The organism is Nonomuraea sp. NPDC050786 (genome assembly GCF_040654115.1).
GTDB lineage: Bacteria > Actinomycetota > Actinomycetes > Streptosporangiales > Streptosporangiaceae > Nonomuraea.
The window spans coordinates 1-55,313 of record NZ_JBFAHJ010000049.1 but is presented as its reverse complement, the minus strand read 5'-3'; the positions used below and the strand labels follow the sequence as shown (position 1 = coordinate 55,313).

Genomic DNA, 55,313 nt, shown 5'->3' with positions numbered 1-55,313 from the left:
GTCGCCCGGTTCGTGGCCGCCGTACGGCCACCGACGGCCCGGCCCCCCATCGAGATGCAGCACGAGATCGCCGCCGGGAACATCGCCTTCGCGATGAAAGCCGCTCGCCCTCTTGGCGGAACCATTCTGATGGAGCCGCTGAGCGGTATGCCGCAATACCCGCTCAAGACAGCCGGCGACGCCGCTGAAGTGATCGAACGCGTCCGGGAAGAAAGCGGGCTGGACAACCTCCTGCTCCTCCTCGACCAGTACCACCTGGCGATGAACGGCGGGGACCTGGCGGGCGTGATCGCGGAGCACGACGAGCTGGTCGGGCAGGTGCAGATCGCCGACGTGCCCGGCCGAGGCGAGCCCGGCAGCGGCTCGGCCGACATCCAGGACGTACTCGCGCACTCATCGACCGCCACTACCGCGGATTGTTTGCCCTGGAATACATACCGGTCGACTCGACCGAACAATCGCTGCGCAGGCTGCGGGCCGAGGTGCCCGGCTGGACGATCGCGGCGCGCGGATGATGTCACGACCGCGCCGCGCGGCACGGAGCAGGAACCGCCGGCCATCCGAGAGGAGCGCTTGAATGCGCACCGATCCCCATCGCTCGGCCGCCGGCACCGACCCCGCCACGAGCCTGGCCATTGCCCGCCGGGTCTCTGCAAGCCTGGTCGGGGTCGTGCGCGGGGTGACGCAGGCCCGTGCTCCGCGCTTCATCGTCTAGGACGGCGCCGCGGATCCATGCCCGCCGGATGCCGAGCGCGTCGGTCGCCACGTCGCTGGAAGTGATGCCGCCCCTTCGGTCGGGGAACGGCCGGCGCCCACGACACGGGTAGCACCAGCTCGGCCGGAGCAACCCGACGGACCGCCGTGCGTCTGGACTGATCATCTCAGCCGGACGGCCACCGACTGGCGAAGGCAAATATCATGCGGAGCGGGAAAAGATTCGTGGTCCCATTGGCGATGTGACCTCCGTGACCTTTGTGGACAAGAGGGACGTGTGGCTGTGCAGGACGAATGGCTCTGGTACGGCGGCCGGGTGTGCCTCGACTATGTCAACACCCTGCGCGACCGCTGGAAGGAGCCCCGTGACACGCTCCGCGAACCCGACGACGTGCTGCGCTGGTTGCATACCGCTGGATTGACCGGCGAGTCGATCCCGACGCCTGCCCGGCCGGAAGCCGTGCTGACCTCCGCGCGGCGACTGCGGGAGGCGATCGACCGCGCCGTCATGGCGGCGGCGGACAGTGACCTGCCTGACACAGCGGACTTGTCCTTGATCAACAGCGCCGCGATGGCGGCCCCGCGCCCGGCACCCCAGGTCGCCATCGTGGGTGGGCGTCTGGCGCCGGGAAACAGGAAGGCAGGAGCAGAGGACGCGGCAGCCGGACTGGGCCTGGTCGCCCATGACGCGGTGGAGCTGCTGCTCTCGAACGAGATCCGGTGGGTCCGCGTCTGCGGCGCTGACCGCTGCGCCCTGCGTTTCATCGACCGTTCCCCCGCGCACAACCGGCGCTGGTGTTCCATGGCGCGCTGCGGCAACCGGACCAAGGTGCGATCCCATCAACTCCGGCATGGCGGGCAGTGAGCGCGGACCTGCCCACGAAGCGTCACGCAGGGACCACGTGAACGGCGTGCGTTCGCACGGCCTGCCGTGGGGTCGCGTCGGCGACCCCAGGAGTCGGCCTGTCCCTAGTGGTTAGGCTCGCAGCCCTGGCCGGATAATCGGCGTGCCGTCTCATGGCCGGCAGACTGTCTGCAGGACCTGATCTTGGAGGTGGTCGCGGGACGTCGACCGAGTGTGTCCGTCCGGCCAGCCAGCATGGAGGAGGGATGCGGGCTGCAGCGGGTCGGCCGGACAGCGAAGGATCCGGTCCGGCTGCGGCGGGCGATCGTGGTGCTGATGTCCGCCCAAGGCCGGACGGGACCGCCGACGCCAAGGAGCCCTTCTCGCAAGGCGGCGTACAGCAGTGTGTGAAGCCCGCGCGGTCGAGGGAGAGTTGCCGGCTGGAGGTGGCGGGGTCTTCGTAGAGGGGCGCCTGCGGCCAGCAGGGCGGTGAGGGCGTGCCGCTGGCGGGCGTCCGCGCCAGTCGACCATCCGCCGGGGCGGCACCTCCGGCGGCAGCGGCATGGCCCCAGCCCCACACCGAGGATTTCCGCAGCGAGCTCCAGCGCCTTCTCCAGATTCCTGCCCGAGGGCGCAGCCGGGCCCTCGCGCCAGCGCTCCAGGTCCGAGGAACGCCGGGCACGTTGGCACCGGTGGTCAGGAGCTACTCAGGTGCCGGGCGAAGAATCGGATCGAGCTGTCGATTTCGAAAGACGGGACTCGAAAGTGGTCGCCGGGGTTGGCGTGCAAGGTTTTCTCGGCGGAGCCGAGTGCGTCGAACAGCTTCATGACCGAGTCCCGCGGAGCGCCTTCATCGTCCCACTGCAGTACGAACTCGACCGGGATCGTGATCCGCGCCGCGATGTCGATGAGCCAGTCGCTTCCGACGAGGCCCAAGACGGCGGCTTTGATCCGAGGTTCGGCCGCGACGAGGCGGATGCCCATCTCGCCGCCCTGGGACAGGCCGTAGTATCCGACGGGCTGGCTGTCGCCGACGGAGTCCAGTTTCTGGAGCGCGTCGAGGGTGGTCTGCCAGTCGGGGATGAGCTGCGCCGCCACGGTTTCGTTGAGGGCGGGCCACTCCGGGCAGGACCGGAAGGGCTCGCCCGCGGCCTCTTGTTCCTGGATGAGTGCGACGAGCCGCCGGATTTCCGGGTGTTCCGGCCTGTCGCCGGTCCCTGGGGCGTCGATCGCGGCGACCGCGAAGCCGCAGGAGGTGACGTAGGGGAAGGCCCGGGAGACGACCTCCCATCCCTTCTTGTGCTGGCCGCCGCCATGCCCGATCAGGACAAGTGGGCGGGGACCGGTGCCTTCGGCGGGCGTCCAGAGCACCCCGGGGATGTCTCCGACGGTGAAGAGCTGTTCGCGGATGCCGTCAGAGAACGTTTCCGAGGTGATGCGCATGGCGGTATTACACCGGCATTCCCGCTGACGCGCGAGTCAATTATCTGCCTGTCATTAACCGGCTGCCAGGAAGTACACCCGAGGGTCATTGACCCCGGCCGCCGACATCTGCCCGCACACCGGCCGCGCTCGCCTGGGCTACGACCGCGCTCGCGTCCTGCCGGACAAGTACGCCGGGCTGGATCTGCACCAGCTGCGCCACAGCGCCGCCACCCACCTCGGCGACGCCGAGATCCCGCTGCAGCCCATCATGGGCAAGACCCGCCACAAGAACCCCCGCACCGCCATGCGCTACGTCCAACCCGGCGCCGAAGCCATCGCCAAAGGGCACCGAGGTCCTGGCACCCCGCCGCCGTACCCATTGATCAACTGAGTGGCGGCTCGCCGGAGCTAGAGGAGTTCCGGGCCGGCACGTCGGACATCAGCTCCTCGATGTAGGACCGCACCGGAGCGGGACCGCCGGTCAGCGTGATGTCGGGGCCGAACAGGCCGCCGAACCCGATCGGCACGTCCTCGTACTGCGGCACGCCGGCCCGGCTGATCACGCCGCCGGGGCGGACGATGCCGAATGCCGTCTCGTAGGCGTTCATGTAGCCGACCGCCTCCAGCACCGCGTGGACGCCCTGCCCGCCGGTCAGCTCCCGCACCCGCTCGATGCCCTCGCTGCCGCGCTCGGGCACGACGTCGGTCGCGCCGAAGTCGATGCCGAGCTTGGTACGGTCCTCGTGGCGGCCCGACAGGATGATCCGCTCCGCGCCGAGCCGGCGGGCCGACAGCACCGCCATCAGGCCGACCGCGCGATCCCCGATGACCGCCACCGTGGTCCGCGCATCGACGTGGGCCTGCTTGGCGGCGAGGTGGCCGGTGCCATAGACGTCGGCCAGGCCGCCGCCCACCCCGTCGCGTGCCCAGAAGCCGCCGTTGAGGCAGGAGGTCTGCAGACCTTCCCGGCAGAAGACGCAGGTGTTGTCGGACCAGGCGAACGGCGACACCACCAGATCACCCCGCTTGAGCCCGGACACCTCGGAGCCGAGGTCCTCGATGACGCCGAGGAATTCGTGGCCCATCGGGGTGCCCTGCTCCGAGGCCGGCAGGGAGTGGTACGGGTGCAGGTCGCTGCCGCAGGCGCACGAGCGCACGATGCGTACGACCGCGTCGGTGGGCTGCTGCAGCACCGGGTCCGGCACGCTCTCGACGCGCACGCGCCGGCGCCGTACATATGAGTTGCTCGCATCAGGAGGCCCTTCCCCTGGTGAAGGGGTGGCGTTCTCCCCGGTCCAGCTCCATCAAACAGGCGCGTTCGGGAATGCGGCAGGACCTGCTGACACAGGTAACGACAGAACCCCCCAGCCGGGGCCGGGGCGGTCTGTCGCGTCCCGGTGAGTTCCTCGTACGGCAGGTCGTCAGCGGGGCATTCGCGGACGGGGTAGTACGGGAGCAGCCACTCCCAGGGGGAGATGAGCGATGTTGCAGTTATGCGTGGAACCGAGCATCCCCAGGCTGGTCACGAGGAGCCCGTCGTCGACGACGGCGATCGCGCTCGGTCCGTCGAGGCCGTCAGCCTCCGTCGCGAGAACGGTCATGGCGCCGTCCGGGGCGATGCGCAGAACGGTGTTGCGCGGGTGGACGGCGAGGTACAGCGTGCCCGAGCTGTCGAAGGCGAAGTCGTCGGCGGGGATGCCGGTGTACATCTGTTCCACCTTGCCTGGACGTCCCGCGTCGATGCCGATACGCAGGACGGTGCCCTGGGCCGTATTGGTCGCCCATAGGGCGCCGTCCCGGACCTTGAGCCCGTTCACGCCCGTGGACGACACCGCGTCGTCCGGTGACACCGGCGCCAGGCGCTCGTCGGCGAGCCAGAGCCGCAGTGTGTCGTCGCCGGGGGCGCAGCGGAGGATCTCGCCGTGGACGGAGTCCGCCGCGAACAGTGTGCCGTCATCGGCGAAGGTGATGCCGTTGAGCCCCGCCCGGGTTTCCGAGGCGGCGAACCGCACCCAACGACGGGGACCCTCGCGCCGCCAGATTCCGGCCACGGTGGCGGTCGTGCTGCGCACGGCGGCGTACAGCCGATCCTCGGCGTCCGACGCGAGGCCGACCACGATCGCGTCGGCCGGCTCCGGGACCACTCGTTCCGGCTCCTCACTGCTGGACAGCCAGACGGCGCCCGCCATCAGCAGTGTCGCGCAGGTCGTGCCGTCCGTGAGGACCACGATGTTCTCCGGCATCTCGCCGGCACTGTGATCGAAGGCTTTGAGGATCATGAAATGCGCCATCCACATCTGTCTGAGATATCAACTCACTGGCTTGATATATTACAAGCGTGCCTTCTGAGATTCATCCCGTGATCAGGGGGATGTCTCACATCCCCGCGCTGCTGCTGACCGGCGAGGAGAAACCCAACCTCGACCGCACCGGCCAGGCGTACCGGGCGATCCGACGCCAGATCATCGACCTGACGCTGCCGCCCGGCAGCAGCTTCAGTGAGGCGTCGCTCGCGCAGCAGTGGCACATCAGCAAGACGCCGGTGCGCGAGGCGCTCGCGCGGTTGCGGCGTGACGGGCTCGTGGATGCGCTTCCGCGCGCCGGCTACGTCGTCAGCCCGATCACGCTCCAGGACACCGACGATCTCTGCGCCTTGCGGACGCTGCTGTCCGGCGAGGCCGCTGCCGTCGCCGCACGCCGAGGCGTCGAGGCGCCGACGCTCGAGCGGCTCGAAGCGCTGTCCAAGGTGCCCTTCGCGCTCGCGGCGGGCGAGGCGGAGCTTGAGGAGTCGCTGCAGGCCGGGATCGAGTTCGAGGCCATCATCGCCAACTCCAGCGGCAACAACCGTTTCGGCAAGGCGATCGTCGACGTGCTCGACGAGCTGGAGCGGGTCCTGCGGATGGCCTTGTTGATCGCCCCCGAGGCCGCGAGCCCACCCGGGGAACTGGCCGCCATCTACGAGCGACTGCGTGCGCGGGATGCGGACGGCGCGCACGAGGCCATGCGCAACCGGTGCGAGCGCGTGCGTCACGACGTGCTCCGGATCCTGGCGATGAGCGTCTCCGTCAGCCGGGCGCACATCGAGATGCCGGCGAAGGGTGGCGGCAACGCCTCCGCCGGCGTCGCCGCCAAGCTGCCCGTCATTTGGTGACTGGGTCGTCTCGCTACGATACGCGGCGTGAACGATGACTCTTCTGTGATGAGCACCGGACGCCTGGAGGCGTTCAGCGACGGCGTGTTCGCCATCGCGATCACCCTGCTGGTGCTGGAGATCCGATTGCCCGAAGGCTGGGAGGAGGACCTCGGGGGTGCGCTGATCCGCCTGTGGCCGTCCTACTTCGCCTACGTGGTGACGTTCCTGCTGGTGGGGATGATCTGGATGAACCACCATCGGATGTTCCACTTCATTCACAGGACCGACGGCCTGCTGCTGGCCCTCAACGTGCTCCTCCTGATGGATGTCGCCTTCCTGCCCTTTCCCACGCATGTGCTGGCCGAGGCGCTGCACGCCGACCACGGCACGCAGATGGCCGCCATCTTCTACGGAATCGTGCTGGTGATCGGCGGCATCTTCTACAACGCCGTGTGGTGGTACGCCTCGTCAGGACACCGCCACCTCGGCGGACACATCACCCCGGCCGAGGCACGCTCGTTGCGATTCCGCTGGAGCATGGGGCCGGTGCTCTATCTCGTCGCGACCGTCATCGGCGCGCTCAGCGCGATAGGTGCGCTGGTGTTCTACGTGGTGCTGCTTGTCATCTACATGTTCGACATGCGCCCCAGGCGACAGGCCGTGCAGGATGCACGATGACCGCCAACGGTTGATCGACGGGTTTGTCGGGGCGGAATGCGAGACTCCGCAGATGAATCCTCGACTTTCAGACAGCCCGGTGTGAACACGTTTGAGCAGTTCACCTTCGAGCCGATCAATGAAGGGCGGCGCAGCGCGAGCATCGCTCGCGGAGAGCTGCGTGATCAGCGGTTCCCGTTGTCCACCGATGTGACCTTCGACCGCGCGAGATTGGTGAACGTGGACTTCACCGAGATGCGGTTCCCCTGCTTTGCTGCCTGTGGCAGCTCGTTCGACGGCTGCGACTTCTCCGGCACCGCCTTCGAACAGCTGTTGATGGGCAGCACCGGCGTCGGCGTAGGGGAGTGGGACGGCGTCGCGTGGCCGCAGACCGTCTTTCGAGATTGCGTGTTCCGCCGCACCCGTTTCCCGGATCTCACCCACTTCGGCAACGTCCGGTTTGAGAGATGCGTCTTCGACCGGTCCCGCCTGCGGCAGCAGACAGACACGAGCGAGGCCGAGTTCGTCGATTGCGTCTTCCTTGGCCGGGTACGCAGCATCAACTTCTGGGGCCGACCGGACGATCGTTACCACGCAGCACTGGGCAGAGGTCACAACGACTTCAGCGGCAACGACTTCACGGCCGCCGAACTCGACGACGTTTCCTTCCGCCACATTGACCTGCGGGCTCAGTGCTTCCCCGGCCTGCCCGGGTACGCGCTCCTCGACCGGATCACCGAACGGGCGAGTGCGGTGCTGCCGCTGGTCGACAGCTGGCCGGAGGACAAGCACCGCCAAGAGGCCCGTTCCGCGCTGGAGTTCCTCGCGGGCACGGCGCGCGAATGGAGCAATGATCAGGCCTTGGTGAGCCCGGCGATGCTGGGCCGCAAGCTGCCGCCCGCCCTCCGCGAGGAGCTGTTCGCCGCGTTCAGGCGCACATCCAGCGATACATCCCGTGGTTGAGCCGCACCGCCTCGCGGGCCAGCTCCCGCAAGGCGGTGATGCGTTCGACCTCGTACTCGTCGAGCAGCTCGTCCTCGGCATACTCGCGCAAGCGTGCATCCTCCACGGCGGCGAGCGCGGTGACGGTCTCCGGCATCACCCGCTCCACGCCCGACACCTCACCGTCGTCCACGACGACCTCACAGTCACCGAACTCGCTGATGTCGCGCCCGCTGAGCTCGGCAACCAGGTCGCCGGGCTCGTCGATCCACCCCTTGCAGTCGACGTACGGCAGTTTCACATGCGCAGGGCCGCCGGACAGAGCCCGCTCGGCCGACCTGTCTGATTCCGCCGTGAAGTAGTCGACCAAGACGCCCATGGCCGGACATCTTATCGATCAAGCCGCGGTGCGGACACGATGACATCGCCCCGTCCGGGTTCGCCGACGTCCAAGGGTTCGGCTTCGACAGCACCGTCCCGTACGCGCACCAGGAGTGGCGCGTCCACGCCGCCTGTGCCACACTCGCTGTTATAGAACTCAGTGAAGAGTTATAGAACGATCGGAGCATGGCATGCGAAACGTGCTGCCGTGGCGTGAGCCGGTCCCGCTCGACGGGACGATGGGCGAGCCCCGAGCGCGGGGCCGATTCGGCGAGTACGGTGGACGGTACGCGCCGGAGTCCCTGGTTGAGGCGTGCCGCGAGGTGGACGAGGCGTTCCGGGAGGCCTGGGCGGACCCGGGGTTCCGCGGCGCCCTGGCGCGGCTGCTCGCCGTGCACGCCGGGCGGCCGACCCCGCTCACACCGGCCGGCCGGCTGTCGGAGGCGCTGGGCGTGCGGCTGTACCTCAAGCGCGAGGATCTCACCCACACCGGATCCCACAAGATCAACAACGTGCTGGGCCAGGCCCTGCTGGCCACCCGGATTGGACGGCGCAGGCTGATCGCCGAGACGGGCGCGGGCCAGCACGGGGTGGCCACCGCGACGGCCGCCGCGCTGCTCGGGCTGGAGGCCACGGTGTTCATGGGCGAGCGCGACATCGAGCGGCAGGCGCTGAACGTCTTCCGGATGCGCATGCTGGGGGCCGAGGTGGTCCCGGTGACCACGGGCAGCCGCACCCTCAAGGACGCGACCAGCGAGGCCATGCGGCACTGGGTGGGCGCGACCGGCGACGCCCACTACTGCATCGGCTCGGTCGTCGGGCCGGATCCGTACCCCTGGATGGTCAGGGAGTTCCAGCGGGTCATCGGCGACGAGGCCCGCGGGCAGTGCGCCGCCGAGCTGCGGACCGGCGTCCCGGACTACGTGGTCGCGTGCGTCGGCGGCGGCTCCAACGCGGCCGGCACGTTCGCCGGATTCGCCGACACCCCGGCGCGCCTGGTCGGCGTCGAGGCGGAGGGCGGCGCCGGGGCGGCCCGCGGCCGGCTCGGCGTCCTGCACGGCTGCCGCTCGCTGTTCCTGCAGGACGACGCCGGGCAGATCACCGAGCCCCACTCCATCGCCGCCGGGCTCGACTACCCGGGAGTCGGCCCGGAGCACGCCCACCTGCGTGACCTGGGCCGGGCCCGCTACTTCACGGTGACCGACGACGAGGCGGTCGGCGCGGCGGTACGCCTGGCGCGTACCGAAGGCATCGTCCCGGCGCTCGAATCGGCGCACGCCCTCGCCTGGGTGATCCGCGCGGCGGCCGGCGGCGACCTGCCCGCAGGATCGACGGTGCTGATGACGTTGTCCGGCCGGGGCGACAAGGATGTCGCAACCCTGAAGGAGCTGCTGTGACCAACCCCACCCTGGCCGCGGGCGCGGTCGAACGCCACCTGCGTGCCCGCCGGGACACCGGCCGCGGTCTGCTCATGCCGTACGTCACCGGGGGGATCACGCCCGGCTGGACGGAGTACCTGCGGGCGTTCGCCGCCGCCGGGGCGGACGCGATCGAGGTCGGGCTGCCCTTCTCCGACCCCACGCTGGACGGCGTCACCATCCAGCAGGCCGGCGACACGGCACTGGCCCGGGGGGCGAGCACCCGCCGGATCCTCGCCGACCTGTCCGGCATGCCGAATCTGGGCGTGCCGCTGGTGGCCAGCACCTACTACAACCTGGTGCTGCACGACGGCCCCGAGGCGTTCTGCGCCGCGCTGCGCCGAGCCGGCGTCGGCGGCCTGATCGTGCCCGACCTGCCGGTGCATGAGGCGGACGAGCTGACGGACGTGGCTGAAGCCGCCGGGATCGAGCTGGTCCTGCTGGCGTCGCCGGCGACGCCGCAGCCGCGGCTGGCGGAGATCGCGTGCCGCAGCCGCGGATTCGTCTACGCGGTGTCGCTGATGGGCACCACCGGTGAGCGGGCCGGCCTCGCCGCTTCGGCGGCGGAGCTCAGCGAGCGGGTCAGGCGCGTCACCGACCGGCCGGTCTTGCTAGGATTTGGCATTTCCACCCCGGATCAGGCACGCGAAGCCCGCCGGCACGCCGACGGCGTGGTGGTCGGCGCCGCGGTCATGCGGCGAGTGCTCGACGGGGCTGGGCCGGACGACCTGCGGGCCTTCCTCGCGACCCTGCGGGAAGCCCTCGACCAGGAGTGTGACCGACCACGATGACCCCCGACGCCGGGCACGAGGCGAGATACCGCGCCATCGCCGCCGACCTCGCCGCGAAGATCCGGTCGGGACAGTACGCCCCCGGTGAGGCCCTGCCGCCGCAACGCGAGCTGAGCGCCTCCTACGGGGTGACCCTCATGACGCTGCGCCAGGCGTTGCGGGAGCTCAGCGACGAGAGGCTGATCGTGCAGCAGCCCGGCAGGGGCACGTTCGTCGCCCCGCCCCACCTGGCGTACCAGCTCGACTCGCTCCGCAGCCTCGTCGACGACCTGCGTAAACAGGGCCATGACGTGCGCACCGCGGTGGCCGGGCGGGCGGTGCGCCGGGCCCCCGCCCGGATCGCCGCGGAGCTGCGGCTGCGCCCCGGCGACACCGCCCTGCGGCTGGAGCGGGTCCGCGAGTTCGCGGGACGTCCCGCCGTACACCAGGTGTCCTGGGTCCGCCGGCCGGTGGCCGACCAGATCCGCGACCGCGACTTCACCGCCGTCTCCCTCTACACGGCCCTCGCCGACGCGGGAGTGACGGTCGCCCAGGCGTCCGAAGTGGTACGGCCCGGCCTGCTCGACCCCGCCGCCGCCCGCCACCTCCAGGAGCCGGAGGGGAGCCCGGTGCTCATCAGCACCCGGATCACCTACACGCTCGACGCCACGCCCGTGGTGTCCGACCATGCCACCATCCTCGGCAGCATGATGGAGATCCGCACCGAACGCGCCGCCACCGGCCTCTCCCTCACCTGGGGCGCCACCAGCTGAGAACCTGCGGTAGTTGCTGGTCGACGTCGACCACGGCGATGTCCGCAGCGGTCGCGGAGTTGCGCGTAGAGCGTTGGGGGAGTGTTCAGTCCGACGTCTGTTCCAGCAGGCGCTGGGCCAGGCGCCGGACGGCAGTGCGCAGTTCCTGCGGCGACGAGATCGTGAACGGGAAGCCGAGCCCGGCGAGCATGGTCGCCATGCCGTCCAGAGACTCGGCACTCGTCCGCAGGAGGACTCCGTCCGGTGTTTCGGTGAGTGTGGCCACCGACGGCGGGATGCGGCGGGCCGCCTCGGCCAGGGGAACGTGCAGAACGACCTCGACAACGTGCGCATACGGTACCTGGGCCAGCGACGCGGTGACCTGCCGTACCGGGTCGGACTCCTCGGGAATCTCGTAGGAAGCCGTCATCGGGACGACGGAGGAGATCCGGTCGACGCGGAAGGTGCGGATCTCGCCGGACCGGTGGTCGTGGCCGGTCACGTACCAGCGGCCGGAGTGGAAGACCAGGCCGTGGCCGTCCAGTTCGCGTTCGGTCTGGGAGCCTTGCCACGAGCGGTAGTGCAGGGTGACCCGGCGGCGGTCGCGGATCGCAGCGGCCAGGGTCAGCACGGCCCGGCTCGCGGGCATCGGCGCCGCACGTTCGGCGAGAGTGAAGTCCAGGGTCTCCTCCAGCGCGCCGACCTGTTCTCGCAGTTTGGCCGGCAGCACCCGCCGGATCTTGGCCAGGGCGGCCTCCGTCGCCTCGGCGGCAAGGCCCAGGCGGCGTCCGGCGAGCAGGCCGAGAACCACGGCGGTGGCCTCGTCGTCGGTGAGCATCAGCGGTGGCAGCTTGTAGCCGGGCATCAGCTGGTAGCCGCCGTAGCGGCCGCGTTCGGCGGCGACCGGGATGCCCAGTTCGGCGAGCCGGGCGGCGTAACGCCGGACGGTCCGCTCGTCCACACCGAGTCTCTGCGCCAGCTCGCGGCCGCCCAGCCCGTGGTGTGCCTGGAGCAGTTCGAGCATGGTCAGCATCCGAGTTGCCGGATATGACACAAGTCACCCACTTAATCCGGGCGGATTCTGTCCGCTATCGGCTCTAGCGTAGCGGCATCGGCTCACTGGAAGGACGATGAGATGGCGAACTACGTGCTGGTTCCCGGCTTCTGGCTCGGCGCCTGGGCTTGGGACCAGGTGGCGCAGAAGCTGCGCGCCGCCGGACACGAGGTGCGGGCGGTCACTCTGACGGGGCTCGCGGAGAGGGCAGGGGAGCTGTCGCCGGAAGTCGGCGTGGAGACCCATGTCGCCGACATCCTCGCGGCGATGGACGGATTGGAGGAGGTTGTCCTGGTGGGGCACAGCGGGGCGAATGTCCCGGTGACCGCGGTCGCCGACCGGCATCCCGAGCGGCTCAGCCGAGTCGTCTACGTCGACACCGCGCCGCTGCCGTCCGGTGTGGCGGTGATCGACTTCAACGACGAGGAGACCCAGAAGGCGTGGCGCGCTCAGGTCGGGGACGGTTGTGCACTCGATGTGCCCTCGTTCGAGGAGGGGGAGGGGAGGTTCGCGGGACTGACCGAGGAGCATTGGGCGCAGATCCGCGCGAAGGCGACGCCGCAGCCGTGGGGCGCGGTCACCCAGTCGGTTCAGCGGCCGCAGCAGATCCCGGCGACGCCGAAGACCATGGTCGCCTCGACGATGCCGGTGGCGATGATCCGCGAGCTGATCGCTTCGGGGAACCCGGCGTTCGCCCCGCTCGGCGCACCCGAATGGACCTTCGTCGAGCTGCCGACCGGCCACTGGCCGATGTTCTCGCGACCGGCGGATCTCGCCGCGTTGCTCTGACGACCTCCACATCCTGATCAGCAGGTCAGCGACGGTCGCGGGGGCGTCGGTGACCTCGTCGGCCGCCAGCCGCGGCCGTCCGCGGGGGTAAGCAGGCTAGACCTCACGCCCGGTCACTGTGCCGGAGGTGGTGTGGTCGGCCTTGCGGATCTGGTGCGAGCGCACCGCTTCGGCCGTGATGGCGATCGCCTCCCTGGTCTGCTCGTACGTACGCTGGGCGATGGCGGTGTACAGCACGTCCAGCACCGCCAGTTGGGCGTGCCGTGCCAGGATCATCTCGGTGCTGAAGCCGAGCTTGCGCACCCCGGTCGCGAGCACCAGCTCGGACCGGTCGGCGACAGGGGAGGCCACGTCGTTGGTGATGGCGATCGTCGTCGCGCCGTGCGACCGAGCCTCCGCCACCAGGTCGCGCACCTCTTGGGTGCGTCCGCTGTGTGAGATGGCGACGACGGCGTCGCCGCGTCCCATCAGCGCGGCGCCGGTCAGCGCGACGTGCACATCCGTGTGGGTCCACGCGGGCACGCCGATCTGGTACAGCCGTTGCTGGAACTCCAGGGCCGTCGTCCCGCTGCCGCCGATTCCGTAGATCATCGCGCGGCGCGCGGCGGCCAGCACGCCGGCCGCCCGCTCGACGGTGGCCAGATCGAGGTTGGCGAGCGCCTCGGCGACGACATGTCCGATGTTGGCCGAGATGACGTTGGCGACATGGCGAATCTCGTCGCCCTCGGTCAGCTCCGTGCCGATGTGAGCAGCCCAGGTGCCCCGGACATCGGCCCGCCCACTGTCGGAGGCCAGCGCGATCCGCAGCGCCGAGTAGCCGTCCATGCCCAGAGCCCGGCACAGTCTGGTGATCGTGCCCGTGGACACCCCACAATGCTCCGCCAGCTCCACAATGGTCATCCGTGCCGCGGCCGCCGGATCAGCCAGCACCAGCTCGGTCAGCGACCGCTGGGCCTCCGGCATGGTGGGCAACAACTCACGCATCCGGTGTATGACGTCGCCCCGCGGCGGACTGGATGACATGCCGACTCCCTTCAGTGGAGCAATTATTCTTCATCGCCTGCCGACGTCAATACCTCGATGACCCATCAGGCCACCGACAACGAGTCCTCTCGCCATCGAGGGGTCGGAGTGAGACATCGTACGGGAAGAAAAATTCTCCGCAGGAGCAAGTGGTCAAGCAGGGGGGTGGGCTGCACCCCCGGCCGCAGCAGAGCACTGCCATCCACCAAGATCACGACACCAACACTCGCCCCGCCAGCCGCAGCATCGGGAGATCTTCGGCCCCCGGAACGGCCACGACCCGTACGTGGCCGCCTACAGGACGGTTAGCTGGCCGTACCTGGAGAGGGCTCCGGCCAGATCGCCGGATGTGCCGCGGAGTGCGGCGTCGAGGAAGGCGACGGTGGCCCCTGCGGTGAGACGTGGCCCGGCGGTCCGGCCGAGGGAGCCGACGAGCATGGGCAGCGGCGGCAGGAAGAGCGGAGCGTCGGTGAAGGTGAGGTGTGCCGAACCGGGGACGGTGAGCCGGTAGCTCGTCGCTGTGCTGAACTGGAGCACCCGCGTGAGGCGAGGGATGTAGTCCGGCTCCTCGCCCGGCTTCACGTCGTGGGTGAGCGCGAGCACGGGCGGATTGAACGGTTGCGGTGCGGGGTCTCGCGGGAAGCCGTCCATGTCGATGACGGCTGCGAACCGGGGGTCCTGGCGGGCGGCCTGCAGGGCGGCGGCGCCCCCGAGGGAGTGGCCGGTCGCCGCGGCCCGGGGGATGTCGAGCCGCCCGGTCAGGAGGCCCGGGATCTCACCGCGGTCCAGGCGGCCGAGCTGGGTGAGGACGAAGCTGAGGTCGGCGGCCCTGACCGCTGTCCACCCGGCCGCGCGCCTGTCGTCCTCCGTCTGGTCTCCGGTGGACGCGACCCGGGTGCGGATCGACCGGCCGTCGGTGAGGGTGACGACGGCTGAGTCGTACGGGTGGTCGAGGGCCGCCACGACGTAGCCGCGGCTGGCCAGTTCCTCGGCCCAAGTGGTGCTTTGGGCGCGCACGCCGCCGAGCCCGGGCGAGAACAGGACCACGGGGAACCGGCCGCCTCCGGCGGCCACTGGGGCATCAGGCACAGAGCGCGTGTGGGCGCGTGCCGCCTCGTCGAGAATGAAGCTCGGAAGGCCGAGGTAGTCGGCCTCGCCGCGGGCGACGAGCCGCGCCTCCTGCGCCGTACGGCCCAAGTACCACGCCCGCCGGGCGGCAGGATCGCGCTGCGCGGGATACCAGAGCTGGACGACGACCGTCCGCTTGTCATCGGTCCGGGACGTGGCGGTTTCCGCTCGATCGGGGTCGGTCCACTGCATGACGGTGGCGCCGACGGCGTATGCGCCCGATGGCTGGGGGAACACGGGCCGGGGCAGCGCCCACACCGCCGCCGCGCCGGCGAGAATCAGAGCCAGACATGCCGCCGACCCCGGCAGGGCCAGCCACCACCGAGCCCGCCGTGCGGGCCGCCGCAGCAGGGAGGGAGCGGCGAACGTCAGCGCGATGGCCCCGCCCACGAGGACGGGTATGAGCTGCCAGCGGATCCCGAGCACGGCCAGCACGATCGCGGACACCGCGAGGGCTGCCGCACCAGCCCACATCGAAGGTCGGCGCGCGCCGGGCGGCAGCCAGCGGGCCAGCACCAGCACGACGGCGGCCGCCAAGGCCAGGAGCTCTGCGAGGGACAGGCCGAAGAATATGGTCACAGTCATGTTGATCACGGTGTCGGAGCGATCTCCGCCGGACAACGGCCCCGATGTGGAGAGCTGTGCGCGACCTCGGTATGACCCCTCACGACCGGTCTGCGACCGGGGTCGTAGGGCCCGGTAGTCCTGGCGCCTCCGGACGGAACACTCGCCCGGCCCACCTGGCGCTCGGGGCGCGTTCGGATGAAGGACGAGATCGGCCGGCACGGGCCGGTGGTCGACGCCCAGCACGTTCGCGATTCCGAATATCAGGTCGGAGTATCGGTGATGAGGACCTCGGGCAGGTTTGACGCCTGCCACCTTCTTCGGGGGTGCCGTTAACCAGCGTGTCATGGGCCGTCAAACCGCTGCCATCAAGCCGCTTCCTCCGTGGAATCGGAAGTGGGAGCCAGTCGCACGCTGCCGGGCCGGGCCTTTTCGTCAGGGAAGACCCACTTCCGGAGCGCCCAGAAGCGGAAGACCATGGCGATCAGCGTGCCGATGATCTGTGCACTCATGAAGTCGGCGATCTCCTGGGTCATCAGGGGCACATCGGGGGTCTCCAGACGAAACACGTACCGGGAGATCCATAGCGGCGCTGAGCTGAGCACCAGACCGACGCCACTGACCAGGAAGAACAGCGCCGCCTCGTGACGGCGCTCGCGGCCGCCCCTGGTCCGGAACGACCATTCGCGGTTCAACACGTAAGACACGATCGTCGCCACCAGCACCGCGATGATCTTCGCGGTCACCGGCTTCGGTTCCAGAATGGTCAGCTTCAGACCATAGAACACCGTGTTGTCCACTAAGAACGCTGTTCCACCCACCACCACGAACTTCAGCAGCTCACGGTGCTTCAGGGCAAATGCGAGCAGCGGTTCCGGCAATCTTGCGAGTACTGCGTTTGCTATTCGGAGCACCCCCGATCTTCTCACCAGTCGAACACCTTGGTAACAAGATTTGCGGCACGGCTCGTCCGTTTGGCACCGGCCGACAGCCATCGGCGGCACCTGATCCACAGGCACGTCAGCCGCCGACCCGGGTCGGCGAGGTCGATGTCCGACGAGAACGCCGACCACTCGAAGCTCCCTGGCCGACAGCGCCGCAGAGCTGCTGGCCATCCCGCCACGTATACGCGGGATGACCGCTGCTCAGACGGAATCAGTCGGCGGGCTTGCCGAACCAGTGGGAGAGGTGGTCGTCCAGGTCCTGCTGGTCGTCGCCGATCCAGGCGACGTGGCCGTCGGGGCGTAGCAGGACGCACGGAACATTTAGCGCCGCAGTGGGATCCGCGAGGTAATCGACCCGGTCTGACCAGCCGCCGACGGTCAGGCGTTCGGTGCGGTCCAGCAGCAGGCCGCGGCCGCGATGCAGCAGACCGTAGAGGTGGCCCTGTTTCAGGTCGATGTCGCGCAGGCGGCGGCCGAGCAGGTCGGGGCCTGCGCCGAAGTCGTAGCGGATGCCGATCGCGGTGATCTTCCCGATCAAATGGCGGTTCACCTCGTCGAAATCCATCAGTTCGGTGAGCAGCCTGCGCACGGCCTGCGGGCCCGGTTCGGTGGACAGCAGCTCCGTCTGGGCGCGGGTGTTGTCCAGTACGTCCTCGGCGACCGGATGACGTTCGGCCTGGTAGGTGTCCAGCAGTGTTTCCGGCGCCCAGCCGCGGATCTGTGCGGCCAGTTTCCAGCCGAGGTTGAATGCGTCCTGAACGCCCAGGTTCAGGCCCTGTCCGCCGATGGGTGGATGGATGTGTGCCGCATCGCCGGCCAGCAGCACCCGCCCGACCCGATAACGTTCGGCCAGCCGGGTGGCGTCCCCGAAGCGGGACAACCAGCGTGGCGAGTGCACGCCGAAATCGGTTCCGGCGATGGTGCGCAGTTGTTGTTTGAAGTCCTCGAGGGTGGGCGGTTCCGCGCGGTCGCTGACTCCCGCGGCGGGGACCACGACGCTGTAGACCCCTTCGCCGAAGGGCCGGAGCCAGAATCGCTGATGGATCTCGCGGATCACGGTCATCTTGGCGGTGATCTCCTCCTGCGGCACGCCCACTTCCATCTCGCCCATCAGCGTCTCGGTCCGCGAGGGCTCGCCGGGGAAGCCGACGCCGAGCAGTTTGCGCACCGTACTGCGCGCGCCGTCACAGCCTACGAGATAGCGCGAACGCAACTGTTCCCCGTCAGCCAGTTCGACGGTCACACCCTCGTCGTCCTGCTCGAAACCGGCCACCGCGCAACCGCGCCGGACCTGCGCACCGAGCTCGATCGCATGTTCTTCGAGGAGACGTTCGATGATCGGCTGCGGAATGCCCAGCAGGTAGTCGTACGCGGAATCCAGGCCCTTGGGCGCGGGTTTGTTGATGGCGGCGAAGAAGCCGCCGGCCGGACGCCGTCTTCCATGCGGGAGAATGCGATCCAGCAGTCCGCGCATCGCCATCAGCTCGAGACTGCGCACATGCAGACCGACTATGCGGATGAACGACTTGGGCTCGGTCTCCTTCTCCAGAACGAGCACCCGCACGTCGTGCAGCCGCAGTTCGGCGGCCAGCATCGCGCCGGTCGGCCCGCACCCGGCAATGATCACGTCGAAGATGAGGGGCGCGCGATCGGCGCCGGAGGCGGGAGACCGGAGAACTTCGGGGACGTCGCCCACTGAAGGGTCACGCTCGGCCCTGTCGTTCGACGACGGCCCGGCGGTGAACTGCGGAGAACGCATAGGTGTTGCCTTTCGGGAGTGCCTTGTTGGCGAGGCGCTCCCGGCGACACCTACGTCAATCGCCCGACCGTGACGGGAAGGGGGAGCACCCACATCGATACAGCGTTCATGGGTCTCACCTCCTGGGGCGGCGTCACGGTCAACGGCAAGCTACAAGCTCGGGCATCAGCCCGTCCAATCATTTCCCAGCCACGTGATCATGTCGTGCCGCCGCCCACGACCTGAATGACCTCCGCGGTCAGCCTGTCGGTGCGGCGGCCGGCGAAGACGGCGGCCACGCCGGCGGCTCTGGGCCTGATGATCCTGTGGATCAGGGGCGCGTTCACGGTGTTGCCCTCTATCGGGCGCTGTTCACCGGTCCCTCTCCCGGGTATCGCCAGAATCGGGCGCACCGTGGCGTTCGACGCCGAGACCATGGCGGCCGCCTGCGGCATGCTCCAGTTCGCGCGGCTGCGCGGGCCGTAGCGGACGCCAATCGCTGGTGTCGAGTGGGGCCAGTTCCGGCTCGACGTCGACGTTGACGACGTCCGGGCGGGTGGATCGGCTGCCTTGAGCGACGCGACCGCGCCCGGCACGGTGCTCAGCCATGGCGGCGGGCCGGCCGCGGAAGTGCAGGCTCAGCACCGAGCCCGAAGCGGTGTCTTCCAGGGTGACGTCGTCGCACAGGTGCTGGATCACCCACAGGCCGAACCCGTGCGAAGCGGTCGGGTCCACCGTGGCGGCGGCCAGGTGCTCCGGGGTCAGCCGGCCGCCGACGTCGAGGATCTCCAGGATGACGCCGTGCCCGTGGCCGCGCGCGGTGACCCGGCCGGCCTTGCCGCCGTGGTCGAGCACGTTGGTGACGGCCTCGTTGACCACCAGCACCAGGTCCTCCAGCTGCTCGCCGTTCAGTCCGTGGTGCTCGCCATGGATGCGCACCAGCTCGCGGATGTAGCGCAAGTCAGGGCTGATGGGGCAGCGCAGCTCGAAAGTCATTGATCTCCGAGCCCGCGGGCCGGGAACAGAAGTGAGGTAAGCGAGCTCTCGACTCATTTTCCGGCTGGCCGATCGTTAAACACCGGGGAATGCCGAGGATCATGACGGCTTACGGGGTGCCGTCGGCTTCGTGGTCGCGCAGCGCGCGTACGCCTGCTTGGTCATCCGCAGCCCTTCGGTGCCGAAGAACACCCGCAGCGGCGAGCGAGCCGCCGGTTATGGGGTGAAGAGGACTTGGGACTCGAGGTCGACGGGGTGGCCGGGGCTCGCCGCCCGAGCCGCAGCCTCCTGCGGCGTCCCCGCTCCGTGAAATCCCGGCATCCTGGCCGGTGTCTCATTCCCGGGCGGTGGTCAGCCAGCGGCGGACGTCGGCCATCGCGGTGCCGTCGCTGTCGGCGTCGATCGCGGCGGCCAGGTCCGCGACGGAGATGTGGGCGAGCGCGAGCGACCAGGCGTCCTGGGCGGCCGCCATGGCGCGGGCGATGGCGCATGGCCGCGCGCATTGTTCGGCGGGGATGCCGAGCGGTCCCCGCTGTCTGATCTCGGCACATCGGTAGGCCGGCTCGTCCCCGTCGATGGCCCGCACCACCTCCAGCGCGCTGATCTCCGAGGCGGGTCTGGTGAGGGTGTAACCGCCGATCTGGCCCGCGGTGGAGTGCACGATGCCGGCGCGCGACAGCGCTTGCAGGTGCTTGGCCGTGTACGCCGGGGGAGTGCCGTGCAACTCGGCCAGTCGTGCCGCCGGCACCGGCTCCTGGGTCTGGCTGAGCGTGACGCAGCTGTGCAGTGCCCACTCCACGCCGTTCGACATCCTCATGCCCCCACCTTACTCATCACGGACATGCGATGTCCGAGTTGTGATAGAACTCGGATAAGAAACGTCCGAGATCAACTTGTCGGGATGCTCAATGACGTACACAGAAGATCCTTCGTCTGCCACCCGCGTGCCCTTGGGGCTGGCGGTCGTCGCGCTGTTCGCCGCTGCGGCGAACCTGCGCCCGGCCATTGCCGCGGTCTCGCCGCTGGTGGACCGTATCCGCGACGACCTGCACCTGTCGGCGACGGGGGTGTCGCTGCTGACGACCATCCCGACCCTGGCCATGGGGTTGTGCGCACCCCTCGGCGCGTACGTGGGCCGCAGGTACGGGCTGCAGCGCGGCGTCCTGCTCGGGCTCGCGGTCATCGCCGCCGCCACGGCGGCCCGCCTGTTGAGCGGAGCCACCTGGCTGCAGCTGAGCAGCGCGGCGATTGTCGGTACGGGCATCGCGATCGCCCAGACCCTGCTGCCCGCCGTGGTCAAGACGCGCTTCGCCGCCCGTGCCGGACTCGTCACCGGCCTCTACACGGCCGGACTGGGCCTGGGCGGCGCGATCGCGGCCGGGACAAGCGCGCCGCTGGCCGACGCCGTCGGCTCCTGGCCGGGGGCGCTGGCCTCCTGGGCGGTGCTCGCGCTGGCGGGGATCGCGTTGTGGTGGGCCGCCAGAGGCTCCCTCAGGCTCGACGACGTCACGGCCCCCGCCGGCCCGGCGGCCCGGGGCCTGCCCTGGCGCAGCGGCACCGCCTGGAAGATCACCATGCTGTCGGCCGTCAACTCCGCTCTGTACTACTGCGAGCTGGCCTGGGTGGTGCCGCTGCTGCATGACGACGCAGGCCGCAGCCCCGCGGCGGCCGGTATCATGCTGACCGTGATGATCTCCATCCAGGTCGTCGCCATGCCGGCCGTCCCGGCACTGCTGGGAGAGCGGCGGGACAAGCGCGTCGGCCTGACGCTTACGATGACGCTGACCGCCGCGGGATTCCTGGGGCTGGCATACGCACCGGGCACGGCGGCGTGGCTGTGGATCACGGCGCTGGGAGTGGGGCACGGCGGCCTGTTCACGCTCGTCCTGACCCTGCCCGTGGTGGCCGGCCGCGACCCGCAGGAGGCCGGGCGCATCAGCGCGATGGCGTTCTTCGTCGGCTACGCCTGCGCCGCGCTGGCCCCCCTCCTGGTGGGCGCTCTGTGCGACTCCACGGGCGACTTCCGGCTCGCCTTCGGCCTGCTGGGCGGCCTCGGCCTGCTGATGCTCGTCCCCATCGCGCGCCTCCGCGTCAAGGCCGGCGCATGAAGCTGGAACGGCTCACCGGCGAAGAGGCGCTCGCCCGGACCGCCGAACTCATCGAGATCTACAGCGTCGCGTTCAGCGGCCCGCCCTGGTACGAGGACGGGTACGGCACGGCCGACTTCGCCAAGCGGCTGACCACAGACGCACGCCGCCCCGGGTTCACGGCGGTGCTCGCCACTCACGACGGCAACCCCGCGGGATTCGGCACGGCATGGCCGACGCAGGCCCTCTTCCCGGTGGGACGCGCCTACGACCGGGTGCGCGCCGAGCTCGGCGACCAAGCAGAGAAGCGGCTGGTGGGGGCCTTGGAGGTGGACGAGCTCGCGGTCAGCCCGCCCGCGCGCGGGCAGGGCCTGGCCGGCCGCATTCTCGACCTGCTCTGCGCGGGCGCGACCGACTGCTGGCTGCTGACGGCGCCGCAGGCGCAGGACGCGATCAGGCTGTACGAACGGCTCGGCTGGCAGCGTCTGACCAGCCCTGAGGCGAAGGTCGCGGTGTTCATCCGCTCTCAGGACGACGCCTGCCTTGGCTGAGCGGCGGTCGTCCTCCGAGCGGCCGAGGCGACGCAGCGGGCCCGCCTTGATCGCCGGTAGGTACTGGCATCGCGCGAGCCGGCCGTCCTTCTCCAACCGCTCGCTGCGTCCGCGGCGGGCTGCAGCGCGAATGCCGCGACCAGGGCGCTGTGTCATGGCGCGCCGGGGAGAACCGGCGCGCCACATGGGCGCCAAAACCGGCATGGGCATTGACCGACTGCCCAGGGCGGGGCAGTCGGTCGGCCCGGGAGTGCCGGACGGCGTCCGCCTTGCGATTGTGGCGGTCGGGTCCGTCAGGGCTTGAAGGCGGCCGCGTGGTCGTGGGCCCAGGTGGCGAACGTGCGGCCAGGCCGTCCGATCAGCCGCTCGAGTTCCGTGGTGATCTCGGTGGGAACGCCGTCGTTCAGGCGCTGCCAGTCCAGGAGCGCGTCGGCGATGGGACCGGACACGTATTCGGCCATCTCCGCCTTCCACTCCTCGCGGGTGACCTTCCGGATGGTGACGTCCCGGCCGGTGACCCGGCCGAGGATCTCGAGCTGCCCGGCGCACGTGATCGACTCAGGGCCGGTCAGCGTGTACGTCCGGCCGCTGAGGGCGGGGTCGGTCAGGACGGCGGCGGCCGCCTCGGCGAGGTCGGCCTCGTGGATGGGATCGTTGTACGACTCCGGGTAGGCCAGGCTCACCGGGGCGCCGGCCTTGATGGGCCAGGACCAGGCCAGGGCGTTACCCGCGAAAGCACCGGGACGGAGCATCGTGCTGCGGACGGGGGCGGCGGTCAGGGCGTGTTCGACGTCCAGGTGGGACTTGGCCAGCGGGTTGGCCTCGGGGTCCGGGGCGAGCACGGCGGACGACGAGAGCAGCACGATGTGCTCCACTCCGGCGGTCACGGCCTCCTTCACGAAGGCGTCGATGTGCGACGGCTCGGCGTACAGGAAGACCGAACTGACGCCCGCCAGGGCGTCGGGGAAGGTGGCCGGGTCGGTCAGGTCGCAGGTGGCGACCGACGGGTCGCCCGGACGGCTCGAGGCCGGGCGGACGGGCAGGCCGCGTTGACGCAGGATGGCGACGAGCTCGGTGGCGACAGCGCCACGAGCGCCGGTAACAAGGATGGTCATATCGGGACATGCCTTTCTCAACGAAACAGAGTCGGATGCGGGTGGTTCAGGAGGCGTGGCGGAGCTGAGCCTTGCGGGGGAGCAGGCGCACCAGGCCGCAGCAGACGATCGTGGCGACGATCACGATGAGCAGGCTGCGCGTGGCGGCCCCCTCCTGATCGCCGGCACCGAAGTAGATGGTGGTCACGGCGGCGGCGCCGAGGGCGTTGGCGAGTTGCTGGATCGCGGTGAGCGACCCGCTGGCGCTCCCGGTCTGGCGCGGGTCGATGTCGCCCATGGTGACGTCGAAGACGGTCCCGAAGCAGGCCCCCATGCCCAGCCCGGTGACGAGCGCCGGTGGCACGAGCGCCCACACATCACGCGGGGCACTCGAGGCGACGAACAGCAGCCAGCCGGTGCCGGCCAGCGTGGTGAGCAGCCCGATGAGGATCAGGTCCCGGCCGAGCCGGGCGATGAGCCGGTGGCAGGCCACCGAGGCGACGACGATGCCGGCTGCCACCGGTATCAGGCCGACCGCGGCCGTCACGGGGGTGAAGCGCAGGTCGTACTGCATGAGCAGCGACATCACGTACAGCAGGCCAGAGACGGCGGCGAAGAAGACCACGCCGAGCACGAGCCCGGCGGTGAACCCGCGGTTGCGCAGCAACGACGGCTCGATGAGCGGGCTGGCGGCGGTGCGCTGGCGCACGCAGAACAGGCCGAAGAACGCCGCCCCGCCGGCCAGGCACAGGTACGGGACAGAGCCCCATCCATGGGCGGATCCGTCGATCAACCCGTACAGGAAGGCCACCATGGCCACCCCGAGCAGGCCGGCGCCGATCCCGTCCACCGACATCTCCGGCGCACCGGAGCGCCCACCGTCGGCGGGCAGGAGTCTCGTCGCGGCGAGGAACGTCGCTCCGCCGAGCACGATGTTGATCAGGAACATGGCCCGCCACCCGAGCCCCAGCAGATCGGCCTGGATCAGGAACCCGGCCAGCACCGGCCCGCCGACCGACGAGGCGCCGAGCGTCGGAGCGAACGCGCTGAAGGCCTTGCCGAGCTGGTCACGCGGGAAGACCGCCCGCACGATGCCGAAGCCCTGAGGGATCATCAGCGCTCCGAACGCCCCCTGGACGATCCGGGCCGCGATCAGGGTGCCCGCGCTGCCTGCGATCCCGCAGGCCACGGATGCGATCGTGAAGCCGCCGATGCCGATCAGGAAGAGCCGGCGCCGCCCGTACTTGTCGCCAAGCCGTCCTGCGGGGACCAGCAGCACGCCGAGTGCCAGGGCGTAGCCGGCGCCGAGCCACTGGATGAGGGTCTCGCCTCCGCCGAGGTCGGCCGCGATGGTCGGTGCGGCGAGGTTGGTGATCGTCGCGTCGAGGAGGTCCAGGACGGCGGAGGCGAGGATGACCGCCAGAACGGCCCAGCGCCTGCCTGCTTGGACCGGCGCGGCGCGGATGGGTGTGGACATGCGGGCCCCCTTCTGGGGTCGGCGACAGGTAAGATGAGGGCGTGACACAAAATGTGCGCCACGCAAAGATTGTGTGACGCAAGTAAATGTGAGGTATGGGGCTGTCCTGTGTCAAATCGCGCCGAGACCTTGAAGCGGATGATGGACGAGAGTCAGCGGCACTATGCGGCGTACGTGCTGTTCAACCAGGCGATGGCCGACCGTCTGCAGATTCACTCCACCGACCTGCAGTGCATGGGGCTGCTGGGTCTGCAGTCGAGGCCGGTGAGCACCGGTGAGATCGCACGGCTGACCGGCCTGACGCCGGGCTCCGCCACCCGCATGGTGGATCGACTGGAGAAGGCGGGCCTGGTGGTACGGCAGCCGGACCCTGCCGATCGCCGGCGGGCCTTGGTCACTTTGACGCCCTTGGCACGGGAGAGGATTGGTGCGGCCTGGGACATACCGGGCAAGGCATTCGCCGAAGTGCTGGAGAAGTACGATGACGCGGAGCTGGCCGTCATCGCCGACTACCTGCACCGAGCCGCCGAAGCGGGCCGCGCCCAGGCCGACCGCCTCACCAAGGAGAGCTGAGCCTCATCCTCGCCCCGCCGATCCCGATTCCGGCGGAGGCCCCTGCTGCTGGCGATGGCTGGCGTCGATCGCGCGCTGATAGCGCTGCGTCAGGTTCTGCAGCGCGTCGACCAGTTCCGGCGAGTCCACGATCGTGAAGTCCGCGTCCAGCAGCCCCAGATAGAGGGCGAGCATCTCCGGATGGTCCGAGCCTGGCTCGAACGCGCACCGGTCTTCACCCAGGGACTCCACCTCCACGGGGATCGGCAGCCGGCCCCGCACGTACGGATCAGGCCGCCGCGATGGCTTCGATCTCGAGCAGCCAGCGCTCGTCGAAGATCTCCGAGATGATCACCGTCAGCGCCGGGTGATGATCGCCGAGGATCTCACGGCGTATCGCCGAGTTGGCGTAGGCGTACTCACGGCTGGAGAGGAACGTGGTGACCTTCACCAGACTGGACATTCCAAGACCCGCACCGGCCAGGCACGCGTCAATGTTGTTCCACACCATCCGGCACTGCGCCTCGAAGTCGTCCGGCACGTGGCCGTCGGGCGACTGGGGGATCTGTCCGCTGATGAAGATCAACTGTGAGGCGCCGGCCACGGCCAGCGCTTGGGCGTAGCCTCCGAGCGCTCGTGGGGCGTCGGCCGGCTGAATGGGGGTCAAAGTGACGCGTTGTGCCGTCATGGTCGGTCCTTTCAGGCTGTGACGTCGCCGACCATGGCCAGCGCTCGATCCAAGGTCACCAAGGCGGTTTCGGCGTCCGCGCGGGTGAGCACCATGGGTGGTTTGATCTTCAGCACGTTGCCGTGCGGGCCGTCCGCCGACAGCAGCACCCCGCCCTCGCGGGCCAGCTCCACGACGCGCGCCGCCGCTTCGGTCGCAGGACGCCTGGTGGCCCGCTCCTCGACCAGGTCCACGCCGAGGAACAGGCCGCGTCCCCGCACGTCGCCGATGACCGCGTGCCGGGTGGACAGCTCCGTCAGCCCTGCGGCGAGGTACGTCCCCACCTCGGCCGCGTGCGCCATCAGCCGCTCGTCGCGGAGCACGTCCAGGACCGCGAGTCCGGCAGCGCACGAGACCGGGTTGCCGCCGTAGGTGTTGAAGTACTCCATGCCGGTCTGGAAGGCGCGTGCGACGGCCGGCGTGGTGACCACGGCGCCGAGTGGGTGACCGTTGCCGATCGGCTTACCCAGGGTCACGATGTCGGGCACCACGCCGTGTGCCTCGAATGCCCACATGTGGCTGCCGACCCGGCCGAATCCGCACTGCACTTCGTCGGCGATGCACAGGGCGCCCGTCTCGCGCGCGGCGTCGTACGCCGCCGCGAGGTATCCCGGAGCCGGCTCGATCTGACCCGCACACCCCAGGATCGACTCGTGCAGGAAGGCCGCCGGTGGTGTGTCGGCGCAGTGAGCGGCGACATCGGTCGCGTAGCGCGGGCCGTCGGCCCCGTACCGTCCCCGGTAGGGGTCGGGTAGTTCGCACACGCGCACCCGTGGGCCGGGCCCGCTGCCACCGGCCCGGTTGAACTTGTACGGGCTCACCTCGACGAGCGAGCCGAGATTGCCGTGGTAGGCCCAGTCGAGGACGAGCACCTGCTCCCGGCCGGTCGCCGTCCTGGCCATCCGCAGCGCGAGGTCGTTCGCCTCGCTGCCGGAGTTGGTCAGCATCACCACCGACAAGGGGTCCGGGAAGGTGGCGGCAAGGCGACGGGCGTACTCGATGATCGTCCCGTGCAGGTATCGCGTGTTGGTGTTCAGGAGCTCCGCCTGCGCGGCCAGCGCGCTCACCACGCGCGGGTGACCATGGCCGACGTGCGCGACGTTGTTGACCAGATCGAGGTAGCGCCTGCCGTCCGCGTCGACCAGGTACGCGCCGTCGCCGGCGACGATGTGCAGCGGGTCGGCATAACTGAGCGACAAGGCCGGAGCCAGATTCGCGCGACGACGGCGGGCCAGCTCGGGCTTGCTCCGGTCCCGATCAGGCACATGCGACACCGGCATCTGGAGCAGCACATTGGGGTCGGGGGAGATGCTCTCCCAGACGTCGATGTCAGCACGCTCGATCACCCCTGGCAGGTCGGTCGAGCGGCCGAGCAGCGTGACGAACAACTGAACGTGCACGTGCGGCGGCCAGTTTCCGTTCTCCGCGGGCGCGCCGACCCAGGCGATCCGGTCGCCGCGCCGTACCCGCTGCCCGGGCGTCAGGCTCGACACGACCTCCCGGCCGAGATGGCCGATCAGCAGCCAGAACGGCTCGCCGTCATCGGTGGCGTGCTCGAGGAGCACGACCCCGCCGTAATCGTAGGGGTCGGATCGGTACGCGACGCTGTGCACCGTACCGTCCAGCGGCGCGAACACCGGTTCACCCGCGGGGACGAACAGGTCCACGCCCAGGTGCACGGTGCGGCGTTGCCCTTCCGATCGGGACGAGGCGTACGCGTCGGAACGGTAGACATCGCGGTCCTCCCGATATCTGCCGAGACCGAAGGTGCGGCCACTGGCCGACACCTGGGACCCCACATCGGCCACCGTCGTGGGATCCGTACGCGTCCAGTCCAGTACCAGCGGCGGGTCGGCGGCAAGGTTCCGGTCGATGACCGGGGCGGGATCGCAGGCGGCCGACTGCAGCCAGGCCACGACCCTCCGCTCACGAGGGATCGGCCGGTAGCCGCAGGCGTCGCGAAAGCGCGCCTCCCGCAGTTCGCGGGGCTCGCGCGCGATCGACTCGATCGCCCTGCGCACCTGCCTCTGACTGATGGTCAGGTACGAGTTCTCCGGGTCGGAACGGTGCTGCACGGCGGCGTTCACCACGCTCATCGCCAGCCGGGCGTCGACCAGATCGGGCAGCAACGCCAGCTCCTGCGGCGTGACCGGCGACTCGGCGTGGTAGCCGGCGAGCACCGGCAACGCCGCCGCCATGGGGTCGGCGTGGCCGAGCTGGGCGTAGGCGAGCGCGACGGCGAGCCCGCACACCCGTGGCGCGCGGACCACGTCCCCCACGTCGAGCAGCCCGGCAACGCCGCCGTCCGGGCCGACCAAGATGTTGTGCTCGTTGGCGTCGTTGTGGATCGCCTGCTGAGGGAGAGCTTTCAAGGCGGGCAGCAGCTGATCGAGACCGCCGAGCGTGGTGTGCACGAACGGCCGGAGGGCCTCGTCCACGGAAGACGCATCCCCGAGCAGCGCCACCGCCTGTTGCATGTTCCATCGGTACGGCCGGTCGAGTGCCGGATGGTCGAACCCGGCGAGCGCCGCGTCCAGGCGGGCCACGGCCGAACCCAGCGCGCGCAGGCGCGCTTCGTCGGGCGGCCCGGCCTCGGCCCATACGGTCCCCGGCAGCCACTCCAGCAGGCGGGCTCGCCGCGCGTGCCCGCCGAAGCTGACCTCAGCCGTCGCGACGAGATGCGGTACCGCGACTTCGGGTGCGGTCCGCGCCAGGTGCGCCAGGATCTCGTCCTGAAGGTCCAGCACCGACGGGTCGGTAGCCGGATGATGCACCTTGAGCACATACGCCGGGACACCCTCGACATCCAACCGGACATTCCAGTCGAGTTCCCCTGGCAACAACGTGGCGGACGCCGCGACACCGAAAAGATCCGCGGCCCAGGAGGCCAACAGCGCGGCGGAGGGCTGAGTCATGCCAGGAATGCTAAGCACGGCACATGCGCAATGTCGAACAATTCGCCGATAACCTGCATATCGGTGCAAGAAAAGTGCAGATCCAGCCGTACAGACCGCGCTTTATTCGGACTTCAGCCGCCTCGGTTGATCAATTCTGTGAGCAGCAACTGCGTCCGCGTCCGCGCGACGCTGCCGGTCTGTTGCAGCCGCACGATGACCTGCTCAAGGTGGCTGACGTCACTGACCCTCACCACCACCAGGGCGTCAGCATCACCCGTCACCGTCCAGGCGCGGACTATCTCGGGCTGCGCCGCCAGGGCCTCGGTAAGGGGGCCGCGCTGGGTACCCGGCGTAGCGGTGATCTCCATGAGGACCTCGATGCGGTTGCCGAACGCATCGGGGGCCAGCAGGACCGTGTATCCCCGGATCACTCCTGATCGTTCCAGGCGGTCCATGCGGCGCTTGACGGATGACGGAGCGAGATTGGCGGCACGGGCGAGCACCTCGAGAGAAGCCCTGCCGTTCGCCGTCAGTTGCCGAAGAATCGTGCGATCAGCAGCATCCACATGAAAGATCCTTGCACACGGTGGCCCCCACCCGACGAGCCGGCTAGCCCGAGCCCATGCCCGCGTCGCGGGCCCGGGCGACGGCCTCGGCGCGGTCGGCGACCTGGAGCTTGGTGAAGACGTTGGACACGTGGTTGCGGACCGTCTTGTCCGACAGGAACAGCCTGGCGGCGATGGCGGCGTTCGTCAGCCCGCGAGCCACCAGGTCGAGCACCTCGCGCTCGCGCTCGGTCAACTCGGGGAACGGCGTGATCGCGGCCCTGCCGCCGGAGGCGAACCACGCCAGCACCCGGCCCGCGATCGCCGCGCTGAAGACGACCTCGCCGCTGCCGACGGCCCGCAGCGCCCGCGCGATCTCCTGACGGTCGGCGCCCTTGACGAGATAGCCGCGCGCGCCGGCCCGCATCGCCGCGAACACCGCGTCGTCGCCGTCCAGCATCGTCAGCACGAGCACGGCGGTCTCCGGGCGCCGCCGGACGATCTCGCGAGTGGCGTCGATGCCGTTCAGCGCGGGACCGCCGTCGCGCGCGGGCAGGTTGAGGTCCATCACCACGACGTCGGGGGCCAGCTCGGCGGCGCGCCGGACGGCCTCGTGCCCGTCCGGCGCCTCGCCGACCACCTCGACGTCCGGGAGGACGTCCATGGCGGTGATGAGTCCCTCCCGGTAGAGCGGATGGTCGTCGACGACGAGCACTCTCACGCGCGCACCTCCTCGGTCGGCTCCAGCTGGTCGCGCGTGTGCAGCGGCAGTCGGGCCTCGACCCGGGTTCCGGCGCCCCCGGCACCGGCGCCGATGGTCAGGTCGCCGCCGAGCTCGCGGGCCCGGGCCCGCATGGACGCCACTCCCAGGCCCGGCACCGGCGTTTCCGGCATGCCGCGTCCGTCGTCCTCGACCACGACCCGCAGGTCGTCCGCCTCGCGCCGTAACTCGACCCGGGCGGTGGCGGCGGCCGCGTGACGGGCGGTGTTGGTCAGGGCCTCGGCCACCATGCGGTACGCGGCGACCTCGACGGCGGCCGGCGGCGGCTCCAGGGGCTCGGCGATCTGAACGTCGACCCGCAGGCGGGCACCGGCGAACCGGCCGGCCAGCTCCCGTACGGCCGACGGCAGGCCGAGATCCTCGAGGCCAGCACGCCGGCCGCCGCGAGCAACAGCGCCGGGCGCCAGGCGCGTCCCAGCAGCCGTCCGTCCGGCAGGAGCAGCGGCAGCACCAGCGCGAGAAGGGCGAACGCCAGGCGCCACGTCCAGTTGCCGACCCACAGTGCGGCCTCGGCGCCCGGCAGGGAGTGCCCGGTCGCCAGCGCGTGGACGGCGTACTGGGGGCCGGCGAAGCTGACCGCCTGGCAGAGCCCGATCGCCAGCAGCAGCCAGCCGATGACCAGCCGCGGGCGCGCGCCGGCCAGCCAGGCGCCCATCAGGCCGTACGCGCAGGCCGCCGTCGCGCTCATCGGCCACCACGCCATGAGATCCCGGTTCCCGGGCGCCTGCCCGTCGGCGACGTGCAGCACGACGCCGGCGGCGGCGAGCGCCAGGGCGAGCGCCGCGCCGAGGGCGGCGCTCGCCCTGACCCGCCTGTCGCGTGGTGGCACGGCGCCATTGTGCACGCCCGGCTGCCTCCAGGTCACGGGACAGGAAGTCCCGATCAGTCCTTCTCCTCCCGTCCCGTACGGACAGGACGGGAAGTCCCGTCATGGTGGTGACCGCGGCCTCGTGAAACCCGGACAGCCGGGCGTCCATCGTCGAACCACCGACCGACACACGGAGATACCTATGAACCGGCTCATTCCCGCTCTCATCGCCCTGCTGCTCACGATGGACCTGGTCGGCGCCGTGCTCTCCATGAAGTACGGCCTCAGCCCGACCTTCCTCGACGCGCTCGGCTCCGAGGCGCGCCTGTCCGCGCCCCTTCCCATGATGATCGCCCAGGTCGTCCTGGCCTTCGGGGCGACCCGCCGGCACCGCGGCGTCGCCGCTGTCTGCGCGGGGTTGCTCACGATCGCGGGCGCTCTCGCGTTCATCTCCGGCTTCTTTGACGGCGGCTACGGCGACGCGCGCCTCACCACGGCCCTCCGGCTCTTCCAGATCGCCCTCGTCGGAGGGCACGTGGCGATGGGGATCGCCGGCGGCGTACGGGTGGCCCAGGTGCTCCGGCCCCGGCCCGCTCTCGCCGGGACGACGGGCCCCACCCCTTGACACGTCCTTATGTATCGATAAAGATGCCATCGCTTTATCGATACATAAGGTGAAGGGTCTGCCCCCATGAGCAATGTCGTCGTGCCCGCCGTCATCAATGTCGATGTCGAGGGGCCGCTGATCAGCCGGCATCTGTACGGTCACTTCGCCGAGCATCTGGGCCGGTGCATCTATGGCGGGTTCTACGTGGGCGAGGACAGTGACCTCCCGAACGCCGGCGGGATCCGGCTGGACGTGGTGGAGGCGCTGCGCGCGCTGAACATCCCGAACCTGCGCTGGCCGGGCGGCTGCTTCGCCGACGAGTACCACTGGATGGACGGCGTCGGGCCGAAGGACCAGCGGCCCGCGATGGTGAACACGCACTGGGGCAACGTCGAGGAGAACAACCACTTCGGGACGCACGAGTTCATGGCCCTGTGCGAGCTGCTCGGCGCCGAGCCGTACATCAGCGGCAACGTCGGGTCGGGCACGGTCAAGGAGATGAGCGAGTGGGTGGAGTACCTCACTCGTGAGGGCGACTCGCCGATGGTGCGGCTGCGCAAGGCCAACGGGCGGGAGGAGCCCTGGCGGGTGCGCTTCTGGGGGCTGGGCAACGAGGCGTGGGGCTGCGGCGGCAACATGACCGCCGAGCAGTACGCGACCGAGGCACGCCGGTTCGGCACGTACTGCCGCGACCACGGCGAGAACAAGCTCTACCGCATCGCCGCCGGCGCGAACTCCGACGACTACTCCTGGACCGAGACGCTCATGAAGCAGCTGGGCGACCTGGGCTGCGCCTACCGGCCGCAGCCCTTCTACCAGGCGCTCTCCATGCACTACTACACGATCCCGGGCACCTGGCAGGACAAGGGCGCCGCCACGGTGTTCGACACCGACGACTACTACGCGACGCTGGTCCAGGCCGCGCGGATGGACGAGCTGATCACCCGCCACTCCAACGTCATGGACTGCTACGACCCGGGCAAGAACGTGGGCCTGGTCGTGGACGAGTGGGGCACGTGGTGGAACGTCGAGCCCGGCACCAACCCCGGCTTCCTCTACCAGCAGAACACCCTGCGCGACGCGCTGGTGGCCGGCGTGCACTTCGACATCTTCCACCGGCACGCCGACCGGCTGGTGATGGCCAACATCGCCCAGACGGTCAACGTGCTCCAGGCCATGATCCTCACCGACCCCGACTCGGGCGCGCTCGTGCTGACACCGACGTACCACGTGTTCGAGATGAACAAGGGCCACCAGGACGCGGCCTCACTGCGGGTCGACCTCCCCGCGGGCGTGCCCACGCGCGAGACGCTGGAGACCGTCTCGATCTCCGCCAGCCGCAAGGACGGACGCCTGCTCGTCTCGCTCTCCAACCTGGACGCGGCCGAGCCGATCGACGTCGACCTCGACCTGCGCGGCGGCGCCGTGGCCGACGTCCGCGCCCGCCTCCTCACCGCCGACAAGCCGCAGACCCACAACACGCCCGACGCGCCCGACGCCGTCGCGCCCCGCGCCCACCAGCAGGTCACGCCCACCGCCTCCGGGCTGCGGGTCCACCTGCCCGCACACTCCTTCGTCACCGTGGAGGCGCGCCTCGCGTGAACGCCCCCGCCCATGAGGCGCAGTAGTCTCGAGTAAGCGGCGACCGCAGTCGGACGCGGTCGGTACGATCCGGCCGAAGGGGGCACGACCTGAGGAGCGCCATGGTCACGATGAGCGACGTCGCCAAGCTGTCCGGGGTGTCGAAGATGACCGTCTCCAACGTCATCAACGGCCGTGCCGGAGTCAGCGATCAGGTTCGCCGCCGGGTGATGGAGGCGGTCCGCCAGTCGGGCTACCGCGTCAACGTCTCCGCCCGGACCCTCAGATCCGGGCGGACCGGCGTCATCGGGCTGGCCGTGCCCGAGATCGACCGGCCGTACTTCGGCCGGCTCGCCGCCCACGTGATCGAACAGGCGAGGGAGCACGGGTTCCACGTCGCGATCGAGCAGACCGGGGCCGTGGCGCACAGGGAGATCGACGCGATCGACCATTCGTACACCCTGCACTTCGACGGGCTGATCCTCAGCGCGGTCGGGGTCGACCCGCAGGACACCCGGCTGGCCTCCGGCGACTACCCGATCGTGATGCTCGGCGAGCAGGACTTCGGCGCGAAGTTCGACCACGTCGCCATGCCCAACGAAGAAGGCACGAAAGCGGCCACCGCCCATCTGATCGACCGAGGCTGCCGCCGGATCGCGATCGTCACCGGCAACACCCTCGACGGCGTCAACGTGGTCACGCGCCGCTATCAGGGCTACCTCGCCGCGCTCACCGAACGAGGGCTCGCCCCCGATCCGGCGCTGCTGTTCACCGCCGAGGGGATGTCGCTCGACTCCGGCCGCGACGCGGCCCACCGCCTCGTCGACTCCGGTCAGGAGGTCGACGGCGTGGTGGCGGTGAGCGACACCGTCGCCCAGGGAGTCCTGCGCGGCCTGGCCGATCGCGGCGTCCGGGTCCCCGAGGACGTGCGGCTCATCGGCTACGACGACATCTCCGAGTCGGCGTACATGGTCCCCTCCCTGTCCACCGTGGCCCCGGACCACCGGTGGATGGCCGCCAAGGCCGTCGAGCTGGTGACCGCCCGCCTCCAGGACCCGTCGCGCCCCGCCCGCGAGCACACCGCGCCCTTCGAGCTGATGATCCGCGAGTCCACTCGCTGACGGGACATCCGGCTCGGGACTGCCGGCGTGAACCTCTGGCACGCCAGCGGCGAGACGGCCTGACAGAGCGGCCGTCCACTGCCACCTCGACGTGCACTGCCACCTCGACGTGCCCCGATGGCCTTCTCCCGGGCCGTGCGGATCTTAATGGGTTGCCGCCGCTTCACCAGAGGTGCTGAGGCGTCCTGATGGGCCCGGAAAGCAGCAAGATTGCGTCGGCTCCTCGCCTCGCCGACATCCGGTCCCGCTGGCTCAGTGCCGCGACCGCCGGCCTCCACGACGACCCCGGAGTGGCCGGCGCCGCTCTGGTCGGGTCGCTCGGCGCGGGCCGGCCGACGACTGGAGCGACATTGATCTGCTCGTGGTCGTCGACGACGCACACCTCGACGATTACGCGATGCCCGGCCGTCTCCCTTCCGGCTCGGGGACCTTGACGGCGGCCTTCGACGCCCGCCACAACGGCCCTCGCGGCACCAGGGCAGTCAGCGGACAGCACCTCGTGGACGGACTCCCGCTCTGGGTCGACTGGCACATCCACCCGGTCTCGCAGGCCGGCTGGGCTGCCGACAGCGCGGTCATCTTCGACCGGCGAGGCTTCGACCGGCTCCCCGCCACCTTCTCCGCACTGCTCAGCACCGGCGAATCCGAGCCGCCGACCCTCAAGCAACCCATCGATCACCAGATCGCGCGGCTGGTGATGGTCCCGATCGCGGGCAAGCGGATCGCCCGCCGCTCGCCGGAGACGGCCCGGATGATCGAGTTCCTCGGAGGCCCGTACGCACCCGATGCCTCCTGGCAGCACCACCTCGCCACGCTGCGCCGGCTGTTGGACGGATTCGCGGCGCTCGGACTACCCGACAGCGTCGCCGCCGGGCACGCCTACCTCGACCTCGTGGCGGAAACACTCGACTGACGCCGTCCGGCTGCCGAACAGGTTACGACTGCGGAAACGTATACCTCCTGCCATGCTCGCCGTCCCGGAGAAGGGACGGCGAGCATGGTCCTTTCAGGTCGCGTGGGGCCGCGTAAGGCCAGTCACTGAGCCGCGCGTCGGTGCCGAGCAGGAGCAGTTCCTCCAACTCGTCGGCGCTCACAAGGGGTGCTTGCGTTCACGGAGCCCGCCGTAGGGGTCGTCTCCGACCAGCCGCTCGAGCACCTCGTTGAGCTCCACGAAGTACGCCGCAGGGGAGTACACCGGTCGCCCCTTAACACAAGTCCCCTCCCGGCGCGCCAAGCCGGAATTCGAGTGCGCCGCGAGCGGTCTCGGCGGTGAGCATGATGCGCGCCGTGACATAACCCAGTTGATGGTTGACGTACGTCATGTAATCGTTGCTCGCGTCCACGTTCGTGACCACCACCCCGATCTCCGGTCGCTCGGCCAGCAGCCAGCGCATCATGGCGGCTTTCACGGTGCGGCCCAGCCCGCGTCCCCGGTGCCCGGGCACCACGGCAGTGTCCTGCTGGACGGCCGTGTCCGGCATGCCGGGGAAGATCTCCAGCTCTGTCAGGCCGACCACGGCATTGCTTGCCTCGTGCACGACCACGACGACCCGGTGTTCGACGCCGCGCCTGCGCGCGTCATGCTCGGCCTGCCGCACCCGGGGTACGGACCACTGCGGATGGCGGTAGCTGGAGTCGCCGGTAGGGGCGTCGTGGATGGCGCCGCGCGCCCGCGCGTACGACTCCACGAGGGTGTCCGGCGCGGCTCCCGTCCATCGCTCCAGACGGTGGCCGGGCGGCACAGGGACCTCCCAGAGTGCCGGGTCCGCCTCAGGAACCGTGAGCACCTGCAGAGCCACCCGTTGCACGACGGTGAACCCCATCGCGCGGATCCAGAGCTCGCCGTCGCCGCCGGCGGTCACGCCTCGTCCCACGACCAGCTCACGGCCGCCGGCCGGCGATTCGGTGAGCGCTCGGCGGAGCAGCGCCGTCCCGATTCCCTGCCGGCGCAGCTCAGGTAGGACGCGAACGTCGACGACAACGCTGTTGTCGTTCTCCGACTCCGACAGCTGTGTGATTGCGAGACCCACCGTGCGATCTCGCCGGCGCGCCACCCAGTACCGCTGCCTGCTCACGCCTGGCGGAACGGCACGCAACCGGCCCACGAACGTGTCGTAGTCCGGCTTCGGCGCGTCGGGGCGATCCACCGCGAACGCGGCGACCGCCAGGTCGTACTGGCCGCGGAGCTCCGCGTCAGTGGCTCTGTCCAGATCGAGGGGGGAGATGTCGACAGTCGTCATGCTCTCAGTTGAACAGGTGCAGGATGGGAACGGCGGGTGATCCCTAGCTGCGCAGGGTGCATTGGACCTTGTCGCAGGCGCCGCGGAGCTTCGCCCCGGCCTGCATGTTGCAGTTGATCGTCCCGGTCACCCACTCGTACAGCGCCTGGACGAAGCCGACCTCGCCAAGCGCCGTCATGAGGGCGGCGCCGCCGCCTTCGCTGTCGTTCCAGTTGTAGAGGACGAACTGGATCGTCCTGGCGGTGAGGTTGTTGATCTGGTTCAGCACGCCGATGTGGACAGGGTCGTCCTTGCGCAGCGCGCCGAAGTGCAGGGTCATCCCGCGGACCTTGTTGGCGCCCTCCAGCTCGGTGACGAGGTTGCGCACGAGGACGCGGCGAGGCTCCAGCGCGCTCGGCGCCTCTGCCTTCTGCTTGAAGCCTCGTCCGGCGGATTTGGCGAATCGTGCGGCGGGCCGGGTGAACAGCTCCAGCATCTCCAGCGGCAGGTCGTAGACCTGATTCGCCGGTGCCTTGGCGGCGTACGTGCGCAGATGCTGCAGCAGCTCCTCGTAGTCGGTCATGACGGTGTCGGCCTCGTCCAGTTCCTGCAGCGCCGGGCGGAAGGTGTTGTCCCAGACGACGTCGGAACGCGTGATCAGGAGCTCGCCGATCAGCTCCTGGACGGTCTTGAACTCTCTGCCTTGCACGGTGATCATGAGCTCTCCTCAGGTTGTGCCCGGACCCCGAGATGAACGTAGGGCTGTTCACGTCTCGCAACCAGCGGCAGTCCGCTACCGGCGACGCCAGTGAACTCTGGCAACCCTGCAGTGCCCGCGGTTACTGCGCATGAGCGCTCCGTGTACTTCACGGCCATGTCTTCTCGCCTCCACGGCTAGCCTGTTCGGCAGGGCTTTGGCGGGTGCCGGCCCCGGCGAGTGAGGGAGACGATGTCGGCGACGCGACTGCTGGTCCTTGGCGTGGTACGGCTGCACGGTCAGGCACACGGTTATCTGGTGGGCTCCGAACTGGAGTCATGGGAGGCCGGGCAATGGGCAGGACTCAGGTCGGGCTCGATTTACCATGCGCTGCGTCAGCTGGCCAAGGAAGGTCTTCTGGACACCAGCGAGGTGCACGAATGGCCGGGCCGCGTCGATTACGCCATCAATGAGAAGGGCGAGGCGGAGTTCCTCGGGCTGCTGAGAAGCGCTCTGAGGACTCCCGATCGGCGTCCGGAACTGCTCAACGCGGCCCTTGTGCTGCTACCCGCGCTGCCCGCGGAGGAGGTGATCGCGCTGCTCGAGGAGCGGGTGCGCGCTCTGGAGGACGAGCGGGCGCAGATCGTGGCCACGGCCCAGGAGGGAAGTCGCCCCAGGAACGTGACAGAGTTGTTCGCCCTGCGCGCGGCGCAGGCGGCGGGTGAGGCGGCGTGGGTCCGTGACCTGATCGGGCGGTTGGAACGCGGCGAAGAGCCGGCCTGATCGGCCGGAGACCGGTTTGACGGCGGAGGGGTGGGTGAGCCATAGTTCGATACCCAAATTTGGTTACCCAAATTTGGATATGTCTAAGGAGTTGTATGCGCATCACGACAGCGGTACTTCTGGCGCTCGCCTCGATTTCCGCAACCTCGATCCCGGTAGCGGCGAACGCCACCGCCGCCTGCCGGACAGTCAGCGCCAAGGTGGCGATGACCTCCAGTGGCCCCGCCGACCAGCGCGTCGCCGGCACTCTGTGCCTGCCGTGCGGCCATGCCGCCACCGTTCAGCTGCTCATTCCCGGCGGCTTCTATGGCCGGGCCTACTGGCGGATGCGCGGCGACCAGCGGCGCCCCTCCTACGTGGAGACGATGACCGCCGCCGGGTACGCCACGCTGGCCATTGACCGTCTCGGTACCGGGGCGAGCTCCTACCCGCCGAGCGTCCGCTTCGGGCAGGACACCCACCAGATCGTCATCCGCCAGCTCATCCGGCAGTTGCGCGAGGGCCGTCTGGGCGGGGGCCGATTTTCCAAGGTCGTTCTGGTCGGCCACTCGCTGGGCTCGACCATCGCCCGGATTGTGGCCGCCGCACATCCAGCGGAGGTGGACGGCGTCATCCTGACCGGCGAGTCGAGCGTGCCGAACGAGGCCACCAAGACGACGGACGTCTTCCCTCCCGGCGACTCCTACACCCCACCCTCGATCAACAAGCACATCCAGGACCCCGTACTGATCGTCAACGGCGATCAGGACAAGCTGCTGGCCGGAGCCCGCTCCTCCTCCGCCGCGCTGCACGCCCAGGAGACCCCCTTCTACAGCCCCCGCGCGCAGCTGGAAACCGTCGTAGTCTCTGGCACCGGGCACGTGCTCAACGGCCACCGCACCGCGCCCCACTGGTTCGCCCAGGCACGCGAGTGGGCAGACCGCCGCGTGGGCGGGGCGGCCCGATGAGCCAAGAGCCGATCGACAGCCCGACCGGCTGGGTGGCCAGGCACGTCAAGAGCTACGCCGAGTCCGGCGGCACTCGCGGTCACCTGTTCCATGGCGCCCCCACGCTGCTGATCACGACGATCGGCCGCCGCTCAGGACTTCCCCGGCGCACCGCCCTCATCTACGGCCGCGACGGCGACCGCTACCTCGTGGTCGCCTCCAACGGCGGCGCCGCCGACCATCCGCTCTGGTTCCACAATCTGCTCGCTCAACCACAGGTCAAGGTGCAGGTCGGGGCCGAGGTGTTCGACGCGGTGGCGCATCCGGCAGCCGAGGACGAGCGGCTGCGCCTGTGGGAGACGATGACCGGAATATGGCCGCGCTACATCGGCTACCAGCGAGAGACGTCAAGACAGATCCCGATCGTGATCATCGAGCGGGCGGCGATGCCGAACCTCGGCTGACGATGCGCGCGGCACCCTCGTGACCTTTTCTGACGCGTCCTCGGCGTCTACGTCTCTCCTCGTCCAGGGCATTTCCTCCAGGGGGCGCCGCGGTGCTACGCGGCGTCGGTCTCCAGGGCTCATGCGTCCTCGCCGGCATGCTCGGGCCACGAGGGATTCAGTAGGTGACGCTGCCCTTGACGACGCTGATCCTGCGTTCCTTGGGGAGGACGGTGGCCAGGATGCGTAGCTTGTCGCTCGCGCGGCGCCAGCGGTAGCCGGTGCCGCGGACGATCATTCCATGGTGGTATTTCTTGGGAAGATAGCTCACGACATCGAGATGGTTGGCCCGGTCCCAGAAAAGCCCTTGGGGGAATTCGTTGATGGGCATCGTTATGGGAGTGCCGACGGGCTTGTCGGCGGTCAGGTCCCAGAACCGGATATAGACGGGTTTGCCGATGGTCTCCGAATCGATGTAGGCGACGACCGCGCCGCCCATCCGCAGGGCACCGAACTTCGAACCGCGACGCACCACGGTCCACGTCTTGGTGGAGAAGACCTCGTCCACCTCGGGCTGGCGCAGCCCGGCATGTCCAGCTGACAGTCTGGGGTGCCGTCAACTGGCGACGGCGACTGCGGTCCCGACAGCGGCGAGTCGGTTCTTGAGCCGGTAGCTGGGTCCGTTGATCGCGATGACCTCGCAGTGGTGCAGCAGCCGGGCGAGGATGGCGGTAGCCGGGACCTCGTCGCCGAAGACCTGGCCCCTGTTGCCGGTCACTCAAGATGGTGATGAACGCGACGTTCGCGGTGGTGATGTAGCTGCATGAGAAGACCCCGCCGAGCGAGACGGTCGGAGTCTTGGTGTGCATGCTGACGGTTTGATGTGCATCTCGCCGGACGGGGTGTGTTACTGGACTTCGATGTCTTTAGGCTCCGGCTGCGCGGGTTACCCGCCGGTGATGGCCAGCAGCAGTCCGGAAGTGATCAGCCCGGCCTCGACCAGGAGCACGAACACGTGGGCGGGCAGACGGTCGACAATCTTCTTGCCTGCCCAGGCTCCGGCCGCGCTGGCCGGGGCCAAGGCCAGGCCGATGCCGGCGCTGGTGGCTGTCAGCACCGCGGCGGCGCCGAAGACGATGGGAGGACATCACGTGCCGGTGTTCCGTCACTCGGCGGCGATGACTTCGTTGACTGCGGCGCGGGCGGCCGATTCGACGACGATGGTCCTGTCCGCGATGAAGGTGGCCAGCAGGGCCTGGATGGCCAGGTTGTTGATGGCGCGGGGGTAGCCGCGGCTGGCGGTGTGGACCAGCGCGGCGGCGTCCTCGACGAACAGCGGATCGGTGCGGCCGGCCAGCGCGAGGCGGTGACGAAGGTAGTCGACGGTCTCCTCGCAGGTCATGCCGTTCATGTGGTAGCGGACGGCGATGCGCTGATCGAGGGCGGCCGTGCGCCAGCAGGTGAGCCTCGTCCAGGATGAGCGCGGGGGTGCGGCCGCGTTCGGCGAGCTCGGTGGCCAAGGCGTCGTTGGCTTGCGGGATGAGGGTGGCCTTGTGCGGTTTGGGGACGCCGCCGAGTGCGGTGACGATGGCGGTCCAGCGCTCCAGCGGCCCGGACAGCCGGACGCCGCCGTGCCCGGCGAGGTGGGCACGGCGGCTCGTGGAGTGGGGCTTACCTCGGTGGAGTGTTGGTCCACTCCGCCACGGCGAACACCTGGTACGAGGAGACCTCGCCTGTCTTCAGGAAGCGGTCCGGCATGTCCGCAGCCTCCAGGCGGCGCGGCTTGCCGTCGGTCGTCTCCCGGCGGGAGGGCCCGGCTGCCGTGCGGCGGCGTGGCCACCAGGTCGCGGATGGCCAGAAGGCGCCCGCCGGCCGGATCGATGATCCACTGACGCTGGTAGGTGCCCAGTTGCTTGGGCGCGGTGTACAGGCCGAGCGGGACGGTCGTCGCCAGCGCTAGGGAGATCACCCTTCCGGTACGGCCCATCGGGTCGGCCGCCGTGCCCTCGGCCTTGACGCCGGGCAGGGTGGCGAGCATCCGGAACGCCGCCGCCCGCACCCGCGGCGGGGCGGGTGCCTGCGACAGCAGGGTTCCGGCCACATCGCTCAGCGCCCGGGTGCGTTCCGCACCTTGAAGGGAGCGGATGGGTTGCGGTCAGGCGTTCAGGAACTGGTGGAACTGCTTGTCGAACTCCCGCGGGTCCTTGCTCAGCGATGCCTTGACCATTTCGGTGAACTCGTCGACGACCACCTCGAACGCGTCGGCCTCGACACCGTCGAGGGTGATACGGGCGACATCGGCTGGGTCCATCTTGGGCACGTCTACGCCCTTCATCATGTCGGTATCGGCCGCCCCGAGATGCACCGAGGTGACGAGCGTGCCCTGACCGGCCAGTTCCTGGCGCAGTGCTTTACTCATGCTCCAGACGGCCGCCTTCGACACCGCGTAGGCGCTGCTGCCGGGGAAGACGAACCAGGACGCCGAAGAGGCGATGTTCACGATCGCGCCCCCGCCATTCGCTGCGAGGACCGGCGCGAAGGCACGGGCCATCGACAGCGTGCCCCAGAAGTTCACATCCAGCGCAGCGCGGACCGCCTGCAGGTCGCCGAGCAGGGCGCCGCCTCCGATGCCGGCATTGTTGACCAGCAGGTTCACATCGCCCGCCACGCGGGCTGCGGCTGCGACGGAGTCCGGGTCGGAGATGTCCAGGGCGAGGACCTCGACGCCGTCGAGATCGACGGACTCGGGACGACGGGCGGTCGCGTAGACCTTCGCGCCACGCTCGACGAGCTCTGCGGCGAGGTGACGGCCGATGCCGCGGTTGGCTCCGGTGACGAGCGCAGTCGCTCCGTGAATGTTCATAAGACGTACGCTAGATCCTCACGTCAACGTGAGGATCAAGTCCGGACTGCACGGGAGGTGCCATGCGCATCGGAAAGGTGGCCGAACGTGCTGGAGTCAGCGTCCGTGCGCTGAGGTACTACGAAGAGCAGGGGCTCGTCATCGCCGACCGCAGCCCCAGCGGCCACCGCCAGTACCCCGAGTCTGCCGTTGAGCGGGTGAAGTTCATCCAGCTCCTCTACGCGGCCGGTCTGACCAGTAAGGCGATCCTGCAGATCCTCCCGTTCCTGGACACCCTCGTCGCGACCTCGCAGATGACACGCCGACTCACGGACGAGCGTGCCCGTATCCGGGTCAAGATCGACGCCCTGACCAGGGCGCACGATCGACTCGAAGAGCTGATCCGCCTCGCCGCCGAGTACGAGAACTCTCCAGCGACGTGCTCGGCGAGCGCGGACGTCGCCGCATCGCACTCACCTCCGCGGCACTGACTGCAATGCGAGAGGCTGTTCCGGCAGCGCTGGCAGGTAGACACCACAAGAACCGCTTCCCGGCCGAATTCATCCCGCCGGGACCTGGCGCCTCAACGGCGGCCGGACCGGTGCTTAGGGGGTGCCACACTGGCAGGGGCCAATGATCGAGTGATCTGTGTTCCCGCCTGATCGCCTGGGAGAGGTCACTGTTCGTGGTCGCCGGGAGCGTAGCGGCTCCATGGGCTTCCGGCTGCGGTGGAGAGTCGGGTGGCGGTGTCTCCGTCGTAGCCAAGCATGCGGGCGACCACGGGGGCGGGGGTCTGCAGGACGAGCTGGCGGATCGCGGCCGAGCGTCCCGCGCCGGCGAGGATGCCGAGCTTGCTCAGGCGTGACTGGATGGTCGTGGGTCCAGCGGTTGTCCGCCGCGGCGGCCGGGGAACAGCCAGCGGCTGTCCCGGTTGGTCGCCGTGGTGGTGTTCGGTCTGGCCTGCGTGTAGCCGAGCAGGAGTCCGGCGTGTACGCGGCCGGCGACTGCACGGGCGTGCTGATGCTCGCCTCCGTGGCCGCCATGCAGGGCCGGATCGCGGTGTGGCACGCGCTGGGCGAGGCCGTGCAGCCGCTGCGGCTGGCCACGGTGGCCTCCAACATCTTCACCGACCCCGAGATCGCGGCCGTGGGCGTCGCCCAGCGGGCCATCGAGGCCGGCGAGATCGAGGCGAACGTGGTCAAGCTGCCGCTGGCCACCAACGCGCGGGCCAAGATGCAGGGGTTCAACGACGGGTTCGTGAAGCTGTTCTGCCGCCCGCACACGGGGATCGTGCTGGGCGGCGTGGTCGTGGCGCCGCGGGCGACTCGTCGGTCAGGCCGGGACCCGGTCGTGCTGTCCGCTGGTCGGCAGCGCGCCCTCGACCACGTCGCGGAGCTGTGACCGGGCGGTGATGCCCAGCTTGGGGAACACCCGGTAGAGGTGGGAACCGACCGTACGCGGCGAGAGGTAGAGCTTGTCCCCGATCTCGCGGTTCGTCAGGCCGCGGGCCGCGAGCTGGACGATCTGCTGCTGCTGGGGGCTCAGCTCGGTCAGGGCGCTGGGTACGACGCTGCCGGCGGCCTCGATGCCCGCGGCCCGCAGCTCCGCCTTCGCGCGCTCGATCCACGGCCGCGCGCCGAGCCGCTGGAAGGTGTCGTGCGCCGCGGTCAGCAGCGGGCGGGCCTCGGCGATGCGCCGCTGCCTCCTGAGCCACTCGCCGTAGTCCAGCCGGGTCTGCGCCCGCTCGAACGGCCACTGCTCGCCCATGTCGTCCGCCAGCGCCGCCCGGAAGTACGGCTCGGCGTCGTCCGGCTCGGCGAGCAGCGCGCGGCCCCGGTCGAGCAGCGCGGCGATCCGGGCCGACCCGCCCGTGGACAGGCGCCGCGCCGATCGCTCCAGCAGCTCGGCGGCCTCCTCCCGCCGCCCCCGGCGGACGGCCGCCGCGGCCAGCTCGGCCAGGACCGTGGAGGAGACGTGGTAGTGAACCGGATCTCCGTCGTCGGTGAAGGCGGCGCGGAACTGCGCGTACGCGGTGTCGTAGTTGCCCTCGGCCACTGCCGCCAGGCCCAGGGCCCGGCGTGCGGAGACCGCGATGGAGCGGCTCTCCAGGGGATCGACGAGGGCCAGTGCCCGCCCGGCGCCGCGCCGCGCGCCGTCCGTGTCGCCGAGCAGCGCGAACACCGTCGCGTCGAGCGCGTGCGCGCACGCCTCGGCGTGCTCCAGCCCCGCCGCCGACGCCACCGCCGAGACCTCGGCGGCCACCGAGCGGGCCTCGGCCCACCGGCCCTGGTCCAGATAGGTCCAGCCGACGGCGCACGCCAGGCCGTCCGGCAGCGGGCCACGGGCCTGCCACCGGTCGGACGCCTCGTCGAAGGTCCTGGCGGCCAGGGCGGTCTCGTCCAGGATCCAGGCCACCACGGCGAGCGCGGTCAGGCCGGCGGCGTCGCCCTTGGCCTCGGCAATGAGCCCGGGCAGCGCCGGGGCGAGGCGGGCTCCCGCGCCGTTGGGGTCGGAGACGGCCAGCACCCAGGCGCGCAGGACCGCCGCGTCGCTCATCGTCGGGGGAGCGGCCGTCGAGTCCGGGAGCAGGTCCGCGATCTGTTGCCGCTGGGACTCCTCGCCCGAGTAGTAGCGGACCACCGCCGCCGCGGCGAGAGCCTCCAGCGCGCGGGGCGGGTGGGTGGCCGCCTCCTCGCCCGCGATGCGGGCCAGCAGGGCGAAGGCCGCCGCATGGTGGCGGCGCAGGGTCATGAGCTGCCCGGCGGCCAGCGAGGCCCTGCTGATCAGCGCCGGGTCGTCACTGTGCTTGCGGACCTGGTCGGCCAGGCGTTCCACCCAGCCGAGCTGGCCGGTGAAGACCGCCATGCCGGCGGCCTCGGTCAGCAGCCGCGCCTGGTCCGCGCGGCGCGGGCTCAGCTCCGCGGCCCGCTCCAGAGCGGCGGCGGCAGCGGCGTGGCCGCCCCGTCGCCGCGCCCGGTCGGCCGTTCGCCGCAGGGCGGCCGACACCTCCTCGTCAGGCCGCGTGGTCGCGGCGGCCAGGTGCCAGGCACGGCGGTCGGGCTCCTCGCTCAGCTTCGCGAGAGCGAGATGCGCCTGCCTGCGCTCCTCGAAGGACGCAGCATGGTAGACGGCCGAGCGGATGAGCGGGTTCCTGAAGGAGATCCAGGGGCCGTCCTGGCGTACGAGACCGGCCCGCTCCGCGGGCACCCACGCCGGGTCGCCGGCCTCAGGCAGCCCCCGGGAGGCCGTCGGCGCGTCCGTCGCGTCAGCGGCGGCGAGCAGCAGCAGGGGACGGCGGGTCGCCTCCGGCAGGAACTGCGCCTGCTCCGCGAAGATCCGCTCCAGCCGGTCGGTGACGGGCAGCGGGCCCTCCACGCCGCTGCCGCCGGGGCGCCGGGTCGCGCCCGCGCGGGCCAGCTCGACCAGAGCCAGCGGATTGCCGGCCGCCTCCTGGAGGATGCGCACCCGGGTCCGGCCGGTGGGCGGCGCCGGCTGCCGGTCGAGCAACCGGCCGGCCGCCTCGCCGCTCAGCGGGCCGATCTCCAGGCGGTCGTACCCCTTGTCGAGCCCCGGCAGCGCGGTCGCGGCGCGTACGCCCACCAGCAGCGTGACGGGTTCGCTGTCCAGGCGCCGGGCGACGAAGGAGAGCACGTCCAGCGACGCGCGGTCGATCCACTGGGCGTCATCGACCACCACGAGCAGCGGCGCCGGCTCCGCCAGATCCGACACCAGGGTGAGCACGGCGGAGCCGACGAGCACGCCGTCGGGGGCCTCGTCGCATTCGTCCAGCCCCAGGACGGTACGGAGCGCGGAGCGCTGGCGCGGCGGCAGCCCGGCCAGCTCGCCGAGCACCGGGCGGAGCAGCTGGTGGAGGCCTGCGAACCCCAGGCGCGCCTCGGACTCGCTGCCGACCGCGCGCAGCACCCGCGCACCGTCGTCCCGCGCGCGGTCGGCCGCGAAGTCGAGCAGCACGGTCTTGCCGGCGCCGGGGTCGCCCGTGAGGATCAGCACCTCGCCGCGGGTCCGGCCGGCGGCGACCCGCCGCACGATCTCCGCGGCCTCGGTCTCCCGGCCCACCATCGACAGCTCAAGATCGTATGTCGAGCCTTGGGTCGTTCCACCTATTTCCACGGACTCTCCGTCTCCTGAACTGTCCACTTAACGTGTGCGCCGCCCGGGATGTTCCAGCCACCGTTGCAGTCAAGTGACTGATACCGGCCGGCGCTCGTCCCCGCACACGATGGTGGACATCAGATCTACGGAGACCGTCATGGTGGCAAGGAAGGCGGCGTGGCTGTGGGAGCGCCTCGCCGCTGTCGACCCCGGTCTGATGCGGCTGGCCTCCGCGACGCGCGCCGTCCTCGGCGCCGCCGCGGCCCTGGCGGCCCTGGCGGCCCTGGGGCAGCCCGGTACGGCGTTGCTGGCCGGCGGGTTCACCGCGATGGTGACCTCGCTGGCCGTCAGCGACCTGCACCCGCGCGACCAGCTCGGCACGCTGGGGCTCGGGGCTCCGCTGTCCCTCGCGGTCCTGGCCGCCGGAGCCGTGCTGAGGCCGTACCCGGTCGTGGCGGGGATCGTGTTCCTGCTGCTGATCCACCTCGCCGTCCGCGCCCGCCGGTACGGCGCCAGAGGGCAGGGCCTGGGCGTGTTCGCCTTCATGGCCTTCTTCCTGGCGCAGTTCACCGGGGCGGAAGCGGCCGACCTGCCGCGGCTGGGCGCGGCGGTGCTCGTCGCGTTCTGTGCCGTGGTGGCCGTCGGCTACGGGCCTGGGCTCATGACGTCGTCCCGGGTCCTGGCCCGGCTGCGGCGCACCTTCGACGCGCGGCTGCGCGACGTCCTGCGGGACACGGCCACCGTGCTCACCGCCGCGCGGGACGCCGACGCGCTGAGCCTGTCGCTGGATCGGCTCCACGCGGCCGTGCTGCTGATCGAGGACTTTCTCCGCGAGCGCCCGGTTGACGGGGCCACCGACGGCCTGATCCTGAGGCGCCTCGCACGCGCGGAGGTGGCCGCCCAGCGGCTCGCCGTGCTCGTGGTCCGCGCGGCCCGCACACCGCCGGCCGGGTCCGCCCCGTTGCGGGACTGCCTGCAGGCGATCGACGAACTTGCCGCGGTCGTACGCCTACCTGGCCCGCGCGCCGGTACGGCCGGGCCGGCCCCGGCGCTCAGCGTCAGGCGGTACCGCGAAGAGCGCGAGCGGAGGACTGCCCGGCAGGCCCTCCAGGTGACCGCCGCGTCCGCGCTGTCCCTCCTCGGAGGTCACCTGGTGTCCCCGGACCACTGGTACTGGGCCGTGCTCACCACGTGGGTGGTGTTCGTCAACACAAAGAGCACCGGCGAGGTCCTGCTGCAGAGCGTGCGCCGGCTGGCGGGCACCGTTCTCGGCGTGGTGTTCGGCTACGGCCTGGCCACCCTGGCCGGACCGTATGGCCCGCTGCTCCTGGTGCTGCTGCTGGCGTGCATGTTCGGGATGTTCTACACGCCGCCCGGCGCCTACTGGGCGGTGACGTTCTTCATCACCGGCATGCTGAGCATGCTGCTCGCGCTGCTGGACACGTTCTCGGCGGGCGTGCTCGTCCTGCGCGTGCAGGAGACCGCGCTGGGAGTCGCCTGCGGCGTCCTCGCCACCGCCGTTGTCCTGCCCGTCACCGCCCGCCGGGCCAGCGACGCGGAGCTGCTCCACCTCCTGCTGGTCCTCAGGCGGCTCGTGTACGCGACGACGCGGAGCCTGAGCACCGGCACCACGACGAGCCTGATCCGCGCGACCCATGATCTGGACCGGGCGCTGGAGTCCTTCCGCAAGGCCTGTCTGCCGCTCACCCACCCGTTCAACCCCCGGCGCGGCCGTCGTGATCGCGCCCGCCACCTGCTGGAACTGCTGGAAGCCTGCGCCTACCACGCACGGAGCCTGGCCGCCGTGGCCGAGCGGCTCCCGACGGGCGACGACGCCGAGTACGCCGCCCGGGTAGCCGCGGCGGCCGGGCGCGCGCAGGAGAGCGTGACGCGCCTGATCCGCCTAGCGAGCCGCCGGCCGGGCGCCGTCTCCTCCTCGGCCCGCCCTCGGGTCACCGGAGCACTGTCGCTGCTCTCCGGCGAACGGCGCATGCGCCGTGGGCTGACGTCGCCCCGGCACCGCCTGCTGCTCCACCTCGACCGGCTCGACACGACGCTGACGGCGGTCACCCGCGCCCTGGACCCCGCCGCGTGCCCAGATGCAGTCACGTGACGCATACCGCGGCGCACCCCGGTCGCCGCACCATGGCTCCAGCCGCGAGGGCCACCGAACCTCTCATGAGCGGCAGCCGATCGAACTGGAGACGAGCATGGACACCATCACTCTGGGTGACGTCACGCTGACCCGGGTCCGGGAGTACTTCGGCCCCGTGGACATGACGCCCGAGACGTTCTTCCCGGAGAGCCCGGCGCAGGCGTGGCAGGAGCACCGTTCCTGGCTGGAGCCGACCTTCCTGAACGCCGAGACCCGGATCGTCAACTCGGCGATCCAGACCTGGGTCCTGCGCAGCGAGGGCAGGACCATCCTGGTCGACACCGGCGTCGGCAACCACAAGGACCGCCCGTACGCGCCCGTGTGGAACCGGCTGAACACCGACTTCCTGGACAACCTGGCCCGCGCCGGAGTCCGCCCTGCGGACGTCGACATCGTGATCAACACGCACTTGCACATCGACCACGTCGGCTGGAACACCTACCTCGACGGCCGGACCTGGGTGCCGACGTTCCCCAACGCCACCTACCTCATGCCCAAGGCCGACTTCGACTTCTGGAACCCCGCCAACGAGCACAAGCCCCTGCTGGGCCGGGGCAACCAGAACGTCTTCGAGGACAGCGTCGCCCCCGTGCACGAGGCCGGCCAGACCCTGCTCTGGGAGGACGGCCACCGCATCGACGGCAATCTGCGCCTCGACCTCGCCCCGGGCCACACGCCGGGCTCGTCGGTGCTGACGCTGGAGTCCGGGCAGGACCGGGCCCTGTTCGTCGGCGACCTGCTGCACAGCCCGCTCCAGATCCACGAGCCCGATTCCAACAGCTGCTTCTGCGAGGACCCCGCCGGGGCCCGCGCCACCCGCCGCAAGCTCCTGGGCCAGGCGGTCGACACCAACGCCCTCCTCATCCCCGCGCACCTGGGCGGCCACGGCGCCGCCGAGGTCGTCCGCGAGGGGGACAAGTTCGCCATCAAGGGCTGGGCGCCCTTCGCCCCGTACACCGAGCAGGTCTGAGCCCCTGCGGAAAGGCACTCCCGTGAACCTCGTCACCACCGCTCAGGGGGCTGTCCGTGGTCTGCGCCGAGGCGCGACCCGCACCTTCCTGAACATCCCATACGCCGCTCCGCCGCGCGGGGCGGGCCGCTTCGCGCCACCGATGCCGCACGAGCCGTGGGACGGCGTGCGGGACGCCACCGTGCCGGGCCCCAACGCGCCGCAGTCCGAGCGCAGGCTCGGCAGCGTGGACATGTCTCCCTACTTCGGCGCCGGCTGGAGCCGCGGGGAGGACTACCTCACCGTCAACGTCTTCACGCCCGCCGACGGCGGCGGCGCGCTGCCGGTCATGGTGTTCGTGCACGGCGGCGGGTTCGTCGCCGGCTCGACGCGCTCCTCGATGTACGACGGCTCCGCGTTCGCCCGCGACGGCGTCGTCCTGGTCACCCTCAACTACCGGCTCGGCATCGCCGGGTTCCTCGACCTCGCGGGGGCGCCCGCCAACCGTGGCCTGCTCGACGTGGTGGCCGCGCTGCGCTGGGTGCGGGAGAACATCGCCGCCTTCGGCGGTGACCCGGCCAACGTCACCCTCTTCGGCCAGTCGGCCGGGGCGACCGTCGTCGGCGGCGTCCTGGCCACCCCCGAGGCCGCCGGGCTGTTCCGGCGGGCGATCGTGCAGAGCGGCAGCGGGCTGGGCGCGTTCACCGCCGAGCAGGCCGCCCGCGTCACCGTGGCGGCGGCCGAGGCCCTGGGCGTCGAGCCCCACGCCGCCGCGTTCGCGGACGTCTCCGACGAGCGCCTGGTCGAGGTGGCCTCCGGGCTCGCGGGCCTCGACCTGCGGACCGAGACCCACCACGATCCGCTGATCGGGCTCAGCCCCTTCAGCCTGGTCCTCGGCACCCAGCCGGCCGAAGCCGTCGCCGCCGGTCTGAGCGCCGGTGTGGACCTGCTCGTCGGCACCAACACCGAGGAGGGGAACCTCTACCTGGTCCCGGTGGGCAAGTACGCCACCTCGACCGCCGCCGACGTCGAGGAGGCGGCGGCGCGCTCGCACCCGAACCCGGCGCGGCTCGTCGAGACCTACCGCGAATCGCGCCCCGGGGCGTCCTCTGCGGAGTTGCGCTCGGCCATCATGGGCGACGCGCTGTTCGGTGCGGGCAGCCGCGCGCTGGCCGGCGCGCACGCCGCCCACGCCGGATCCGCCACCTACGCCTACGAGTTCGCCTGGCGCTCGCGGGCCCTGGACGGAGAGCTGGGCGCCACTCACGCGGTCGAGCTGCCCTTCGTCTTCGACCTCGCGGACCGGCCCGAGCTGAACGGCCCCAACGCCCTGCTCGGCCCTGGCGAGGCGCCCGCGAGCCTGGCCACCCGCGTGCACGAGAGCTGGATCCGGTTCGCCAGGACCGGCGACCCGGGCTGGGACCCGTACGACACCGGGCGCAGGGCGACCATGCGCATCGACACCGAGTGGACCCAGGTCGACGACCCCCGCCCGCAGGAGCGCGAGGTCTGGAGCTGACCCCTTCCGCCTGCTCACCCTTTCAAGGAACACCATGACCAGAACCGTCATCACCACCGAGAACGCCCCCGTCCTGCCGGCCCCGCTGTCGCAGGGCGTCCGCAAGGGGCCCGTCCTCCAGATCTCCGGGCAGCTTCCCTTTGACCCGGCCACCGGCGAGGTCGCTGGCGCCACGGTCGCGGCGCAGACCGCGCAGGCGCTGCGCAACGTCCTCGCCGTGCTCCAGGCGGCTGGCGCGGGCTGGGAGGACGTCGTCATGCTGCGCGTCTACCTCACCGATCCCGCCCACCTGGCCGAGATGAACCAGGCGTACGCGGCGGCCGTCGGGGAGCCCTTCCCCGCCCGCACCACCGTCTACATGCCGCTCCCGCCGGGACTGCTGGTCGAGGTGGACGCCCTGGCAATGCTGGAGGACTGATCGGGGACGAGCCGCGCCGGAACCGTTGACGTTTGTTGGTATGGACAGCAAACTAATTCACGAGTTGGCGCCTTAGTGCTGTGACCGCGAAACGATCACGGGGTCGTTGGCGCTCCCCGAAAGGCCGTCACCCCCGGGTGGTTGGCCAGCCACGCCATGACCCGCGCAGCGGGTGCGCAGCGGCCAGGTCGGCGACCACGCGTCAGCTCGAACCCGACTTGCCCGCCGACCCCAAACCCGTCGACGGCGAGGAGGAGGCCTTGGCGCTGAGGGCCTGCCTCACCTGCTCGCGATCCTCTGGGTCGACGCCGGCGCGGCCTGCCGCCCGGCGACGTCGCCGCGATGATCGGCGAGCACGCTGGGCCCGGACGGCTGTGGATGCTCGCCGAGCGCCAGCTCGAATGCGGCGCCCGCCGGTCGCGACCCCGCGGCGCCCGGTCCGGTCTCAAACGACTGGAGCTGCCGCAGAGTGTGGGGCCGAGGAAGCCGACGTGGCTGCCGGCTTCCGCGGTGGGTTACCGGCTGTCAGTGGGGCTGTGTGGCGGCGTGCTGGCTATCGCCGCGCGGCTGGGACGCGAGGGATGCTCAGGCTGGGGTGCCACACTGGCAGAAACGGGCCGCGGGTCTGATCACCTGTCGTTAGGATCTCGGTGTTCGCGCCGTTGGTGACGGTTTCCGGGGGTACGGGGGGCGTCGATCGATCGGACGGCGTACCCGAGGTTCGCGCGTGCGCTGTCGATGCGGGAGCTGGCGGAGGTGTTCACCCCGTCCTCGGCCGAGGTGGAGTGGGCGCGTGGGAAAACTCAGGATGATCAGCATCTGCTGGCGTTGCTGGTGTGGTTGAAGGCATACCAGCGGCTGGGGTACTTCCCGAAGCTGGCTGATGTCCCGGCGGTGGTCGCCAAGCACGTCCGCGGCGTGGTCGGCTTGCCGGAGGGCACGGAGCTGGCCGAGGCTGCGCGCCCTACATCACCCACGTCATCCGCCGGTTCGGCAACTGGATCCTCAACCTGGCCCCGCCGACCGCTGCCCCGACCACGCAGCTCGATCTCGAATCCCGTGTCCTGTTCGCCCCATGATCGACGGGCTGGCCTTCCCCCGTGCGTAGTGTCCCAGGGGCATCACGGTAGGCGTGTTCGGTGGCGTCGGCGGGGTGGGCCGCAGGCCCACCGCTCGCCCTCAGACGGTTCGTGCTCCTTGAGAGCTTGAACGGCGGGCCTGGGCGGTGGAGCGGGCGACGCCCATCACGCCGGCCAGGTCGCTGGATGTGGGCACCCAGAGTTGTCCACGTATCAGCGTCCTGTACCGGACGTCAGGCCACGTGCGCTCCCAGTCCGGTCAAGCCCGGTGCCACGTCCGGTCGCAGCACGAGGTTTTGGTCGTAGTCTCCGCCGTTCTGCGTTCGGTACGCGATCGGCTCGGTGGTCGGGATCGCGAGCAGGCGCTCGCGCAGCTCCTTGGCCGCTGCCTCGCCTTCCTCGGGCGTGAACCTGTCGGCACCCGAGATCAGCACCGGGGGCAGCACCTCTGCGCCCGCGTAGAACAGGGTGCCGTGCTGCAACCCGAACAGCAACTCGTCGACGGCTCCGTGAATGCCCCGCTCGCCGTAGAACCACGCCGGCCCACCCATGGTCACAACCGCCATCGCACGCTTGCCCGCAAGGAACCCGTCTCCGTAGCCGATCCACTCGCCGTTCGGGCCGCGCAACCCGTACGCGAAGCCCTGGTGCCAGACCCGGTCGAACCAGCCCTTGAGGATGGCCGGCATTCCGAACCACCACATCGGGAACTGGATGACGATGGTGTCTGTCCGGTTGATCTTTTCCTGCTCGGCTCGGATATCGGCGCTCAGCGCGCCGCTCTCATACGCCTGCTTCGCGGCGGCAGCGACCTGGAATCGCTCCGCTGGGTGGTGGGCGTAGCCGGCGGCATCAACGACGGGGTTCCAGCCCATCGCGTACAGGTCCGACACCTCAACGTGGTGACCTTCGGCACGGAGCGTGCGCTGCCCCTCCGCGGCGAGGTAGCCGTTGAGCGAGCGAGGTTCGGGGTGGGCGAAAATCCAAAGAACATTCATGACATCGATCATGACCGTGCGGCACCGCCATAACGACTGGCCTGATGGACAACATGTGCGAGGATCGGGCCATGGCTGCTTTTGCTGGTGATGGGCGCCACCGAGTAGCGGTCCTGGCCCGTGACAAGGTTCTGTCATTCGAGCTCAGCATCGTTCACCGGATCTTCGGCCAGGCGCGCTCGGCCGCCGGTGCCGCGCTCTACGAGGTCGTGACCTGCGCACCCGAGCCCGGGGAAATACACACGGACGCCGACTTCACCGTCACCGTCACTCACGGCCCCGAGGCGCTGGCCGAGGCCGACACCGTCATCGTCCCAGCCTCCCAAGACGACTTCGAGCCCCGAAGCGAGCCGCTCGAACCCTCGCTCACCGCCGCCCTGGCGCGGATTCAACCCGGCACACGGATCGCCTCGATCTGCACGGGATCGTTCGTGCTGGCCGCGGCCGGCCTGCTCGCCGGGCGGCGAGCAACCACGCACTGGCGCTCATCCGCCCGGTTCCGGGAGCGATTCCCGGACGTCGTATTCGACCACGATCTCCTCTACACCGACGACGACGGTGTCCTCACTTCTGCCGGAGGGGCGTCGGGCATTGACCTGTGCCTGCATATGATTCGCACCGACTACGGCGCAGCAGTCGCCAACGACGTGGCGCGCGGCTCCGTCGTCCCACCACACCGCGAGGGCGGGCAAGCGCAATACGTACAGCGACCGATGCCGGACCCGAGGATCTCCTCGACCAGCAAGGCACGCCGATGGGCACTCGCAAACCTGCACCGGCCCATCACGCTCCGGGAACTGGCAGCCCAGGAATCGACAAGCACGCGAACATTCACTCGACGCTTCCGTGAAGAAATCGGCACCTCGCCGGGACGGTGGCTCACCCGACAGCGCATCGAGCGAGCCTGCTCCCTCCTGGAACGCACCGACCTGCCTATCGACGAGGTCGCCGTCACCGCAGGCTTCGGCACCGCTGGCTCAATGCGATTGCATCTGCAAGCCGAACTAGGGGTCTCGCCCAGCGCCTACCGCGCCACATTCCGCGGCCCCGGACCCGCCATGTTCCGAGGTCATGACGGTCATTCTGTTAGGAGTTCTTAGAGGTCCTAACAGAATGATCTTTGTTGTGCTTTGATCTCTCGCTGTAGCCGAGCGAGAGGATCACGAGTGGCCAAGCTGAAGCCGTGGGAGGTCAGCGACGAGCTGTGGGCAGTGATCGAGCCGCTGTTGCCCCAACGTCAGCGACGCTTCCGCCATCCGGGACGCAAGCGGCTGAACGATCGACTGGCGTTGCAGGGCATCTTGTTCGTCCTGCACACCGGCATCGCATGGGAGCACCTGCCGCAAGAGCTGGGCTACGGCTCAGGCATGACCTGCTGGCGACGCCTGGCCGAATGGAACGCCTCCGGCGTCTGGCAGCGCCTGCACGAGGTGCTGCTCGACCGCCTGCGCGCGGCCGACGCGCTCGACCTCTCCCGGGCCGCAGTGGACTCTTCCCAGATCAGGGCGTTAAAAGGGGGCCGCAGACCGGCCCGTCCCCAGTCGATCGCGGACGGGCCGGCAGCAAGCACCACCTGATCACCGACGCCACCGGCATCCCCCTCGCCGTCATCCTCACCGGCGCCAACCGCAACGACGTCACCCAGCTCATCCCGCTCCTGCAGGCCATCCCCAAGGTGCGCGGCAAGCGCGGCCGTCCCCGCCAACGCCCCGACGTCGTGCTCGCCGACCGCGGCTACGACCACGACAAGTACCGCCGCCTGGTACGCGAACTGCAGATCCGCCCGCTGATCGCCCGCCGCGGCACCGCACATGGCTCTGGCCTGGGCAAACACCGCTACGTTGTCGAGCAGACCTTCGCCCTGCTGCACGCCTTCCGACGCCTGCGCATCCGCTGGGAAGTCCGCGCCGACATCCACAAGGCATTCCTTAGCCTGGCCTGCGCCCTCATCTGCTGGCGACGCCTCACCTCATTGCGTTAGGGCCTGTTCGGGGTTCCGATCACGAGAGGGTTGTGGATTCGTCTGCGCGGTGTGGTCTGGCCTTGATAAGCCATGGGCATGGCGCGTGGTG

The 55,313-nt window shown here is 70.2% G+C and carries 57 protein-coding genes and 3 pseudogenes; 30 read left to right on the top strand and 30 right to left on the bottom strand.

Translation table 11 applies throughout. The annotated features are described in order from the left end of the window. Positions 1–54: 54 nt before the first annotated feature. The 3 genes and pseudogenes from AB0H84_RS50355 to AB0H84_RS50345 all read left to right on the top strand — a co-directional run. A pseudogene (locus tag AB0H84_RS50355) lies at positions 55–375 on the top strand (TIM barrel protein); the annotation flags it as partial. A 202-nt stretch (positions 376–577) separates the two neighbouring features. Then, on the top strand, positions 578–715 hold the full coding sequence (locus AB0H84_RS50350; RefSeq protein WP_357621037.1) for a hypothetical protein: 138 nt from the start codon (positions 578–580) through the stop codon (positions 713–715). A gap of 276 nt (positions 716–991) precedes the next feature. Further along, entirely contained in the window at positions 992–1,579 is a 588-nt protein-coding gene (locus AB0H84_RS50345) for an ABATE domain-containing protein (protein WP_357621021.1), read from the top strand. 675 nt (positions 1,580–2,254) lie between these two features. Here the strand turns inward: AB0H84_RS50345 and AB0H84_RS50340 are convergent. Next, a complete protein-coding gene (locus AB0H84_RS50340) occupies positions 2,255–3,001 on the bottom strand; it encodes an alpha/beta hydrolase (RefSeq protein WP_357621019.1) in 747 nt (248 codons plus the stop codon). Between the two features lie 88 nt (positions 3,002–3,089). Here AB0H84_RS50340 and AB0H84_RS50335 point away from each other — a divergent pair, with 88 nt between their 5' ends. After that, positions 3,090–3,374: a tyrosine-type recombinase/integrase gene (locus tag AB0H84_RS50335; protein WP_357621017.1), complete on the top strand. Its 285-nt coding sequence runs from the start codon at positions 3,090–3,092 to the stop codon at positions 3,372–3,374. Here AB0H84_RS50335 and AB0H84_RS50330 read toward each other — a convergent pair. Continuing rightward, entirely contained in the window at positions 3,367–4,203 is an 837-nt protein-coding gene (locus AB0H84_RS50330; RefSeq protein WP_357621016.1) for an alcohol dehydrogenase catalytic domain-containing protein, read from the bottom strand. The genes AB0H84_RS50335 and AB0H84_RS50330 overlap by 8 nt on opposite strands. 201 nt (positions 4,204–4,404) lie before the next feature. Further along, the gene (locus AB0H84_RS50325; protein ID WP_357621014.1) at positions 4,405–5,262 is read right to left on the bottom strand and encodes a hypothetical protein; all 858 of its coding nucleotides are present in this window, start codon (positions 5,260–5,262) and stop codon (positions 4,405–4,407) included. 59 nt (positions 5,263–5,321) lie between these two features. Between AB0H84_RS50325 and AB0H84_RS50320 the strand changes: the two genes are divergently transcribed. The 3 genes from AB0H84_RS50320 to AB0H84_RS50310 all read left to right on the top strand — a co-directional run bounded on the left by AB0H84_RS50320 (position 5,322) and on the right by AB0H84_RS50310 (position 7,736). After that, positions 5,322–6,134: a GntR family transcriptional regulator gene (locus AB0H84_RS50320; protein ID WP_357621012.1), complete on the top strand. Its 813-nt coding sequence runs from the start codon at positions 5,322–5,324 to the stop codon at positions 6,132–6,134. Between the two features lie 48 nt (positions 6,135–6,182). Further along, the gene (locus AB0H84_RS50315; protein WP_357621010.1) at positions 6,183–6,794 is read left to right on the top strand and encodes a TMEM175 family protein; all 612 of its coding nucleotides are present in this window, start codon (positions 6,183–6,185) and stop codon (positions 6,792–6,794) included. A gap of 81 nt (positions 6,795–6,875) precedes the next feature. Further along, positions 6,876–7,736: a hypothetical protein gene (locus AB0H84_RS50310; RefSeq protein ID WP_357621008.1), complete on the top strand. Its 861-nt coding sequence runs from the start codon at positions 6,876–6,878 to the stop codon at positions 7,734–7,736. Here AB0H84_RS50310 and AB0H84_RS50305 read toward each other — a convergent pair. Further along, the gene (locus AB0H84_RS50305; protein WP_357621006.1) at positions 7,702–8,094 is read right to left on the bottom strand and encodes a hypothetical protein; all 393 of its coding nucleotides are present in this window, start codon (positions 8,092–8,094) and stop codon (positions 7,702–7,704) included. The genes AB0H84_RS50310 and AB0H84_RS50305 overlap by 35 nt on opposite strands. A 193-nt stretch (positions 8,095–8,287) precedes the next feature. On the opposite strand from AB0H84_RS50305, the gene trpB reads away from it, so the two are divergent. The 3 genes from trpB to AB0H84_RS50290 are packed head-to-tail and all read left to right on the top strand — an operon-like array spanning position 8,288 to position 11,057. After that, a complete protein-coding gene (trpB, locus tag AB0H84_RS50300) occupies positions 8,288–9,493 on the top strand; it encodes a tryptophan synthase subunit beta (RefSeq protein ID WP_357621004.1) in 1,206 nt (401 codons plus the stop codon). Next, positions 9,490–10,305, top strand: coding sequence for a tryptophan synthase subunit alpha (gene trpA / locus AB0H84_RS50295; RefSeq protein ID WP_357621002.1), 816 nt, complete (start codon positions 9,490–9,492; stop codon positions 10,303–10,305). The genes trpB and trpA overlap by 4 nt, the downstream gene beginning before the upstream one ends. Next, a complete protein-coding gene (locus tag AB0H84_RS50290) occupies positions 10,302–11,057 on the top strand; it encodes a GntR family transcriptional regulator (protein ID WP_357621000.1) in 756 nt (251 codons plus the stop codon). Before trpA ends, AB0H84_RS50290 begins: the two co-directional genes overlap by 4 nt. Before the next feature lie 85 nt (positions 11,058–11,142). On the opposite strand, the gene AB0H84_RS50285 is transcribed toward AB0H84_RS50290, so the two are convergent. Next, positions 11,143–12,060: a YafY family protein gene (locus tag AB0H84_RS50285; protein ID WP_357620998.1), complete on the bottom strand. Its 918-nt coding sequence runs from the start codon at positions 12,058–12,060 to the stop codon at positions 11,143–11,145. Positions 12,061–12,171: 111 nt separating this feature from the next. On the opposite strand from AB0H84_RS50285, the gene AB0H84_RS50280 reads away from it, so the two are divergent. After that, positions 12,172–12,879, top strand: a complete 708-nt coding sequence (locus AB0H84_RS50280) for an alpha/beta hydrolase (protein ID WP_357620996.1) — start codon at positions 12,172–12,174, stop codon at positions 12,877–12,879. A gap of 96 nt (positions 12,880–12,975) precedes the next feature. On the opposite strand, the gene AB0H84_RS50275 is transcribed toward AB0H84_RS50280, so the two are convergent. From AB0H84_RS50275 to AB0H84_RS50245, 7 genes are all read right to left on the bottom strand, one after another. Continuing rightward, the gene (locus tag AB0H84_RS50275) at positions 12,976–13,863 is read right to left on the bottom strand and encodes a MurR/RpiR family transcriptional regulator (RefSeq protein ID WP_357620994.1); all 888 of its coding nucleotides are present in this window, start codon (positions 13,861–13,863) and stop codon (positions 12,976–12,978) included. A 333-nt stretch (positions 13,864–14,196) separates the two neighbouring features. Further along, positions 14,197–15,615 (bottom strand): hypothetical protein, encoded by a 1,419-nt coding sequence (locus tag AB0H84_RS50270; protein WP_357620992.1) that lies wholly within the window; start codon positions 15,613–15,615, stop codon positions 14,197–14,199. A 347-nt stretch (positions 15,616–15,962) separates the two neighbouring features. Then, positions 15,963–16,475, bottom strand: a complete 513-nt coding sequence (locus AB0H84_RS50265; protein ID WP_357620989.1) for a GtrA family protein — start codon at positions 16,473–16,475, stop codon at positions 15,963–15,965. 274 nt (positions 16,476–16,749) lie between these two features. Continuing rightward, the gene (gene rox / locus AB0H84_RS50260) at positions 16,750–18,174 is read right to left on the bottom strand and encodes a rifampin monooxygenase (protein ID WP_357621035.1); all 1,425 of its coding nucleotides are present in this window, start codon (positions 18,172–18,174) and stop codon (positions 16,750–16,752) included. A 320-nt stretch (positions 18,175–18,494) separates the two neighbouring features. Beyond that, positions 18,495–18,623 (bottom strand): hypothetical protein, encoded by a 129-nt coding sequence (locus AB0H84_RS50255; RefSeq protein ID WP_357620988.1) that lies wholly within the window; start codon positions 18,621–18,623, stop codon positions 18,495–18,497. A gap of 25 nt (positions 18,624–18,648) precedes the next feature. Further along, entirely contained in the window at positions 18,649–19,272 is a 624-nt protein-coding gene (locus tag AB0H84_RS50250; protein WP_357620986.1) for an ATP-binding protein, read from the bottom strand. A 334-nt stretch (positions 19,273–19,606) separates the two neighbouring features. After that, on the bottom strand, positions 19,607–20,089 hold the full coding sequence (locus AB0H84_RS50245; protein WP_357620984.1) for an Rrf2 family transcriptional regulator: 483 nt from the start codon (positions 20,087–20,089) through the stop codon (positions 19,607–19,609). A gap of 91 nt (positions 20,090–20,180) precedes the next feature. On the opposite strand from AB0H84_RS50245, the gene AB0H84_RS50240 reads away from it, so the two are divergent. Continuing rightward, positions 20,181–21,380: an MFS transporter gene (locus tag AB0H84_RS50240; RefSeq protein ID WP_357620982.1), complete on the top strand. Its 1,200-nt coding sequence runs from the start codon at positions 20,181–20,183 to the stop codon at positions 21,378–21,380. Then, on the top strand, positions 21,377–21,910 hold the full coding sequence (locus tag AB0H84_RS50235) for a GNAT family N-acetyltransferase (RefSeq protein ID WP_357620980.1): 534 nt from the start codon (positions 21,377–21,379) through the stop codon (positions 21,908–21,910). The genes AB0H84_RS50240 and AB0H84_RS50235 overlap by 4 nt, the downstream gene beginning before the upstream one ends. Positions 21,911–22,203: 293 nt before the next feature. Here the strand turns inward: AB0H84_RS50235 and AB0H84_RS50230 are convergent, their stop codons facing one another. Then, positions 22,204–23,025, bottom strand: a complete 822-nt coding sequence (locus AB0H84_RS50230; protein WP_357620978.1) for an NAD(P)H-binding protein — start codon at positions 23,023–23,025, stop codon at positions 22,204–22,206. Between the two features lie 46 nt (positions 23,026–23,071). Continuing rightward, positions 23,072–24,481, bottom strand: coding sequence for an MFS transporter (locus AB0H84_RS50225; RefSeq protein WP_357620976.1), 1,410 nt, complete (start codon positions 24,479–24,481; stop codon positions 23,072–23,074). 138 nt (positions 24,482–24,619) lie between these two features. On the opposite strand from AB0H84_RS50225, the gene AB0H84_RS50220 reads away from it, so the two are divergent. Beyond that, positions 24,620–25,054, top strand: a complete 435-nt coding sequence (locus AB0H84_RS50220) for a MarR family transcriptional regulator (RefSeq protein ID WP_357620974.1) — start codon at positions 24,620–24,622, stop codon at positions 25,052–25,054. A gap of 3 nt (positions 25,055–25,057) precedes the next feature. Here AB0H84_RS50220 and AB0H84_RS50215 read toward each other — a convergent pair whose 3' ends face one another. The 7 genes from AB0H84_RS50215 to AB0H84_RS50185 form a co-directional block, all read right to left on the bottom strand. Next, positions 25,058–25,228, bottom strand: a complete 171-nt coding sequence (locus AB0H84_RS50215; protein WP_357620972.1) for a hypothetical protein — start codon at positions 25,226–25,228, stop codon at positions 25,058–25,060. A gap of 94 nt (positions 25,229–25,322) precedes the next feature. Then, positions 25,323–25,721, bottom strand: coding sequence for a RidA family protein (locus AB0H84_RS50210; protein ID WP_357620970.1), 399 nt, complete (start codon positions 25,719–25,721; stop codon positions 25,323–25,325). An 11-nt stretch (positions 25,722–25,732) separates the two neighbouring features. After that, a complete protein-coding gene (locus tag AB0H84_RS50205; RefSeq protein ID WP_357620968.1) occupies positions 25,733–28,675 on the bottom strand; it encodes an aminotransferase class III-fold pyridoxal phosphate-dependent enzyme in 2,943 nt (980 codons plus the stop codon). Positions 28,676–28,788: 113 nt separating this feature from the next. Next, positions 28,789–29,223 (bottom strand): Lrp/AsnC family transcriptional regulator, encoded by a 435-nt coding sequence (locus tag AB0H84_RS50200; protein WP_357620966.1) that lies wholly within the window; start codon positions 29,221–29,223, stop codon positions 28,789–28,791. Positions 29,224–29,266: 43 nt separating this feature from the next. Beyond that, a complete protein-coding gene (locus AB0H84_RS50195) occupies positions 29,267–29,923 on the bottom strand; it encodes a response regulator transcription factor (RefSeq protein ID WP_357620964.1) in 657 nt (218 codons plus the stop codon). Next, on the bottom strand, positions 29,920–30,213 hold the full coding sequence (locus AB0H84_RS50190; protein WP_357620962.1) for an ATP-binding protein: 294 nt from the start codon (positions 30,211–30,213) through the stop codon (positions 29,920–29,922). The genes AB0H84_RS50195 and AB0H84_RS50190 overlap by 4 nt, the downstream gene beginning before the upstream one ends. Then, entirely contained in the window at positions 30,195–30,812 is a 618-nt protein-coding gene (locus AB0H84_RS50185) for a hypothetical protein (protein WP_357620960.1), read from the bottom strand. The genes AB0H84_RS50190 and AB0H84_RS50185 overlap by 19 nt, the downstream gene beginning before the upstream one ends. Before the next feature lie 181 nt (positions 30,813–30,993). On the opposite strand from AB0H84_RS50185, the gene AB0H84_RS50180 reads away from it, so the two are divergent. From AB0H84_RS50180 to AB0H84_RS50165, 4 genes are all read left to right on the top strand, one after another. After that, complete coding sequence (locus tag AB0H84_RS50180; protein ID WP_357620958.1) at positions 30,994–31,416, top strand: hypothetical protein; 423 nt, start codon at positions 30,994–30,996, stop codon at positions 31,414–31,416. Between the two features lie 66 nt (positions 31,417–31,482). After that, positions 31,483–33,000 (top strand): alpha-L-arabinofuranosidase C-terminal domain-containing protein, encoded by a 1,518-nt coding sequence (locus tag AB0H84_RS50175; RefSeq protein WP_357620956.1) that lies wholly within the window; start codon positions 31,483–31,485, stop codon positions 32,998–33,000. Between the two features lie 101 nt (positions 33,001–33,101). Further along, the gene (locus AB0H84_RS50170) at positions 33,102–34,100 is read left to right on the top strand and encodes a LacI family DNA-binding transcriptional regulator (RefSeq protein WP_357620954.1); all 999 of its coding nucleotides are present in this window, start codon (positions 33,102–33,104) and stop codon (positions 34,098–34,100) included. Between the two features lie 397 nt (positions 34,101–34,497). Next, the gene (locus AB0H84_RS50165) at positions 34,498–35,013 is read left to right on the top strand and encodes a hypothetical protein (RefSeq protein ID WP_357620952.1); all 516 of its coding nucleotides are present in this window, start codon (positions 34,498–34,500) and stop codon (positions 35,011–35,013) included. Positions 35,014–35,305: 292 nt separating this feature from the next. Here AB0H84_RS50165 and AB0H84_RS50160 read toward each other — a convergent pair whose 3' ends face one another. Then, the gene (locus AB0H84_RS50160; protein WP_357620950.1) at positions 35,306–36,340 is read right to left on the bottom strand and encodes a GNAT family N-acetyltransferase; all 1,035 of its coding nucleotides are present in this window, start codon (positions 36,338–36,340) and stop codon (positions 35,306–35,308) included. 43 nt (positions 36,341–36,383) lie between these two features. After that, the gene (locus AB0H84_RS50155) at positions 36,384–37,037 is read right to left on the bottom strand and encodes a hypothetical protein (RefSeq protein ID WP_357620948.1); all 654 of its coding nucleotides are present in this window, start codon (positions 37,035–37,037) and stop codon (positions 36,384–36,386) included. Positions 37,038–37,268: 231 nt separating this feature from the next. Between AB0H84_RS50155 and AB0H84_RS50150 the strand changes: the two genes are divergently transcribed. The 3 genes from AB0H84_RS50150 (at position 37,269) to AB0H84_RS50140 (ending at position 39,189) form a co-directional block, all read left to right on the top strand. Beyond that, positions 37,269–37,799: a PadR family transcriptional regulator gene (locus AB0H84_RS50150; protein WP_357620946.1), complete on the top strand. Its 531-nt coding sequence runs from the start codon at positions 37,269–37,271 to the stop codon at positions 37,797–37,799. A 95-nt stretch (positions 37,800–37,894) separates the two neighbouring features. Continuing rightward, positions 37,895–38,746 carry an alpha/beta fold hydrolase gene (locus tag AB0H84_RS50145; protein ID WP_357620945.1) on the top strand — a complete coding sequence of 284 codons (852 nt, stop codon included), beginning with the start codon at positions 37,895–37,897 and terminating at the stop codon, positions 38,744–38,746. Then, positions 38,743–39,189, top strand: coding sequence for a nitroreductase family deazaflavin-dependent oxidoreductase (locus tag AB0H84_RS50140; RefSeq protein ID WP_357620943.1), 447 nt, complete (start codon positions 38,743–38,745; stop codon positions 39,187–39,189). The genes AB0H84_RS50145 and AB0H84_RS50140 overlap by 4 nt, the downstream gene beginning before the upstream one ends. 157 nt (positions 39,190–39,346) lie before the next feature. Here the strand turns inward: AB0H84_RS50140 and AB0H84_RS50135 are convergent, their stop codons facing one another. The 5 genes and pseudogenes from AB0H84_RS50135 to AB0H84_RS50115 form a co-directional block, all read right to left on the bottom strand. Then, positions 39,347–39,736, bottom strand: a complete 390-nt coding sequence (locus tag AB0H84_RS50135; RefSeq protein ID WP_357620941.1) for a hypothetical protein — start codon at positions 39,734–39,736, stop codon at positions 39,347–39,349. A gap of 48 nt (positions 39,737–39,784) precedes the next feature. After that, positions 39,785–39,931 (bottom strand): annotated as a pseudogene (locus tag AB0H84_RS50130) (ATP-binding protein); the annotation flags it as partial. Positions 39,932–40,114: 183 nt separating this feature from the next. After that, positions 40,115–40,285, bottom strand: coding sequence for a hypothetical protein (locus AB0H84_RS50125; protein WP_357620939.1), 171 nt, complete (start codon positions 40,283–40,285; stop codon positions 40,115–40,117). A 48-nt stretch (positions 40,286–40,333) separates the two neighbouring features. Beyond that, entirely contained in the window at positions 40,334–41,269 is a 936-nt protein-coding gene (locus AB0H84_RS50120) for a hypothetical protein (protein ID WP_357620937.1), read from the bottom strand. A 54-nt stretch (positions 41,270–41,323) separates the two neighbouring features. Beyond that, complete coding sequence (locus AB0H84_RS50115; protein WP_357620935.1) at positions 41,324–42,031, bottom strand: SDR family oxidoreductase; 708 nt, start codon at positions 42,029–42,031, stop codon at positions 41,324–41,326. Between the two features lie 62 nt (positions 42,032–42,093). On the opposite strand from AB0H84_RS50115, the gene AB0H84_RS50110 reads away from it, so the two are divergent. Continuing rightward, entirely contained in the window at positions 42,094–42,501 is a 408-nt protein-coding gene (locus AB0H84_RS50110) for a MerR family transcriptional regulator (protein WP_357620933.1), read from the top strand. 493 nt (positions 42,502–42,994) lie between these two features. Then, positions 42,995–43,336: pseudogene (locus AB0H84_RS50105) on the top strand (NAD(P)H-quinone dehydrogenase); the annotation flags it as partial. A gap of 6 nt (positions 43,337–43,342) precedes the next feature. Here the strand turns inward: AB0H84_RS50105 and AB0H84_RS50100 are convergent. Then, complete coding sequence (locus AB0H84_RS50100; protein WP_357620931.1) at positions 43,343–46,141, bottom strand: AAA family ATPase; 2,799 nt, start codon at positions 46,139–46,141, stop codon at positions 43,343–43,345. Positions 46,142–46,280: 139 nt separating this feature from the next. Here AB0H84_RS50100 and AB0H84_RS50095 point away from each other — a divergent pair, with 139 nt between their 5' ends. The 5 genes from AB0H84_RS50095 (at position 46,281) to AB0H84_RS50075 (ending at position 52,373) form a co-directional block, all read left to right on the top strand. Continuing rightward, the gene (locus tag AB0H84_RS50095) at positions 46,281–48,236 is read left to right on the top strand and encodes an FUSC family protein (protein ID WP_357620929.1); all 1,956 of its coding nucleotides are present in this window, start codon (positions 46,281–46,283) and stop codon (positions 48,234–48,236) included. Positions 48,237–48,333: 97 nt separating this feature from the next. Further along, on the top strand, positions 48,334–49,248 hold the full coding sequence (locus AB0H84_RS50090) for an MBL fold metallo-hydrolase (RefSeq protein WP_357620927.1): 915 nt from the start codon (positions 48,334–48,336) through the stop codon (positions 49,246–49,248). Between the two features lie 22 nt (positions 49,249–49,270). Beyond that, positions 49,271–50,746, top strand: a complete 1,476-nt coding sequence (locus AB0H84_RS50085) for a carboxylesterase family protein (RefSeq protein ID WP_357620925.1) — start codon at positions 49,271–49,273, stop codon at positions 50,744–50,746. Between the two features lie 34 nt (positions 50,747–50,780). Continuing rightward, positions 50,781–51,164 (top strand): Rid family hydrolase, encoded by a 384-nt coding sequence (locus AB0H84_RS50080; protein ID WP_357620922.1) that lies wholly within the window; start codon positions 50,781–50,783, stop codon positions 51,162–51,164. A 696-nt stretch (positions 51,165–51,860) separates the two neighbouring features. Next, complete coding sequence (locus AB0H84_RS50075; RefSeq protein WP_357621033.1) at positions 51,861–52,373, top strand: DUF4158 domain-containing protein; 513 nt, start codon at positions 51,861–51,863, stop codon at positions 52,371–52,373. Positions 52,374–52,476: 103 nt separating this feature from the next. Here the strand turns inward: AB0H84_RS50075 and AB0H84_RS50070 are convergent, their stop codons facing one another. Beyond that, entirely contained in the window at positions 52,477–53,241 is a 765-nt protein-coding gene (locus AB0H84_RS50070) for an NAD(P)H-dependent oxidoreductase (protein ID WP_357621031.1), read from the bottom strand. Between the two features lie 71 nt (positions 53,242–53,312). Here AB0H84_RS50070 and AB0H84_RS50065 point away from each other — a divergent pair, with 71 nt between their 5' ends. Beyond that, positions 53,313–54,341, top strand: a complete 1,029-nt coding sequence (locus tag AB0H84_RS50065) for a helix-turn-helix domain-containing protein (RefSeq protein WP_357620921.1) — start codon at positions 53,313–53,315, stop codon at positions 54,339–54,341. A gap of 75 nt (positions 54,342–54,416) precedes the next feature. Beyond that, a protein-coding gene (locus AB0H84_RS50060; RefSeq protein ID WP_357621029.1) for an IS5 family transposase occupies positions 54,417–55,222 on the top strand; the annotation gives its coding sequence in 2 pieces (ribosomal slippage) (positions 54,417–54,762 and positions 54,762–55,222; 807 coding nt in all). Positions 55,223–55,313 lie beyond the last annotated feature (91 nt).

Bases quoted from the DNA above. Each gene is read 5' to 3' on its own strand.
- AB0H84_RS50250 (WP_357620986.1), bottom strand. From the start codon at position 19,272: ATGACTTTCGAGCTGCGCTGCCCCATCAGCCCTGACTTGCGCTACATC.
- AB0H84_RS50280 (WP_357620996.1), top strand. From the start codon at position 12,172: ATGGCGAACTACGTGCTGGTTCCCGGCTTCTGGCTCGGCGCCTGGGCT.
- AB0H84_RS50240 (WP_357620982.1), top strand. From the start codon at position 20,181: ATGACGTACACAGAAGATCCTTCGTCTGCCACCCGCGTGCCCTTGGGG.
- AB0H84_RS50285 (WP_357620998.1), bottom strand. From the start codon at position 12,060: ATGCTCGAACTGCTCCAGGCACACCACGGGCTGGGCGGCCGCGAGCTG.
- AB0H84_RS50065 (WP_357620921.1), top strand. From the start codon at position 53,313: ATGGCTGCTTTTGCTGGTGATGGGCGCCACCGAGTAGCGGTCCTGGCC.
- AB0H84_RS50350 (WP_357621037.1), top strand. From the start codon at position 578: ATGCGCACCGATCCCCATCGCTCGGCCGCCGGCACCGACCCCGCCACG.
- AB0H84_RS50115 (WP_357620935.1), bottom strand. From the start codon at position 42,031: ATGAACATTCACGGAGCGACTGCGCTCGTCACCGGAGCCAACCGCGGC.
- AB0H84_RS50095 (WP_357620929.1), top strand. From the start codon at position 46,281: ATGGTGGCAAGGAAGGCGGCGTGGCTGTGGGAGCGCCTCGCCGCTGTC.
- AB0H84_RS50150 (WP_357620946.1), top strand. From the start codon at position 37,269: ATGTCGGCGACGCGACTGCTGGTCCTTGGCGTGGTACGGCTGCACGGT.
- AB0H84_RS50220 (WP_357620974.1), top strand. From the start codon at position 24,620: ATGATGGACGAGAGTCAGCGGCACTATGCGGCGTACGTGCTGTTCAAC.
- AB0H84_RS50160 (WP_357620950.1), bottom strand. From the start codon at position 36,340: ATGACGACTGTCGACATCTCCCCCCTCGATCTGGACAGAGCCACTGAC.
- AB0H84_RS50210 (WP_357620970.1), bottom strand. From the start codon at position 25,721: ATGACGGCACAACGCGTCACTTTGACCCCCATTCAGCCGGCCGACGCC.
- AB0H84_RS50090 (WP_357620927.1), top strand. From the start codon at position 48,334: ATGGACACCATCACTCTGGGTGACGTCACGCTGACCCGGGTCCGGGAG.
- trpB (WP_357621004.1), top strand. From the start codon at position 8,288: ATGCGAAACGTGCTGCCGTGGCGTGAGCCGGTCCCGCTCGACGGGACG.
- AB0H84_RS50205 (WP_357620968.1), bottom strand. From the start codon at position 28,675: ATGACTCAGCCCTCCGCCGCGCTGTTGGCCTCCTGGGCCGCGGATCTT.
- AB0H84_RS50215 (WP_357620972.1), bottom strand. From the start codon at position 25,228: ATGCTCGCCCTCTATCTGGGGCTGCTGGACGCGGACTTCACGATCGTG.
- AB0H84_RS50165 (WP_357620952.1), top strand. From the start codon at position 34,498: ATGCCCGGCCGTCTCCCTTCCGGCTCGGGGACCTTGACGGCGGCCTTC.
- AB0H84_RS50110 (WP_357620933.1), top strand. From the start codon at position 42,094: ATGCGCATCGGAAAGGTGGCCGAACGTGCTGGAGTCAGCGTCCGTGCG.
- AB0H84_RS50070 (WP_357621031.1), bottom strand. From the start codon at position 53,241: ATGAATGTTCTTTGGATTTTCGCCCACCCCGAACCTCGCTCGCTCAAC.
- AB0H84_RS50170 (WP_357620954.1), top strand. From the start codon at position 33,102: ATGGTCACGATGAGCGACGTCGCCAAGCTGTCCGGGGTGTCGAAGATG.
- AB0H84_RS50290 (WP_357621000.1), top strand. From the start codon at position 10,302: ATGACCCCCGACGCCGGGCACGAGGCGAGATACCGCGCCATCGCCGCC.
- AB0H84_RS50190 (WP_357620962.1), bottom strand. From the start codon at position 30,213: ATGGTGGCCGAGGCCCTGACCAACACCGCCCGTCACGCGGCCGCCGCC.
- AB0H84_RS50245 (WP_357620984.1), bottom strand. From the start codon at position 20,089: ATGAGGATGTCGAACGGCGTGGAGTGGGCACTGCACAGCTGCGTCACG.
- AB0H84_RS50080 (WP_357620922.1), top strand. From the start codon at position 50,781: ATGACCAGAACCGTCATCACCACCGAGAACGCCCCCGTCCTGCCGGCC.
- AB0H84_RS50230 (WP_357620978.1), bottom strand. From the start codon at position 23,025: ATGACCATCCTTGTTACCGGCGCTCGTGGCGCTGTCGCCACCGAGCTC.
- AB0H84_RS50145 (WP_357620945.1), top strand. From the start codon at position 37,895: ATGCGCATCACGACAGCGGTACTTCTGGCGCTCGCCTCGATTTCCGCA.
- AB0H84_RS50140 (WP_357620943.1), top strand. From the start codon at position 38,743: ATGAGCCAAGAGCCGATCGACAGCCCGACCGGCTGGGTGGCCAGGCAC.
- AB0H84_RS50235 (WP_357620980.1), top strand. From the start codon at position 21,377: ATGAAGCTGGAACGGCTCACCGGCGAAGAGGCGCTCGCCCGGACCGCC.
- AB0H84_RS50180 (WP_357620958.1), top strand. From the start codon at position 30,994: ATGAACCGGCTCATTCCCGCTCTCATCGCCCTGCTGCTCACGATGGAC.
- AB0H84_RS50225 (WP_357620976.1), bottom strand. From the start codon at position 24,481: ATGTCCACACCCATCCGCGCCGCGCCGGTCCAAGCAGGCAGGCGCTGG.
- AB0H84_RS50175 (WP_357620956.1), top strand. From the start codon at position 31,483: ATGAGCAATGTCGTCGTGCCCGCCGTCATCAATGTCGATGTCGAGGGG.
- AB0H84_RS50270 (WP_357620992.1), bottom strand. From the start codon at position 15,615: ATGACTGTGACCATATTCTTCGGCCTGTCCCTCGCAGAGCTCCTGGCC.
- AB0H84_RS50340 (WP_357621019.1), bottom strand. From the start codon at position 3,001: ATGCGCATCACCTCGGAAACGTTCTCTGACGGCATCCGCGAACAGCTC.
- AB0H84_RS50275 (WP_357620994.1), bottom strand. From the start codon at position 13,863: ATGCGTGAGTTGTTGCCCACCATGCCGGAGGCCCAGCGGTCGCTGACC.
- AB0H84_RS50315 (WP_357621010.1), top strand. From the start codon at position 6,183: ATGAGCACCGGACGCCTGGAGGCGTTCAGCGACGGCGTGTTCGCCATC.
- AB0H84_RS50305 (WP_357621006.1), bottom strand. From the start codon at position 8,094: ATGGGCGTCTTGGTCGACTACTTCACGGCGGAATCAGACAGGTCGGCC.
- AB0H84_RS50155 (WP_357620948.1), bottom strand. From the start codon at position 37,037: ATGATCACCGTGCAAGGCAGAGAGTTCAAGACCGTCCAGGAGCTGATC.
- AB0H84_RS50325 (WP_357621014.1), bottom strand. From the start codon at position 5,262: ATGATCCTCAAAGCCTTCGATCACAGTGCCGGCGAGATGCCGGAGAAC.